This is a genomic window from Leminorella grimontii ATCC 33999 = DSM 5078 (assembly GCF_000439085.1).
GTDB classification, from domain to species: Bacteria; Pseudomonadota; Gammaproteobacteria; order Enterobacterales; family Enterobacteriaceae; genus Leminorella; species Leminorella grimontii.
Map to the genome: position 1 here is coordinate 172,474 of NZ_AUUA01000004.1, position 57,671 is coordinate 230,144.

The following is a 57,671-nucleotide window of genomic DNA, read 5'->3' on the forward strand; positions in this document are numbered from 1 at the left end:
CGGAGCAGTTTAAAGACGTCGATCCGAAAAAGACCATGGACGCGCTGTACAAAGAGTTCCTGGCGATTGAACCTTCGGGGACCTACTGGGTGGCCCCTCAGCCAGAAAATAAATAACTTCTAATTAGAAAAATATCGTAGCAATGGTCGTTAATGAATGAGCGTAAGTACAGATTTGATGAAAGCCGAAACGCCAAATGAACAAAGCGTAATGGGGCGCTACCGCCACATTTTGCGCAGGCGCCTGATGGTTCTACTTTTAGTCACGTTGGCTATTTTAGGATCGGTGGTGTTGGACTTTATTATGGGGCCTTCGGGCCTGACGATAGGGGAACTGTGGCAAACGCTATGGCAGCCGGAAACCGTTGACGCCGGTATTCAGGTTATCGTTTGGGATATCCGCTTGCCCTATGCGCTGATGGCGGTTGTCGTCGGCATGGCGCTGGGGCTTGCGGGCGCGGAAATGCAGACGATTCTCAATAACCCGCTGGCCAGCCCGTTTACGCTTGGGGTGTCTTCCGCCGCGGCGTTCGGTGCGGCGCTGGCCATCGTATTGGGGATAGGTATTCCCGGCGTCGATCCCCAGTGGTTTATTTCGGTGAACGCCTTTATCTTCGCTCTTCTTGCGGCCTTTATGCTGGACGCCGTTACCCGCTGGACGCGCGTAGCGACGTCCGGCGTGGTGCTGTTCGGCATTGCGTTGGTATTTACCTTCAACGCGCTGGTGTCCATGATGCAGTTTATTGCTTCTGAAGATACGCTTCAGGGGCTGGTGTTCTGGACGATGGGCAGCCTGGCGCGGGCAACCTGGATCAAGCTTGCTATTTTGCTGGCCGTTTTTCTGGTGCTGTTTCCGTGGTCTATGCTCAACGCGTGGCGCCTGACCGCGCTGCGTCTGGGCGAGGATCGTGCGATTAGCTTCGGCATTGATGTGCGCCGCCTGCGCCTGTCAACGCTTCTGCGCATCAGCATTCTGTCCGCGCTGGCGGTGGCGTTCGTCGGGCCGATAGGCTTTATTGGCCTGGTTGCGCCGCACATTGCTCGCCTGATTTTCGGCGAGGATCACCGCTTCTATCTTCCCGCCAGCGCGCTTATCGGTGCGTTAGTGCTTTCTATGGCCTCCGTTGCCTCTAAGAACCTGATCCCCGGCGTGATTATTCCCGTTGGCATCGTGACGTCGTTGGTCGGCGTGCCGTTCTTCCTGAGCATTATTCTGCGGCACAGGGGGCAAGTATGACGGGCGGACTACAGGCCAAGCACTTTTCTGCTGGCTATCCCAGAAGGCCGATTATTACCGACCTGGCTATTCCTCAACTGGAAAGAGGGGAAATTACGGTGCTTCTTGGGCCGAACGGCAGCGGGAAGTCGACGCTGCTGCGCGCTTTGGCCGGTTTGAATCAGGCCAGCGGCCAGCTGCTGCTGGACGGGCAGGATCTGATGCAGCAGCCCTTCTCCGAAAGGGCCAGACACGTCGTATACCTTCCCCAAACGCTACCGGCCGGCGTTCATCTTCACGTTCTGGAATCGATCGTGGTCGCACAGCGCGCGTCCGGCGGCGTAAGCGCTGGGCAGGGCGAGGCGGAAGTAATGGCGTTGCTGACGCAGCTTGGCATCTCGCATCTTGCTCTGAGCTATCTGGATCAGCTTTCCGGCGGCCAAAAGCAGCTTGTCGGGCTGGCCCAGTCGCTAATTCGTCAGCCTTCTTTGCTGCTGCTGGATGAGCCCCTCAGCGCTCTTGACCTTAACTATCAGTTCCACGTGATGGATTTGGTAAAGCGGGAGACGCAGCGCCGCAACATCATTACGGTGGTAGTGGTTCACGATATCAATATCGCTTTACACCACGCCGATCGGGTCCTGATGTTGAAAAACGGAGGCCTGGTCGCAAACGGCAGGCCGGAAGAGGTCATTACGCCGGAAAGCCTTGCGGAGGTTTACGGCGTGAGAGGGCGCATTGAGCGCTGCTCTCAGGGGCGGCCTCAGGTCATGATTGACGGCCTGGTTGGGCAAATCGTCAGCTGAGTTACCGCTTCCTTATCGATAAAAAACGCGCTAATGGCCGAGCCATTAGCGCGTTTTTGCTTATATGGCTATATCACGCCGTGGGGGCTCTTCTCGCCCGTTCCTGAACCGCCTGGCTTAGTAGCACATAGGCGCAGGCCACCATAAAACCGAGCATCGTTGACAGCGTGAGGATAATAGCCTTTCCGGGGCCATCCTTTTTAACCGGCCAGGAGGGGGTCATTTGATATCTGTAAGGCTGAAGCTTTGCGCCCCGAATGCTGATCCTTTCCATTTTATTCAAGCGCATTTCGCGGTTTTGAATAGAGGCGTTGAGCTGGGCGACGTCGGTAATCGACTGCTCTATTTTTAACTTTTGCGCCAGTCCGTCTGAGCCCAGCGCAACGGAATAGTCTGGGTCGTCTTTTACAGCCTGGCCATTGCTGTATACGGGCTGCTTGATCCCTGCGGCGTTAGCGACTTCCAGCGAGTAATTGAGGCGCTGAATGTTGATGTTGTGTTCATTTTCCAGCGCTTGGCGATCCAACCTGAGGCTATCTTTTTCGGCCCCAATCCGAAGCTCCAGCGCGCTGATAAGATTCCTGATAACGTCTCTTTCTACCGCGTTGGACACGTAGTCGATGTACCCTTCCAGAACGGACTGTGCGTCTTCCGAGTTATCGGCGGTAAAGCTGAGCGTCCAGGACGTATATGGGAGTGCGTCCTTTTTATTGGTCGAGTTATTGGAGATAAGCTTGAGCCTTTCCATCGCGCTAACCATCAGACGACGCCGTTCAATGGGCGTGGCCTCTTTTTCGCCGAACGCCTTCTTTATATATAGCGACCGGCTTAAATATTCTTCCTGCAGCGCAGGGGAGTCGAAGCGTTTTATAAACTGCTGAAAAAGCGTCGCCGAGTCGATATCAGCCTTGATGTCCAGAACCTGAAGTTCAACCAGCTCTTTTCTAAGCTGGATAAGCTCGGGCATTTCAGGAGGAACGACGATGGCTTGGCTTGTCCACTTTTGCGGTAAAACAAACGTGGCGACTAAGCCGATAACGGTGAAAGCAAAGGTAATGGCAATCAGGCTTTTTTTGGCCGAGAGAAGGGCCTCTAATAGAGTAAAGAGATCTATTTCATCCTGCTGTGGCGCAGGGGCCGGGTATTTGTTTAGCGTATTTTCTATAACTGACATATGTAGTCCCTTTGCCAAACATAAGACAGAAACAGTTTTGTCGGCAAGATTGTTAGGCGTAGCGCGTTGTTTAATCTGTTTCTTAATCGCACCTAATTTACTTCTTTATAATTTCACATACAAATAGTTACTTTGTGAAAATAAATATTAAATAATAGCCTGCATCTATTGACGTGTGCGGCACTTTGCCGATATTTAACTTTTTGGTACTTTTATTGAGGTAGAAGGCCCGCACCGGAACGTTTCTTATAAAACGGATTAAGCAACAAAAAACGAAATTTTTTTCTAAAACGTTATCGCCTGACAAACGTATTGAATAAAGCCAAGCGCCCAATATGTATACGATTCGTCGAACAATATAATTATAAATTTTTTATATAACAAATAGTTACTTCCTAAAAAGAGAGAGCTAATAATAGATAAAATCTATCATAAAAACAAAAATGATCGTTTTTAACGATCAATTATCTATTGTTTATCTTATTGATTATTAATAATAAAAATGGAGTCATTGCGTTGTGTTGAGATAAAAATATCGTGATTACAAAGTGTTGCTGCAACGCGATGGATACGGTCTGGTGTTGAAAAATTATTTAGCGAAAAGCGTATGCGGGAGGATTAAAAAAGAAATGGCAAATATAAAAAATCTCCCCTGAACGCGCGATTGAGTTAGCGCTCAGGGGAGATTAATGGCGTTGGAGACCGAATTGTCTAATTCAGTCGCACCTCTATTTTACCGACATTCCCGGTTTTGCGCCGCTGTCCGGCGTTAGCAGGAAGATGTCGCTGCCGCCGGGGCCTGCGGCCATCACCATGCCTTCTGATACGCCAAAGCGCATTTTTCTCGGCGCCAGGTTGGCGACCATCACGGTCAGGCGACCTTCAAGCGCTTTAGGATCGGGATAGGCGGACTTGATGCCGGAGAAGACTTGACGAGTTTCACCGCCCAGATCTAACGTCAGCTTCAAGAGTTTGTCCGAGCCTTCCACTTCCTCCGCCTGCTGAATCAAGGCAACGCGCAGATCGACTTTCGCAAAGTCGTCAAAGGTGATGGTGTCAGCGATCGGTTCATCGGCTAAAGGGCCTGCTGCGGGCGCTTTGGTCGCGCTTTGCATCGCCTGAAGGTCGGCTTTTGAGGACTCGACCATGGCATCGATTTGCGTGCTGTCGATGCGGTTGAACAGCGCTTTAAACGCGTTGACCCGATGGCCCAGCAGCGGCTGCTCGATGCCGTCCCAGTGCAGCTCTTGATTTAGGAACGCTTCGGCGCGCTCGGTCAAAGAGGGGAGCACCGGCTTGAGGTAGGTCATCAGCACGCGGAACATGTTGATGCCCATCGAACAGATTAGCTGAAGGTCTTCATCTCGGCCTTCCTGCTTGGCGACGACCCAGGGCGCCTGTTCGTCAACGTAGCGGTTGGCGATATCGGCCAGCGCCATGATTTCGCGGATAGCCTTGTTAAACTCCCGCTGCTCATAGTATTCCGCAATCGTCGCCGCGGCTTGGGTAAATGTCTTATACAGCTCGCTGTCGGCCAGCTTATCCGCCAGCTTGCCGTCGAAGCGTTTGCTTATAAAGCCCGCGTTGCGAGACGCCAGGTTGACGACCTTGTTGACGATGTCGGCATTGACGCGCTGGACGAAGTCTTCCAGATTCAGGTCGATATCATCAATGCGGGAAGAGAGCTTCGCCGCGTAGTAATAGCGCAAGCAGTCCGGATCGAGGTGCTTCAGGTACGTGCTGGCCTGAATAAAGGTGCCGCGAGATTTGGACATCTTCGCGCCGTTGACCGTTACATAGCCGTGAACGCACAGGTTGGTCGGCTTGCGGAACTGGCTTCCTTCCAGCATGGCCGGCCAGAACAGGCTGTGGAAGTAAACGATGTCTTTGCCGATAAAGTGGTAGAGCTCGGCCTCAGAGCCTTCGCGCCAGTATTCGTCGAAGCTCAGATCGGGACGCCGGCTGCACAGATTTTTAAACGAGCCCATGTAGCCAATCGGCGCGTCCAGCCAGACGTAAAAATATTTGCCCGGCGCGTCGGGGATTTCAAAACCAAAGTAGGGAGCGTCACGCGTGATGTCCCACTGCTGCAGGCCGGCGTCAAACCATTCCTGCATCTTGTTGGCCACCTGCTCCTGCAGCGCGCCGGAGCGAGTCCAGGCTTGCAGCATTTCTTGAAATGCCGGCAGGTCAAAGAAGAAGTGCTCGGTCTCACGCATGACGGGCGTCGCGCCGGACACTACGGAGCGAGGGTCGATAAGCTCCGTCGGGCTGTAGGTCGCGCCGCACACTTCGCAGTTGTCGCCGTACTGATCCTGCGCCTTACAGCGTGGGCAGGTGCCTTTAACAAAGCGGTCCGGCAGGAACATGGACTTTTCCGGGTCGAACAGCTGAGAGATGGTTCGGCTTTTGATAAAGCCGTTACTCTTTAAGCGACCGTAAATAAGCTCTGACAGCTCCCGGTTCTCTTCGCTGTGCGTAGAGTGATAGTTGTCGTAACTGATGAGGAAGCCGGCGAAGTCCTCCTGGTGTTCGCGGTTCATATCGTCAATCATGCTTTCCGGCGTAACGCCAAGCTGTTGCGCTTTGAGCATAATCGGCGTGCCGTGGGCGTCATCGGCGCAGATAAAGTTTATCTGATGGCCGCGCATTCGATGATAGCGAACCCAGATATCAGCCTGAATGTGCTCGAGAATATGACCGAGATGAATTGAACCGTTTGCGTAAGGGAGCGCACAGGTCACCAGTATTTTTTTCGCGACTTGAGCCATAGTTAACGTCTTAATCTTTATTGGTGAGTAATTGGGAACCTTCGATGTTAACTGATTGCGCCAGACTCGGCTAGGCCGTATCGCAGGGAAGGGCATATTTTTTACCTGCGGCTCTGCTTGCGGGGGAGCGCCGGCTTTTATTGGTAAAACCCGTTGATACCTTTGGGCTTGGCTTCTGTTATGCTAATAGACAGTGATTTCGCCATGCGGCCTACCGACGGCGAAACCTTTATTTGCTATCGTACTTGATAATAATAAGGAGTCGGGATGAGCGAACAATCCCAAAATGCGTTGACGCCAGACGCATTAAACCAGCTTGTGGCCGAGCGGCTTGCCGCGTTTAACCACCCAACGCTGAAGAAAAGCCTTGTCGAGATAAAAGCGCTGCACCACTGTGCGCTGTTGGATAACGTGTTGCACGTCGAGCTGCACATGCCGTTTGCCTGGCACAGCGGTTTTGAGGCGCTCAAGGCGGCGAAGGCCGATGAGCTTTTGAAAGCGACGGGGGCGAAATCCATTGAATGGAAGCTGGTTTGCAACGTCGTTACGCTGAAGCGGGCGAACGATCAGGCCGGCGTTAAGGGCGTCAAAAACATTATTGCCGTTAGCTCCGGCAAGGGCGGCGTAGGCAAATCCAGCACGGCGGTTAATCTGGCGCTGGCGCTGGCGGCGGAAGGGGCCAAAGTGGGCATCCTTGACGCTGATATTTACGGCCCTTCGATTCCCACCATGCTTGGAACAACGCATGAGCGCCCAACGTCGCCGGACGGCGAGCACATGGCGCCCATCGTTGCGCATGGTCTGGCTACCAATTCAATCGGTTATCTGGTTGAGGACGGCAACGCAATGGTATGGCGCGGCCCGATGGCCAGTAAGGCGCTGCTGCAGCTGTTGCAAGACACGCTGTGGCCCGATCTTGACTATCTGGTTATCGATATGCCTCCGGGAACCGGGGATATTCAGCTGACCCTGTCACAAAACATCCCGGTTACCGGTGCGGTTATCGTAACGACGCCGCAAGACGTCGCGCTGGTTGACGCCATGAAAGGGCTGGTGATGTTTGAGAAGGTGCACGTGCCGGTGTTGGGCATCATTGAAAACATGAGCATTCACATCTGCAGCAACTGTGGTCATCAGGAAGCTATTTTTGGCACCGGCGGCGCTGAAAAACTGATTGCAAAGCACGGCAGCCAGCTGCTGGGGCAATTGCCGCTGCACATCAGCATTCGTGAAGATCTGGACCGCGGGGAACCCACTGTTGTTGCCCAGCCGAAGAGTGAAAATAGCCTCTTGTATCGTCAGGTAGCGGCGAAAGTCGCGGCTGAACTTTACTGGCAGGGACAGACGATCCCTTCAGAAATCAACATCAGAACCATGATGTAACGCCCTTCATTGCAGCCTGCCTTCCGCGTGCGTCGACGTTTGCTTGTGGCGCACGCGGTTATTAAATCATATACTTAAAGATAGAAACGTCGCGCCGCATCAACGATTATTTTCACCACGCTTTTCCTTTTAACGTTCGCGTTAATAGGAAAGACGTTATGATTTTTCAATAGAACGTGCGAGCGTGAGCTCTTTCAACTATGGCCAGCCACGTTAAGACGCGCGCGTTCAATGTGATAAGCATTAAAAGTAACCAGAATAGGACAGACAGGAGTTTAACCGTAATGAGACTATGCGACCGGGATATTGAAGCCTATTTGGACAGCGGTAAATTAAGCATTACTCCGCGCCCTCCCGAAACGCGTATTAACGGCGCTACGGTTGACGTTCGCTTGGGAAATCAGTTTCGCGTTTTTAGCGGGCATACGGCGGCCTACATCGATCTTAGCGGGCCAAAAGAAGAGGTTTCCGCTGCGCTGGAGCGCGTGATGAGCGACGAAATTAACCTGACGGATGATGAACCCTTTTTTCTGCATCCGGGAGAACTGGCGCTGGCAGTGACGCTGGAGTCGGTGTCGATCCCCGATGACCTGGTCGGCTGGCTGGACGGGCGCTCGTCTCTAGCGCGTTTAGGGCTGATGGTGCACGTTACCGCCCACCGTATCGATCCGGGGTGGCAGGGTAAAATCGTGTTGGAGTTTTATAATTCAGGCAAGCTTCCATTGGCATTGCGTCCGGGAATGGTGATCGGCGCGCTGAGCTTCGAGCCGTTGAGCGGCCCTGCGGCTCGTCCTTACCACTGTCGTGAAGATGCAAAATATAAAGATCAGCAGGGCGCAGTCGCCAGCCGTATAGATAAAGACTAGCGTTCTCTCGCTAGTGAATACACTTGACAGTAACCATTGGGGATAGTTGGGGATAGATGTCATGAGACGATTTTTAACCGCACTCGTCATCGTTTTGGTTGTCGTCGTAGCCGGAATGAGCGCGCTGGTTCTACTGGTCGATCCCAATGATTTTCGCAGCTACATGGTGAAAAAGGTTGAGGACAAGACGGGATACCACCTGAAGGTTGAAGGCGACCTTCGCTGGCACGTTTGGCCCCAACTCAGCATTTTGGCCGGACAGATGTCGTTGACCGCGCCGGGCGCCGATTCACCGATTGTGAGCGCCGAGAATATGCGTCTGGACGTTGAGCTTATGCCGCTGTTTTCACATCAGCTGGTGGTAAAAAACGTCACGCTGAAAGGCGGCGTTATTCAGCTTCTGCCGCAAACGCAGGCGCAGACGGCAGAAAGCGCGCCGATTGCGCCGCCGGATGCAACGCAGGGGAAGGGCGTACCGGAGAACGGCAGCGCAGGCTCTCGGTGGGCGTTAGAACTTAATCAGGTGAAAATCTCTGACAGCATTCTGGTTTGGCAGCGAAGCGAAAATGACACGGTGACCGTGCGCGATATCAATATGACGCTGGAAAGAACCGATGACAGGGCCGCCGATCTTAACGTTAGCGCAAGGATTAATCGCGATCAGCGTGAGCTGGGTTTTTCTATGGACGGCGGTTTGAACCTTGTGGATTTCCCCCAGTCTTTAGCGGTGAATATCAGTAAGTTTGACTATCAGCTTCAGGGGGCGGGGATGCCCCAAAGCGGCATTAAGGGCGAAGGCGCTTTTGAGGCCGTTTATCAGCGTTCGCCTCAGTCCGTTCACATTGCGCCGCTATCGCTGACGGTAAACGACAGCCAGATTACGGCAGACCTCTCGGCGACGTTGGGAGAGACGCCGCATTATGCGCTGAAGGCAAACTCGGAAAGTTTGGATCTGGATGCGCTATTTTCGAACTCATTGGATAATAACGGTGGATCGGCGGTAAAAAATGAGACGCCGCGCCCGGTAACTTCTTCGGCGAACGGGCTTTCTGATGCGCTTGATTTGAGCGTGTTGAAGAGTTTTGACGCCACGCTTGAGCTTTCCGTGGGTTCTTTGACCTATCATAAAATCCCCCTGAGCGGGGTAAGCCTGAAAGCGGTGAATAAAGACGGCGTATTGACGCTGGAAAACGCGACGGCGAAGGCTTTCAGCGGTGAGTTCGACGCCAAGGGCAGCGTTGACGGCACGAAGGCGCAGCCGACGATAGCCTTGGCCCCTCAGATTAAGCACATTCAGCTGGGAGAGTTGCTGAAAACGCTGGGCTATCCGCAAACCATGACCGGGCAGTTGACGATGCAGGGAAACTTTAACAGCGTCGGCTCTGAGCTTACCAGCCTGGAGAACGGGTGGCGCGGAAGCGCCCATCTGGTGGTTGACGGAGCACGGCTGCACGGCCTGAACATTCAGCAGCTCATTCAGCAGGCCGTGACGAGAAGCAATAAGGACGTGAAGGGGATGGACAACTACGAGCGCTATACCGAGGTACAGCGGCTGGTTGTCGATACCGTGCTTAATCAGGGGCAGGTGAAAGTCACCCGCCTTAACGGTGCGTCTGAACTGTTAACCGTCGCCGGTACGGGAACGCTGACCCTGCCGAAGCAGTACTGCGACATGAACTTGAATATTCGAGTGACGAAAGGCTGGGGCGGCAAGTCGGAGGTTGTGAACATCCTGCAGAAGACCACAATCCCGCTTCGTATATACGGGCCGTGGAGCAAGCTTAGCTACCAGCTTAACGTCGATCAGATACTGCGAGACCAGTTAAAGAGTCAGCTTGGGCAAGCGCTCGACAAGTGGCTTGATAAGAACAAGGACAAGCAGGAAAGTAAAGACGCGAAAAAGCTGCTGGAAAAGCTCTTATAATCGACAGATAGTTAAAAACGGAAAGAGGCGCTTCATGCGCCTCTTTCTGTTTGAGGAGGAATTATTCCTCCTCGGGTTCAGGCTCAATCAGCGACGTAATGCGCACCTTCTGGATACGGTGGCTGCTGACTTCCAGCGGTTCGTACATCCAGTCTCCGATCTTGATTTGCTCACCCACTTCAGGAATACGCTGCGCGTGTTCCATCAGCAGGCCGGCGATGGTGTGGTAGTCGCGCTTTTCCTCAATCTCTATCGGAATATAGATAGTCAGGTCTTCCAGCGGCATATAGCCATTAACTATCCAACTGCCGTCGGCCTCGTGCTGAATGTCGTGGCGGGCGTCCAGATTTTCGCCGTGTACCGGCAGGTTTCCCGCGATGGTTTCCATCACGTCGGTGAGAGTAACGATCCCTTCGACAGAACCAAACTCATCGACAACGAACGCGAAGTGCGTTTGCGCTTGACGAAACTGTTCCAGCGCCATGAGCAGAGAAACGGTTTCCGGGAAGATCAGCGGTTGCTTAATCAGCGCGCGAATGTCCAGCGTTGGCTCAGACAGCTGCTGCTTTAGCAGGTCGTTGACGTGTATCACGCCTAGCGGTTCGTCCGCGGCGCCGTCTTCTGTCACTACCATGCGCGTATGCTGGTTGCGATGCAGCGTTTCGCGGATAGCTTCTTCCGGTTCGCTCAGATCCAGATCTTCGATGTCGTGGCGGGAAGTCATGATGCTTCCCACCGAACGCTGCGCCAGCCCCAGAACGCGCTCTATCATGTGGCGTTCCTGGCGGTTAAATATTTCGTCGCTGTCGCCCTTGTGGCTGTCGGCTATCAGATTTGCCGAATGGCTGTCCAGCTCTGCGTCTTCGTGCTTACCGCTGAGCATGCGAAGCACCGCTTCTGCCGTGCGCTGGCGAAGAGGCCTGCTGGAGGAAAGGTACTTACGGCGGTTGGCCAGAGAAAGCTGGTTAAACACTTCAATAAGGATTGAAAAGCCGATAGCGGCGTACAGATAGCCTTTAGGAATGTGGAAGCCGAAGCCGTCGGCGACCAGGCTGAAGCCGATCATCAACAGGAAGCTTAAGCACAGGATCACGATCGTCGGATGTGCGTTCACAAAGCGCGTCAGCGGCTTACTGGCCATCAGCATCAGCGCCATGGCGATACAGACGGCAATCATCATGACCGCTAGGTGATCGACCATCCCTACTGCGGTAATGACCGAGTCGAGGGAGAACACTGCGTCCAGCACGACGATTTGGGCGACGACCGCCCAGAACTTGGCGCCTTTATGGGCCGTAGTATCCTCATGGTCTTTGCCTTCCAGCTGTTCATTAAGCTCCATGGTGGCTTTAAACAGCAGGAACAGGCCGCCCACCAACATAATGAGGTCCCGACCGCTGAAAGGATGGTCGAACACTCTGAATAGAGGGGCCGTTAAGGTCGACAGCCAGGATATGCTGGCTAACAGAACCAAACGCATCAGCAGCGCCAGAGCAAGTCCGACGACGCGTGCGCGATCGCGTTGGTGTTTGGGAAGCTTGTCCGCCAGAATGGCGATGAAGACCAGGTTATCTATACCAAGAACGATTTCAAGGACGACCAGCGTTGCCAGGCCGGCCCAAATAGTTGGATCAGCGATCCATTCCATAAGTCAGGTGGTTACCTTCATGTAAAACAGCACGTGCTGCCCTTTCATTGTAGGGGCTAAACCGCATCGCGACAATCTTTTCTCTTATTGTTAACGATATTGACAGTGAAACTGACCAACATGGCTGATTTATTCTTATGAATACCAAATAACCATCTAAGGAAGTGGGGTGTCACAATATAAGCTTTTGTGAGTGGCGTGAAGAATGCGCAGCCGCAAAAAATAAAATGTCATCGGCGACAATTTCTCTGATAGCCATTTCTAACTTACCAATTACGGTATTGGTAAGTTATGATAACTTTATCTTTATATATTGTTCACGGTTATGCCCGTGAGTCTCCCCTGTCAGTGAGGTGTTTATATGTCTAAGCAGCAAATTGGTGTCGTTGGCATGGCGGTAATGGGCCGCAATTTGGCGTTGAATATTGAAAGCCGCGGCTATTCCGTTTCTATTTTTAACCGCTCGGCGGATAAAACCGACGAAGTCATTGCTGAAAACCCGGGAAAGAAGCTGGTTCCCTGCTATAGCGTAGAAGAATTCGTTAACTCACTGGAAAAGCCGCGCCGCATTCTGCTGATGGTGAAGGCGGGCGTTGCCACCGATAAGACTATCGAGTCTCTCAAGCCTTATCTGGATAAGGGCGATATTCTTATCGACGGCGGTAACACCTACTTCGAAGACACCATTCGCCGTAATAAAGAACTTTCTGCCGAAGGCTTTAACTTTATCGGTACCGGCGTTTCAGGCGGTGAAGAGGGCGCGCTGAAAGGGCCTTCCATTATGCCCGGCGGGCAAAAGGAAGCCTACCAGCTGGTGGCGCCGATCCTTGAGAAAATTGCCGCCCGCGCCAACGGCGAGCCCTGCATTACCTATATCGGTGCAGACGGCGCCGGCCACTACGTGAAAATGGTTCACAACGGCATTGAATACGGCGATATGCAGCTGATTGCCGAAGCCTATTCTCTGCTTAAGCAGGCGGTTGGCCTGACGAACGACGAGCTGGCCGATACCTTCTCGGAGTGGAACAAGGGAGAATTGGACAGCTATCTTATCGAGATCACGGCGGACATCTTCCGTAAGAAGGACGAAAGCGGTCAGTATCTGGTTGACGTGATCCTGGACGAAGCGGCCCAGAAGGGAACGGGGAAGTGGACCAGCCAGAGTTCGCTCGATCTTGGCGTTCCGCTTTCGCTGATTACGGAGTCGGTGTTTGCCCGCTTCCTGTCTGCGCTGAAAAACGAACGCGTAGCGGCGTCAAAAGTGCTAAGCGGCCCGGCACCGGTGGCGTTTAGCGGCGATAAGGCCGAGTTCATCGAGAAAGTGCGCAGGGCGCTCTATTTGGGGAAAATTGTTTCTTATGCGCAGGGCTTTGCTCAGCTGAAGTCGGCTTCCGATGAGTACCAGTGGAGTTTGAACTACGGTGAGATTGCCAAGATTTTCCGAGCTGGCTGTATCATCCGCGCCCAGTTCCTGCAAAAAATTACCGATGCTTACGCTGAGAATGGCGATATCGCCAACCTGCTTCTGGCCAGCTACTTCAAGAAGACCGCCGATGAGTATCAGCAGGCGCTGCGCGACGTTGTCGCCTATGCCGTTTTGCACGGCATTCCTACGCCAACACTTTCAGCGGCGATCGCCTACTATGACAGCTACCGTGCGGCGGTGTTACCGGCTAACCTGATCCAGGCACAGCGCGACTACTTTGGCGCACATACCTATAAACGTACCGATAAAGAGGGTGTTTTCCATACGGAATGGATGGAATAACACCGTCAACGTTATAAAAAATCCGGCCTGGCCGGATTTTTTGCCTATAGTGACAAAAGAGAAATTCTTTTCAGTGGCGGTTTGCAGGTGAGTTACGTACTATCAGACAAATCACCATTGATTAATTGTTTATGACCAGTAAGGGGATCATGATGGAAAACGCGAAGCCTTCCTTCCAGAACGTGCTGGAATACGTACGCCTGTCTCGCCGCAAAAATAAGCTTAAGCGCGAAATTGTGGATAATGAGAAAAAAATTCGCGATAACCAGAAGCGCGTTTTGCTGTTAGAAAACTTGAGCGATTACATCAAGCCCGGAATGAGCATTGAAGACATTCAGGCTATTATCGCTAACATGAAGAGCGACTATGAGGAGCGCGTTGATGAATACATCATTAAGAACGCGGAGCTCTCTAAAGAAAGGCGCGATCTGTCTCAAAAAATGAAGTCTATGTCTGAAGTGAAGTAGCGCTGAAGGCCTAAAACGTAAAAATCCGCCGCGTAGTCGCTACGGGCGGATTTTTTTATGCCTGAAATCAGGCGTTAATGGGTTCGGATATATTCATCCATATCGCTTTTCAGGTTGTCAGACTTGGTGCCAAAGATGGCCTGAACGCCAGAGCCTGCAACGACAACGCCGGCCGCGCCCAGCTTCTTCAGCCCGTCCTTGTCGACTTTTTCTATATCAGCGACGCCGATGCGTAAACGGGTGATACAGGCGTCCAGATTCGTGATGTTGTCTTTCCCTCCAAACGCTGCAACCAGCGCGGCAGCCATGTCTGAACTTGAAGCGGCTACGCTTTTTTCCGTCGTTTCCACTTCTCTTCCCGGCGTTTTCAGGTTCAGCTTAACGATGGCGAAGCGGAATACGACGTAGTAGAACAGCGCGTAAAGCGGGCCGAGGATGAAGAACATCCAGCCTTTGGTGGAAAGGTGGTAAAGCAGCATAAAGTCGATGGCGCCGTGAGAGAACGTCATGCCGTGCTTCACACCCAGCAGTATGGTTATTACATAGGCAAGCCCGGCCAGGATGGCGTGGATTGCGTACAGCACGGGCGCAACGAACAGGAAGGCAAATTCGATAGGCTCAGTAATACCGGTTAAGAAGGAGGTCAGCGCGGCAGAGATCATGATGCCGCCTATTTTTGCGCGGTTCTCTGGGCGAGCGGTGTGCCACATGGCGATGGCGGCAGCGGGAAGTCCCCACATTTTAAACAGATATCCGCCTGCCATGTTTCCAGCCGTCGGATCGCCCTGGAGGTAGCGTTGAATTTCACCGGTGATCCAACGTCCGCCTTCTGCCGTACAGGCGGCTTCGTTAGCGATACCGGAGACAATCTTACCGTTTACGATACAGGCCTGACCCGCTTCATAGAAGAAGGGGACGTTCCATATGTGGTGTAAGCCGAAGGGAATTAACGAACGTTCCACTACGCCGTAAATACCAAAGGCTAACGCCGGGTTTTGGTAAGCGGCCCACTGGGAGAAGGCGTTAATAGCGCCGCCGACCGGAGGCCAAATAAATGAAAGAACGATGCCCAGTGCGATACAGGTAAAGCCGGTAATGATAGGCACGAAGCGCTTGCCGGCGAAGAAGCCGAGGTAGTCCGGCAATTGAATGCGGTAGAAGCGGTTAAACAGATAACCCGCCAGGCCGCCGACCAGAATACCGCCCAACACTCCGGTATCTATTTTGGGAACGCCCAGCGCTTCCGCCATAACTTTAAGCGTGGCCGCCATAATGCCGTAGCCAACGATAGAGGCCAGGCCGGCGACACCGTCGTTGTTGGTGAAGCCCAGCGCGACGCCGACGGCGAACAGCAGGGGCATTTGGTCAAAAATGGAGCCGCCTGCCTGAGCCATAACTTTTGATACGACGGCGGGAAGCCAGCTAAATTCCGCGCTGCCGACGCCGAGCAGGATACCGGCGATGGGCAACACAGAGACCGGAAGCATCAACGCTTTACCGACCTTTTGTAGACTTGCAAAGAGATTTTTGAACATAAATGTGCCTTTGATGACGATGTTATATAAGTAGAAAAATAACCTTTCTATGCATAGATGATTCGGAATCAATTAATAAAATTTTTTATAAAGTGATGACGATCACGGCATTAAAATGAAGCAATAATTATAAGTATTAGATCTCTTTTTTGTTGTCCTCGTTTAAGTACTTCCTTTATAAAGCTAATTATTTTAAATAAGTATAGTTGCCTTTTTTATCATTGCTAAAAAAGTCGATGTAAAAAATGATCCACTATCGATGAATTTTGTTTCTATTTATTAAAATCAATATGTTATGTTTTTTCTCGTTAGACGGTTCAATAGAGGTAAAATGGTTTTTCGCTCCTGCAATAATGTAAGCGTGGGGGAAGTTGTTGTTTATTTTACTATCTTATTTTTTTGTGTTTTTAATATAAAAAGAGTATTGACAAACTTTAATAAAGAGCTAAATTTATAAACAACGCAGGCGCTATTAGCCTAACGGTTAAATAAAACGTTTGCGTTGTGAATGCGCGATAAAGGCCTTGTAGTTAACCAATGTTAATTGTGAAAGAGGATGCGGGCATCGTTCAACTGTAGTCACGTTTGGGAACCGCATCGGAAGTCGGGTCGCGTAGTTGAAGTACGATCGCGCTGCTGGGAACGAAAGGGGGATACGCGGGTTTGTATCAACCGTTGTATCAAGTGATGTTGTGAGACGGCTAAACATGATGAATATGCCGCTCGACCTGTTTAGATGTGAAGAAAAAAGGCGTTTTGGTTAATAAATCGGAGGGTTTTTTACTACAACAGCTTAATTTCTCGCTTACAAAACAAGTGCATCTAACTGCTACTGTTTTAGTCCACTAACTTAATACATGTTTAACTTATTATCGGTTCGACCTTAAAGCCCTGGCGCAACGTCAGGGCTTTTTGGTTTTATGCGATAAGCGAAGTAAAGATTGAACTAACGCATTAATCGGTAAGAATGTTCCCATAAGTTAAGCAAAGGCCGTTAAACTACCCGTGCGTGATAACGTTACATACAGTAGGAACGGCATGAAAGAAAACAGTGAGCTATTGCGGCTGGAAAACGTCGGCTATCGAACCGACGAAACGACTATTCTAAAAGGCGTCGGATTTAGCCTTAATCCTGGCGAATTTAAGCTGATCACCGGGCCATCGGGCTGTGGGAAAAGTACGCTACTTAAAATAATTGCCTCATTGATAAGCCCAACTGAAGGGAACATTCTCTTTGAGGGACAGGATATTAATGAGCTGTCGCCGGAGGCCTATCGCCAAAAGGTATCTTACTGCTCTCAAACTCCTTCGCTTTTTGGGAACACCGTCTACGACAATTTAGCCTTTCCTTATCTCATTCGTAAAGCCGAGCCGGACAGAAAAAAGCTGGCGGCGGACCTTAAGCGATTTTTCCTTCCTGAAAGCTTTCTTGATAAAGGCGTTAATGAGCTTTCCGGCGGAGAGAAGCAGCGCGTTTCTTTGATCCGCAACTTACAATTTTTGCCTAACGTACTGCTGCTGGACGAAATTACCAGCGCGTTGGATGAAGACAACAAGCGCAACGTGAATGACATTATCCATGACTATGTTCACAACGAGAATATGGCCGCGCTGTGGGTTACTCATGACAGAGGAGAGATCCAACATGTAGATGATGCGATCGTCCTGACGGCGCGCGCTGGAAATGTGCAGGAGGTGAAGCATGAGCCAGCATAATATAACGAACGAGTCCCTTGCGCTGTCGATGCTGCTGGTGCTGGTAGCCATCCTTATCAGCCATAAAGAAAAGTTGGCGTTGGAAAAGGATATCCTTTGGAGCATTGGCAGGGCGGTAGTACAGCTGATTATCGTCGGCTACGTGCTGAAGTACATCTTTGAGCTGAATAACGCGGCGTTAACCGTACTTATGGTGCTGTTTATTTGCTTCAATGCGGCCCTTAATGCGAAAAAGCGCAGCAGGTATATCGACAGAGCGTTTGCGATCTCTTTTGTCTCTATCACCACCGGGGCGGTGCTGACGCTCGTCGTACTAGTGCTGTCGGGTTCCATTGAGTTTGTACCTATGCAGGTTATTCCTATCTCCGGCATGATTGCCGGCAACGCGATGGTGGCGGTCGGGCTTTGCTATAACAATCTGGGGCAGCGCTTTAGCAGCGAGCGCCAACAGATCCAGGAGATGCTGAGCCTGGGCGCAACGCCAAGAATGGCCTCTGACAGGCTTATCAGAGACAGCATCCGAGCGTCGCTCATTCCTACCGTCGATTCGGCAAAAACAGTCGGCTTAGTCAGCCTGCCGGGGATGATGTCCGGCTTGATATTCGCCGGTATCGATCCGGTGATGGCGATTAAGTACCAGATTATGGTGACCTTTATGCTGCTTTCAACCGCCAGCCTGTCGACGATCATCGCCTGCTATCTGGGGTATCGGAAGTTTTATAACCAGAGGCATCAGCTGGTGGTGAGAGAGGTGAAGAAGTAGGGAACGTAGAAGGTAATACCCGCTTGAAAAGCGGGTTTTTAAATGGAGAATCTTTACCGGAAAATGCTTCTGGCCTGCTCACTGTGAAGAGTTAGCCTTGAAGTGGCGAGCTATTCTGCCGAGCCTTTTTGTTAAATAGCCTTTTAAAGGCGGTTTTTTTATTCCACGTTAGCGACATTTTCCTGCATGACTGAAGTGAGAAACGTTGCGATTTTATTCTCAATCTGACTATCGATCGTTCTTAGCCGCAGTAGGCTAATACCGCATTCGTCGAGAATAGCATTTTTTAGCGCGTCGCGTTCGCGCTGCGCTGGGCAGTCATGATGTCCGCCATCTATTTCAATCACCGCTAAAGGTTGCTTTCCTACACGATAGTAAAAAACAAAATCGCAGCTTGCTCCTTGTACCATAAACTCTCGCTGACGTAGCGTAAAACGATCGTCCATACGAGAGACCAGCTGTCTGAGTGGGATCTGTGCGTGTACAGTAAGGACGCGGTAAGTCGGCAGCCTGAGCGTATCGTTGATGAGCTGCGAAGCAATCTGTTCTGAGCGAAAGCGTGAGTCGTTGGGATTAAGTCGTTTTTTCAGTTTATCTAATGAGCGGTCATACTCTTCATAGAGCAGGTCGAATGCGCTGACTACTGGGCTATAATGTACCCGATCGTTATCAGCGTAGTAGGTCATATAGCGAATTAGCGCAGCGATATGCTGATTGTTATTAGTGAATACATTATCACCGGTAACCAGCGTGAAGCGTTTTTGCGCACGTGAAACCGCGACATTGATAAGCTGCGGATCGTCAACAAAGTTAAGCGCCTGCCGATCTGCTTTCTTATCCAGTACGGTGGAAAAAATAATCTCTTCGCATTCGCGTCCCTGAAACTTATGCACCGTAGCGCTAATAAAATCAGTGGGAAGCGCTTGGTTTGAGAGGTCGACCTGAGCATTGTATGGCGCAATAAAACCGCGGCTATCTGCTTCGTCCCATTCTAGTGCCGTAAGCGACTCTAGTTCGCGTAAATTGCTTCTGTTACGCGTATGATTACCTTTAGCGGTCACTACCAGCGATAGGGCTGATTCGCCGTTGTCACGGGTCATTGCGATTAACTGATTGTCATAAAATTGCTTATTGCAGAACTGAATTATTTTTGGATGACAACGATAGTGCTCTTTCAACAAAGTGACGGGCAGCGAGTTGCCGTATAGCTTGAATAGTGAATCCAGCAGGCTGTGGCTGACACAGTCATAATGCGGCGCCGGTGCAAGCAAAGTGGTATTTTCTGGAACATGAGGAAGTTGCTTACGGTCGCCCACTACAATGACGTTTCTGGCGCAGCCTAAGGCTAAAATTCCCGGAACAATATCTTGCTGCGATGCCTCATCAATAATGACGTAATCCAATAAAGCCCCTGGAGCCAGAGAATTAATGATGGAGTGTGTGCTACTACCAATTATCGGATAGCGTTTTAGAAAATTAGTAAAAACCTTCTGATAATTTCCCTCATTGAGGTTGTCATCTGGTGTGATTGATTTCCAAAGATGTGCGCGAAGAAACGCCATGGAATCCTGTGTCAGTTTTTGTTGCAAACTTATCACATCATTATTTTTTAAAGTTTTTTCGTTTTTTATCAGCGCATTTCTGGCCTGTTGTAAACGGATAGCATAATAATGACGCTGTAAGGCAAAGAATATCGACTGGCGTTTCTCCATAGTATTTAAAGGTTTCGTTCTCACAATGCTAAATTTGAACAGGAGTATTAGCCTATTGAGAAAGCTAATACGATTTTCTTTTAGAGACTGGAGAAAGGCCATCAAGTCAGTAATTTTATGCTGCGTCAGCTGATAGCGCTCAATTTTATGATGATGTGTAATGTCGTGAGAATGTAGCCATTGGCTAAGATATTTTTCTTCGATGCTCAGTTCATCAATTTCAGCACGTAGCTTTGCTACGTCATTTTGTGCAAGGAGAAATTCTTTTAACCGCATTACTTGATTAGATATAACGCCGATTTCAGGTGCATTCGTTGGCGGTATTTTGGGGAGCTCGGGCTGAGTGGCGAAAAATTTGAGGCGATTATCCGCACTACCTAATCGAGCTACTACATAATCCAGATTTGCTTTTGCCAGTTTATCGTAAACATTCTCTACGGCAGTGTTGTTATTAGAGACGATTGCGACACTGCAATTCTTGATCAGGATATTGGCGAGGATATTAAGTATCGTCTGGGTTTTTCCTGTACCAGGAGGTCCTTCTATAACTGAAATTTGTGCGCTAAATGCTTTCTCAACAGCCGTCATTTGGCTTTCATTCAGTCCGAAGGGATAGATAATGTTGTTCGGTATGCGTCGTGTTGCATTCTTACTGTGGCAATAAGCTTCTAATGCCGTGTCGGGATGAGCCACAATTTTATCTAACTGATTCAGTATATTCTCTGCGATAGGCTTCTTGTCCTGAGTCGCGTTATGGACACGCTGTCTGGCAACGTCGCGGAAATAGGAAAAAACGTCATCATCTTTTAACGATGTTGCCGGCAGAATTTGCACGTCTTCAGCTTTCATCACATAACATCGTTCCGAGTTTGGATAATAAATAAGAGCATATTTATTACCTACTATTTCGGCGCGAGCGATGGCTCGCACATTAGAGTGGCCTTTTTTGATGAGTAAAGTGCCATTGACAAGCGTAGTGGGTTCGACCTTGCAGGCGCTGAACGGCCAAGTATAAGTTTTTCCTGAATGGAAATGACCAGTCAATTGAAGGCTCTTTGCGCTATTGCTGTAATACAGAGTCCAGTCAGAAAATTGCGCAGTTCTGTCTTGCCCTTCAACGTAAATAATGGTCATTTTCTCTTCTCCATGAGGAATGGGAATGTTCTTGTCTAACTTTGGAGATAATAAGGATAAAAGAAATTTCCCCTAACGGAAAAGAAAAAAGATTATTTTTTATGATTCGTTTTTACTAGCTGTATCAGATGTGTGTTTTATCTTATGGAATATAAATATATTAAATTCTAAAACTCTAAATAATATCTAAAATTATATGGATATTGTCGCCGTTTTTAAACATTTCGGGCTGTTGTACTGTCTGTAATGAAAAAAGGCCGTTGGCTTAATGCCTGATACGGGAATTGATATGTGAAGATGCAGCTAGTACAACCATTTATTATTTAATCATAGGATTAAAAATAGGTTGTTTTTAGACGATATCTAATCGATTTTATGAAAACGGTTTTTTCTTACTTATAGCATCTGATTATATGTCCGCCGAATATTATAATCTCTTAATTCGGCAATGTAGAAAGTAGTTCATTTCATTTTCATCAATAGCCCTGCTTGTACGTGTAGTCTCCCCAGTTTTTCGGTACAGGCCGTAAACAGTGGATGTTATGCCCGTCATTCACTGAAATACTTGAATGCGTCTTCAGATTTGTAGCTATGACGCATGAATCCCTCATTCCGCCGCTTCATAATCACATTTATAGCTTTACATCTATATAGTGTTTAACCTATATTTTCGGGGCCCGTGTGGACGATTAAAACAACGGATACGTTCGATCATTGGTGACTGATATAGACAGAGCCTGCGTGCTTGCGGCGTTAATTGTACTGAAAGAGAAGGGGCCAATGTTGTCCAGACCTTACGCCGATACGGTTAAAGGCGCTCGCTACGGTAATATGAAAGAGCTACGGCTGCTGAGGCGGGGCGAACCAATTCGGGCATTTTTTGCCTTTGATCTTCATCGTATCGCCATTCTGCTTTGCGCTGATAATAAGGTCGGTAACGAGAAACGTTTTTATGATGAAATGATTTCGATAGCCGATCGGGAATTTATGAACTATCTGAATAAATTAGAAGAGAAGGAGTAACGCCATGGGCAGAACGCTGGAACAGCTTCTCGCAGATGAAAAACCGAGCGTCGTGGCCGAAGCTCAGGCAATGGCTAAGGATATCCTGCTCAATATTCATCTTGCTGAACTGCGTGAGAGGGTGCAGAAAACCCAAGTGGAAATGGCACAGGAGCTGGGCATCAAGCAGCCTACCGTCGCGGGAATGGAAAAGCCGGGACGCGACCTGAAGCTTTCTACGCTTAAACGCTACGTTGAGGCAGCGGGCGGTAAGCTGCGGCTTGACGTTGAGCTGCCGGACGGGTCGCATTATGGATTTGTTTTGTAAGCAGTAAAGTGGGTCGTAGTGTAAATTCTTCTGGCGCAGCCCGGATACGGAAGCTGCGCCGCATTTTGTTTATTCAATCCGCAATAATCCTTTTAACTGCAAAAACAGTTTTCTATCATCGACCTTCTTACCACGAACTAAGCTCTCGCCTGCACGAAATGCTTCATGGCCTGAAAGAAGCGCCTGATGTATCAGGACGGTCACCGTTTTACCGGCAACGCCGCCTTTGAAAACTGCCGGATCTGTCCTCTGATGGATTAAGGCTTTCTTCACGCTTTATTGCGCTAAGGAAATCACAATGAATCTGATGAATAATTGTGCATCGCCCGCCGCAGATGTTATATTAAAATATAATATCCGGAGGTGCTCTATGTATACCACTCGTCTGAAAAAGGTTGGCGGATCTGTCATGCTGGCGGTTCCTCCTGCCGTGCTGAAAACGCTGGGGCTGTCGACGGACAGCGAAGTGGGCATGACCATTGATAATGGCTGCCTGATTATTGAACCTCAAAAACGTCCCCGCTATTCGCTCGAAGAACTGCTGGCGCAGTGCGATCCGCATGCTGAAATAAGCGAAGAGGGTCGGGAATGGATTGATGCGCCTGCGGTGGGCAAGGAGATCCTGTAAATGGACAGAGGGGAAATCTGGCTCGTTTCACTGGATCCCACCAGCGGCCATGAACAAAGCGGAAAACGTCCGGTACTCATCGTGTCGAAGGCATCATTTAACACATTCACCCGGTTGCCCGTTGTTGTCCCTGTGACCAGCGGCGGAAACTTTGCTCGCGAAGCCGGTTTTATCGTCTCACTGGACGGCGCGGGAACAAAAACAACGGGCGTGATCCGCTGTGACCAGCCCAGAACCATTGATATGGGGGCCCGAAATGGTAAGCGACTGGAACGTATACCAGACGCTGTCGTGAATGAAGTGCTGGCCAGACTGGAAGCCATTCTGGGCTGATGTTTTTTATGTGATTGAGAGATTCTGAAAAGCAAAAAGCCTGCTACAAAGCAGGCTTTTCTGAATTTGGCTCCTCTGACTGGACTCGAACCAGTGACATACGGATTAACAGTCCGCCGTTCTACCGACTGAACTACAGAGGAATCGTATAGACAGGGCGCATCATATCCGCCAGCCCGGGCGCTGTCAACCGCTTGGAAACCTCGTTAAGCGCGTTTGCTTATACTTCATCCAAAAAGGGCGCGATCCGTTTCTATTTTAGCCATTTTGATACTTTTTGGGCCTAATTTTATTTTTTCTACGCGGCTGGAAAAGCTACATATCTTTAGTCAGAAATATTCTCATACGGGTATAGCTATTGAAAAAAGTAATATAGACTTTAAGTCAAGGTGGCCGAGGCTGCAGAGAGTGGGTATTTAGCCATTGCTTTCAATTTCACTTTTCGCAGCGGCATAATATTTGATGGCTAAGTGGTGGGCGAGTGCGTTTATTTAATTCCATATCATTAAAACCGCTAGTGACGCTGCTGTTTGTGCTGCTGTTGACGATTACGCTAAGTTCGGCGCTGTTTCTCCAGTTTCGCAATGAATTGCGCATTTTTGAAAGGCTTAGCGACCGCGTGACGGCGACGCACATTGAGTCCGTTGGCACCCATCTTTTCAACTTTATGGAAGTTCCTATCCAGTCTAACGCGGCCGTTGAAATGGTAATGCGGGAAGTTCTGGATGCCCCTAAAGATACGCTGGAAGAGTTTGAATCACCGCTGAAGAGCACGATGGAAAAAATATTTCCCAATATGCCTCAGCTCAGCCTGATTGCGTTTGGTTCGGTTAACGGGAATTACATTGCGGTTGACAGAGGCACTGAAAATGGCAATTTTCGACTGCTGTTAAAAGACGCTAGGACTCACGGCGTAATGAACTTCTATTCGGGGATGAGCATTCAAAGTCCGATTATTAATAGCGTTAACCACTACGATCCTCGTCTTCTGCCTTGGTACCGTGATGTAGAAATTAATCGCCAAGCTGTCTGGACTACGGCCTATTGGGACCTCAACAAGGTTAGGGAACTGACGATTTCTTATAACAGCCCCGTCTATGACGCCAACAGGCGGTATGTGGGGGTCGTCTCCAGCGACATCAAGGTTGAGCGCTTTAATCAATATTTACGTTCTATCCCCAGCTTGGGCAACGGCGTGATATTCGTTCTGGATGGCGACAACGAAATGATTTCTTATTCGTCGAACGATAAGCTCTATAACGCGCCGGAGAGAGGAACGTTACTACACGATAAGGCTAAGCTTCGTACCCCGCTGGACAGCACTAACCCCATTATTCACACCATGGCGCCCTATTTGGTTGACAGAGGGCTGGATAAGTTCACTTTTACTTTGAATGGTGAAATATTTCATGCTCGAGTTGCTCCCTTTGGCGCTTCGCTGGGGCTAAAAGATTGGCGGATCGTTGTCGCCGTACCTCGAAGTGACTTTATTGGCAGGCTTGACGCCGACAGGCGTACAACTATTTTCCTTATTTTAGGCGTATTTCTGGTTGGCATAACTCTGGCCTGGGTTGTTTTATCAAAAGTGACCACACCGATATTGGACGCAGCCCGACAGGCGAAGCTGCTTGCCCGGCAGGAGTGGTCTCCGTCCCACGAGTCGGGCTTTCAGCTTAAAGAAATCCGGCAGCTTAATAATGCGTTTAACGAGATGTCATCCCGGCTGTCAGCGGCCTTTTCGTCCTTGAAACATCAAGTTAACTACGATCCCGTGAGCGGGCTTTTAAGCGCCGAAGGGCTGTTGGAACAAATGAAGGCTCTCGATTTCTCGGGGAAAAAGCCCAAGTGGCGTGGGTTGATAATGCTAAGCCTGGATAATATTAGCGACGTCAACAACACGCTAGGCTATCAGAAAGGTGAGTGGCTGTTGGGCGAGTTTGCGGCGTCCTTAAACGCTATTGTGCCTGAAGGCGCGCTGCTTGCCCGGGTCAACGACGTCGAATTTGCCGTCTGCTACCCCGAAAGCCACCAGGGCGATATTCTGAAAGATAAAATTCCGAAATATGTTCATCTCTACACCCACTCTCAGGGCAGTGAGCACCTGATGTTTGTCGGTAATATTGCTTTCGTTGATGAAACGTTTGACGACGAATCCTTAACGGAGTATCTGCGTAAAGCGTCTCTGGCACTGGTGAGCGCACGCAAAAAGGGTACCGGCGCCTATGAAGTATATCGGCCGGAAATGATGACTCAGGCAGTTGAGAATACTCGAATGCTGTCGGAATTAAGCCAGGCGCAGTTTAATCAAGAACTGCTGGTCTACTTTCAGCCTATCGTTGAGTTGCGCGACGGCAGAGTTATCGGCGCGGAGGCGCTGATCCGCTGGCGGAGTAGGGCCTATGGCATGGTGGCTCCCTACGTTTTCATTCCTTTAGCGGAAGAGTCTGGTCTTATTCTCTCTATCGGCCGCTGGGTGCTAAAAGAGTCGTGTCGCCAACTGGCGTTGAAGATTTCTGCCGGCTGGCCGAAGGACTTTATGATTCATATCAACGTTTCTGCCCGTCAGCTTATGCAGCCTGACTTTTATGATTCCATTGTAGAATCGCTGCGCGAAAGCGAGCTTTCTCCATGTAATCTTGCTCTCGAACTCACGGAATCCATTCTGGTAGAGAAGGGAACCATCATTGGCGAGCAAATTGCGAAAATCAGGGCATTAGGGCTTTCGGTCGCGATCGACGACTTCGGTTCCGGCTTTTCCAGCCTTTCTTATTTATATCGTCTACAGTTTGATTGCCTGAAAATTGATAGAGACTTCGTCTGTGGCGTACTTGAAAGCGGCAGGAGCGAAGCGATCGTCTCTGCTGTCGTGCGACTGGCTGACGGGCTATCCGTACCGCTGGTTGCAGAGGGTATTGAAACCGAGGAGGCTGCCGCGAAGCTATATCACTTGGGCTGTAAACGCGGACAGGGTTACTATTTTGGCAGACCGATTCCGTTGGATGAATGGGAAAAGCCTGAGGGAGATGGCAAGAGAGGGTGAGGCTTGTATTGCCTCTGATAACGAAAAAGCCCGCTTTAAAAGCGGGCTTTTGAAATTTGGCTCCTCTGACTGGACTTGAACCAGTGACATACGGATTAACAGTCCGCCGTTCTACCGACTGAACTACAGAGGAATTACTTGAACGCCGCGCATCATATCCGGCTGTGCTCACCCTGTCAACGCTAAATTTTTATCTTTTATCTAAGTGCTCATCAACTGAGCAAGCCGAACGTTGTTTGAGCAAGGATAGGGGGCATGGATATGCCGATGGTACGAATGGTAAAAGTGGCGGTAATAGACGGATGAGGGCGAGTGTATAAATAATAGTCGATAGAACGCGAGTTTGCTTTAAATTAAGATGTACGTTTCTTTACTCGAACAGCCATCTATTTCATAAGGTGATTTTCACTAATCGAGAAGATGGAGAAAAAAGCATCAATACCAATAACGAAAAGCTCCATCTACCAACTTTTCGTTATTGAACTGTAATATTTATATTCTATTAATATTAATAATTAGGGGGTGTTGAAAATAAGGTGCTACGTCAGAAGATCTTTTTATACGGAATTGATTTTTTAACCTTAAAAGACGTTACTTTTACTTTCTATATATTTTGGCCGTTGGCAGCTAACAAAACACCCGACCTGAGGAAGGCACAATGTAAGTATTACTGAACCATCAGAGTAGGCAATTCTCTGGCTTGCTAATTAACAGGCACAGACAAACCGCAACGGCGTTCCGTTAGTCAACTAACTCAAACAGCAGGTGAACCCTAGCTTAATCAACGCTCTTGAAGCGTCGAATTATTTCACTTGGTACCAAATAGACTTTGGAACTTTGCCCAAATCAAAAAGCTTACCAGCAACCAGCTCTGCACGACGGTGATCGGCAGCGCGATACATATTAGCCAAAATACTATTATCAGACAAAGAATAGTTTAGCTTATCGTAAAGACGCTCTAAGCTATCTTCGTTAGAACACTTACGAAACATCATTAAATAATCAATATCACTCATTATAGGCTACTTTATATTTAGCTCTGCGTGCGTAAATACGTGCATTGATTAATGCATCTCTAATGTCATACAACGCGCAGAGGTAATGGATTGAGAGTAATCAGCGACGGCATTAAAGTAAATGCCATCTCTGATATCATAGTCCGTTGGTAGAAAATGAACAAGCACTTATAGCGTTATTATTGCAATAATATGCAGTTAGTAGCTTAAGCTCAAAATTCTACGGGCTTCAATTTCTGTGATGTCCTTATGCTCCCCAAGAGGAAATAAGTTAAATCTTTTTAAATAGTTAATTGCATCATCAATGGATGATTCCGGTATCCCATACGCTCTCAGACTGGTCATTATTCCCATATTTTCAAAAAAACGCTTGGTTAGAGATATCGCACTATTTATCCGTTCGTCTTCATTGCCGTCCGTTAATCCCCAAACTCTGTCTGCGTATTGTAATAGTTTCAATCGCTTGTTTTTTCTTTGTACTTCCAAAACGGAAGGCAGTATTACTGCAAGGGTTTGAGCGTGGTCAAGGCCGTGATATACCGTAAAATAATAGCCCATCCGATGAGTAGCCCAGTCCTGAGGAACGCCCAGACCAATCAGGCCGTTAAGCGCCTGTGTCGCACTCCACATAATGGAGGCTCTGACGTCGTAGTTCTGTCGGTCAGCCAGCGCCTTAGGGCCTTCTTCGATCAGCGTCAGCATTAATCCTTCCGCATAGCGGTCTTGCACTTTTCCGTAAACCGGGTAGGTAAGGTATTGCTCGGTAACGTGTACGAAGGCGTCGACAACACCGTTAGCAATCTGTTTTTCCGGCAGAGTGTAGCTTTTTTTCGGGTCGAGAAGGGCAAAGCGAGGGAAAAGCAGAGGATGCTTATGGCTTAGCTTGGCGTTAAGGTCTGAACGGCTTATAACCGCAGTGCCGTTCGTTTCAGAACCGGTTGCGGGGAGCGTTACTACACAGCCAATGGGAAGCGTCTGCTTTAAAGGGACGTTTTTTGTCCAGCTGTCCCATGCGTCGCCTTCAAAGTAACGAGCGGCGGCAATAAATTTTGTCCCATCAATAACGGAACCTCCGCCGACGGCGAGAAGAAAATCGATTTTTTCTTCTTTTGCGATGCTTACGGCTTTCATCAACGTATCGTATTGGGGATTTGGCTCTATCCCGCCAAATTCAATGTACTGTCTTGCGCCTAACGCGTGTTTTACCTCATCAAGCGTGCCGAATCGTTTCGCGCTCCCGCCTCCGTAGGTTATCAATACTTTGGCGTCCGCAGGGATTTGAGCGTCAATGTCCTTAATTCGCCCTTCACCAAAAAGGATCCGCGTTGGATTGTAGTAATCAAAGTTAAACATCGTTATCTCCCAATAGCGGGCATATATAAAGCTATGCGCTGAGTGGCTTGACCTTCAAGGTACTTCTGTAAGCACCGTTTATTGATGCTTATTTTAGTGAGGGATATAAATATAGCCTATTTGCACCAGCCGCTTTACTGACGTGGGATAAATTATATTTCATTTTTATTTTCTTGTTATAGAAGGAGTAATTTTGAGATTGCGTGCAGATTTAATAAATAGTGCAGGAATGTATGAAGCGGAGCAATATCGGGGACAAAAAAGCCGACCCTAAGGTCGGCTTTGCAATGCGGTGATTAAAGGAACACGCCGCCGGACTCGCCCAGCTTCTGATCGCCGGCCTTAGGCTTAGCTTTTGCCTTTGGCTTGGATGAGGTTGCTTTGGCCGGCTCAGCCTTGGCCTTATCGGCTTTAGCTTCGACTACCGGAGGGGCTAAGCGTGCGACAGCGCCTTTATCTACGGCTTCGATTTTACCGCTTTCGATTACGCCGTAAGAGATTTTGTCTTTAATTGAGGTAATCACGATGGTCGCGACTTTCTCTTCAGCGGCGCCGAGCACTTCACCCGTATCCGGATCGACCAGCTCTTCGCCCTGAGAGTAAATGTCAAAACGGTCGCCGTCATAAACCATGGCTTCGCCGCGGTTGATAATAACCTGACCGTTCGCCACGGCAACGACTTTAGCCGGCGTCAGCTTGTTAACGATTTTATCGGCGATAACGTCGCTAATTTGCTTACGCGCGGTTTCAATGTATCGGCCGCTTTGCTCAAATACCGTAGAGTCAGACCACTGAATGCCGTGGGTTGCCGCTTCCAACAGGGAGTAGCGAACGGTGACCTTGGTTTTTGACGAACTGGAGACGTCAAATTCGCCAGTCAGGTCAACGCTGGTGACTTTGGTGGTCGTTCTTACGCCGGCTTCGGTCACGTTAATGACCAGCAGATAGTCAGCGGGTAGGGCGGTTTGGCGAACGTCGATGGAGTTGTTCAAACGGCCTTCCAGAAACTTCTCTTCTGCTTCAAAAGCCTTGTCGTTAGTCGCGCTGCGATCCAGTACGGTGAAGCGCTGTGACTGAACGATACGGTCAGTGATTTCCTGACGAAGCGTATTGGCGAACGCCGAACGGCTGCGGTTGCCGGTAGTGATAATCGCCAAACGATCGCGCTTTGAAGCCGCTTGAGACGTTTTGCGTTCTACCTTATCGATTTCAACGGTCAGAATAACCGTACAGCCTTTGGCATCGCAGTCGCGCGTTTTAACCTTATAGCCTTTTACCGTACCTGCGCTGCGCGTGTCTATCTGTGCGCTTTTGCCGGTATTTACGGTAACGTCGCGGTTGGCGTTTCCGCCTACGTTAACGTCAAGGTTTTCGGTGTAGGTAGAGTCGCCGGCCTTGTTGCTGAGAAACGAATTGTCGTTGTTCTTCGTATTCTCAACGTAGGTGCCTTTTCCTTCCACGTTAACGTCGGCTTTGTCTTTGATACGGACATAGTCACCCGCACGTTCAGACTGCGTTTTTACGGTCATTCCATTCACCTGACGAACGGCGTCGGCCAGAGCGGCATCGACGGCTTTTTCGTAGGTTTCACCGTATCCTTGTGCTTCGACGGTTTCAATTTTTGCAAAAGCAGAAGATGAAAACGCCAGAAGTCCTACAAGTACCAAGATCCATTTTTTCATTAGCAAGCCCTAATGGATGAAACAAACTTATGCGGCACAGCCCAATCTCTTGTCGGGCGCGCCGCTCCTAGGCATTCCGTCATTACCAGCTGGCGGTGCGATTGTCGCCGCGCTTGATGATGGGATACTCTTTTTCCCAGTAAGCCAAACCGTCATCGAGGTTGGTCAGCGTCAGCTGGAAGTAGTATTCAACCTGCTGAGTGCTGGAGTTTACGGTACGGTTTTGCTGAATGATCTTACCGGTCAGCGAGAAGTCAGGTGCGATAACGCGGCCGTCTTTCTTAACGGTTTTCTGGTTGACCATCTTGGAATTACGCAGCTGGCGCACTTTACGGGTCATCTCATCTTCCGGACCGTTGGCGCTAATTGCCGTAGTCACTACGAAACGGCCAGAGTTTAGCAGGCTGGTGCGGATTTTCTTGGTCAACTGATCGGTATCGATACGCTGATCGGTGTCGTTGATAATGCCGGTAACCGTCAGTACATAACGACCGCCCTGCGGATGAACCAGCAGGTCGGAGCTCAACATGTCGTCAACCATGTTGGTCGCCGCCATTTCGAAGTCCTTATAGTCCAGGCCCATAATGGCTACGTTATCGTTTTTGCTGTCGACGTAGTAGGCGCCATCCTGCGCACATCCAGCGAGAGAAAGGGCTACTGCCGCGGCAAGAAAAGTCTTTTTGTTAAAAATAGTCATCATAACGTTCTCAACATAAGTTTAGGGTTATTACGATATCGATCCCTCAAGGGAAATTCTACATCGCATTCTTACTGGTTAATACGTCCACTTTAGGCTGCATCAGCGAATTTATACTGCGCACATAAACGACCACGGGCTGTGGCGTTGCCGGCAGATCGACGGTGATAGCTGAACCTCCTGAAGGAGCAATCTGAATCTTTTGACTGCTGGGCCATTTGACATAGGCAACCTGAAAATCGTAGGGAAGCGTATGCCAGCTGCGGATATCGGCCTGAGTGGTGACTGCCTGGGCAATCCCTGTGATAGCGCCGAGGATCCTGACCGTTTTATTATCCGAGTTCATCATCGTCGCCTGCGCTGCCGTCTTCAGAACGGCGCGAGTGAGCTCTTTAATAAGGATTCCGGTAAATTCCGTTTTAAATTCACCCTGAATGATTTTATCCATTTGGGCGAAGGATTCCGTTTTAGTCCCTCCATTGACTGAAAGATAAGGATACGCCGGGCTGCCTGATTCCAGCGTCGGTAGTGCAATACCCGCGTAGGCTACGCGTTTGGTTAATAAAATCAACGGTAAATCAATGCGCCGTTCGACTTTCTGAGCCGCCGCGCCGTTTTCAAAAATCACCCAGACGCCGGGCGGAACGCTGCGGCCTTTGCTGTTCGCCAGACTGAGGTCTGAGCGAATCTGACGGTTGCGCGTTAGCGCATAGGCGCGCTTAAGGCTTTCCTTGGCTTTGGCCAAATCGCCTGCGCTTTCGTTATTAATCAAGAAATAAAGGCCGTGCAGATAGAGAGAGGCGGGGTTGATATAGCCATCATAGGGCTTCCACTTGTCAACATCGATCCCTGATCCTTCCAGCGTTTCCATTGATTTTTTATACGTATCGCCCAGGTTATTGCTTTTTATGGCGCTTTTCTGCTCATTGATCTCTTTTGAAAAATGTTCCGCGGCCCTGCGCTGGCGGTCGTCAACCCGGTTCCACTCTACGCGGGCGTTGTTAAAATCGGCCTGTTGCCAAAAGTTCAGCGCCTTATAGGTATTCACCATCACTCGGTCATAAACGCGCGGAGAGTAGTCCATGACGTTGTCGTTGACAACCATAGACGCAGCCTGGCTGAAGCCGGACGCCGCGATGTTTTTGGTCTCATCCTCTTTAATCAGAAGCTCTGCGCCGTCAAAAACTTTGGTTGAACGGTCCAACTGGTTGGTCATGCGAAGCAGGGCGCCCGCTTCCAAAGACCACAGCAGGTTTGTCGCTTCGCCGCTGCCGGATACGCCTTCATCCAGCGCAATTTTTTCCGCCATTTCAATCTGACCCTGAGACAGGGAGTAGTCAAGGTTTTTACGTGAGGGGGGATTAGCGCAGGAGGCTAGAGTTAGGGCGATGCCACAGCAAAGCGATATACGTGAGATCTGATTTTTCATAAGGTTTCTATTATTGGTAGTTATTATGTTGTCGTATTTTTTTCGTCGTATTAAAGCCGTATCGTTTGATAAATGGCTAAAAGGGCTTCCCTGCCGACTTAAAATAAATCTGCGCTGGGTTGCCGAACCGAGAGACGTACTTTCTTTTTGGCTTATTGCCTTCTCAGTTTTCCTTAATGCCATTTCCATCAATTAAACCTCCGCCACAGCTGAATAAACTGCTGTTGGTAGAGATTTAAAAGATCGGGATTGTCCGTTACGAGCACGTTTTCATAGTTATGTTGAGATGCGCTCTTCGTCCAATTAAAGCTGCCGTTAAGCAAATAGCGGCCGTCAAAAATCGCGAACTTATGGTGCATATGATAGGGCGTATCGTCCATGACGATAGAAATGCCCTTACGCATCAGATAGTCGATATCGCTGCCGCGGTCTTCCGACTTATCGTCATCAGTAATAATTCTGATTTTAATATTTCGCTGATGGGCACGCATAATAGCGTCGGTGATATCATCATCGGCGATAGTGAATACGCAGATGTCAGCGCTTTGCTTTGTATGGGAGAGGAGGGCGCAGATTTTATCGCGACAGGCGTTGCCGGGAGAAAAAAAGGCAGTGCTGTTAACCTGTTTTTGCTGGCCGGAGAGGTCCAGCGTTTTAACAACCGTTTCCAGCCACTTCAGCACTGGCTGAAGATCGGTCGGAGCGGTATCGAGATGGTCACGTACCAGATCGAAAGCGCGATTGCGCATGAATCCATACTGCTCCGCCGTGAGCGACTGGCTGATTTCCCTTAACTGGATACGCTCCCCCTGGCTTAACGAAAGATCGGCCAGCGAGTCTTCGAGGTAGCGTTCCAGCTCTTTATTTTCCATTGTCCTTTTTCTCATCCATAAAAAGAAAAATTGAAATGCTTTACATAATTTTTATTACTTTATTACCCTGCATATCAGTGATTTTTTACCTTTTAGTCAATATGCCGTCCTAGTTTGCGGGAATCGGTTACCAAAAGAAAGGGGATTAACTGAAAAATTACTTATAACGAAAGCGAATATCGCTAAGAGGGAAATATGCGAAATGAAGTCCTTCTTTGACGTTAATTTTTTCGCGCAGCTTCTGCCTTTAATTCTCTGATATCAATTCGTTAACGAGTGTTTTATTTTTTTAACCTATCCCTTCTCTTGGTGAATACGGCATAAAGAACGCCAGCCGCCGCGCCGGCGATGTGGCTTTCGGTTGAAATATAGGGATCGCTGGGCAGCAGGCCAGCCGCAATGCTGCCGTAATAAACGAGTACTAGCAGTGCAAAAAGCAGATCCAACAGCCTTCTGCGAGTGATTGCCTGAGCTAAAAGCAGCGCCCACAGGCCGAAAATCCATCCGCTGGCTCCAATATGATAGGCCGGACGGGCGAATAGCCAGACCAGCAATCCGCCGATAAAAATAATAGTCAGACTGGAGAACAGATAGTCCCGTATTGAATGCGTCATTAACAGCGCGCTGAGGAAAAGCAGTATCGGAAGGTTGCTAAAGAGATGCCTCCAATCGCCGTGAATAAACGGAGCCAGCGGGATCCCCCATAGTCCGTCCAAGCTGCGGGGCAGGATCCCCAGCGTCGCAAGCCGGCCGCCAAAAAGCGTATTGGCGCACTGAATGAGAATAAGCAGGGCCGCTAGAGCGGCCAACGTATAAACGCGATGCTTAAGCCAGGTCTTCACCCTATGCTAGTTCCTCAATGCCTGGACGCTTTCAACCAGCGATGCCAGCTGAACAACAACGCGATCGCCGACGTCTGCGTTATCGCCGCCCAGCGCCTTGTTTTTCATAAAGTCGCGCTTAATTTGCTGCCAGCGCAGGGTCTCTTCCGGCGACATGGTGTCTCGAATTTCCGCCAGCTTAAGCAGGTTCTCTTCTGCGCCTTGAGTCAGCAGCTGCGCTTCTCCCAGATAGTGATCGTCAAGGATCTGGCGAATTTCTGCGGCGTTCATCACCGCCGAGATCTTCTCGGCCAGCTTGTTCATGTTGCGGTAGCTGCCCTGAAGCTTAAAGGGCGGTTCGGTTCGGTACTTATCCGACTGCGCGGCGCTGGCGATGTACTGCTGGTTGACCTTCAGCACCACGTCGCGCAGTGAAATCATGCGTTCCAGAATGGCGACGATCTCGCTAATTTCCGCTTCGCTATACTGATAGCTTAGCGACGTTGCGGAGAACGGCTTGCCCATGGCCTTATCGACAAACAGATAGAGATCGTTCATATCCCGCAGCGCCAGCGGCGCCAGCACAGGATTGGACGTCAGGCTGTTTTCTATATAGCTTAAGGCAAAGGCCTCTTCCATTCCGCCAAGCACTTCGCCCAGATTGTAGATGTCCGCCCGGTTGGCCAACATGTCGGGAATTTTGAATACCTCGCCGGATTCCGTATACGGGTTGCCGGCCATGACGACGCAGAACTTTTTGCCGCGCATGTCGTAGGTTTTGGTCTTTCCTTTCCAAACGCCCTCGATGCGCCGCGTTCCGTCACACAGCGAAATAAACTTCTGCAGGAACTCGGGATGCGTATGCTGAATGTCGTCCACGTACAGCATCACGTTGTTGCCCATTTCCAGCGCCAGGTTGAGCTTTTCCAATTCCTGGCGGGCGGTGGCGTTCGGCGCCTGCTCGGGGTCGAGAGAAAGCACGTCGTGCCCCAGAGCAGGACCGTTGATCTTCATAAAGATCAGGCCCAGGCGGTTAGCGACGTACTCCATCAGCGTCGTTTTGCCGTAGCCGGGCGGAGATATCATCAGCAGGAGGCCCATCAGGTCTGTCCGCTTGTTTTCACCGATGGTGCCGATTTGCTTAGCCAGGTTATCGCCGATGATAGGTAGATACACGTCGTTAATCAGCTTGTTGCGAACGAAGGAACTTAGCGGCTTGGCCTTAAATTCGTGCAGGCGCAGGGCGTTTCTTTGCTCATTTAGCGCCTCCTGACGCAGCGACTGATAGCGCTGATAGCCGGGAATGAAGACCTTACGCTGTTTGCGCATGCGTACGAAGTAGTCGTCTAACCTCAAGTGCAGAGACCTGTCGACGATAAGCGGATGTTCGCCCATCAGATCGCTTACCGTGAAGTGCAAATCGGCTTCGCTAAAGCGGGCAGTGGCCGATTTGTCCAACAGCGTGAGAACAACCGCTTCGGCAACGTAGTCGCACAGCGAAGCGTATTCCGGCAGAGAGCATAGCCCCTTGAGCCAGTTTTCTATCAGCGACCAGCGCTGGGCGTAGCGATGGCCCAAGTTCTGCTGGGACTGAATAAAGTCGCGCCACATGTGGGCCTGCGTCAGCCTGGCCTGTAGCCCTTCCAGCAGCGTTTTAGCATATTTGCTAAACGTAAACTCAAGGGGCGAGCGTCCCAGCGCTAGGCTGAGATATTCGGCAGCCTGGTGCTGTTGGTAAGGCTGGCAGCTTATCGGATTTTGCTCAAGGAACAGGCTTAACTCGGCCTCTATTTCCGCCTGCAGATCGAGCAAGCCTGAGTCGTGCCGGAACAGCTGTAAAATATTAAGGCTGGTGCGTGCGCGCTCCGGCCACAGCGACGGCAGCTCCTGCTTTTGTACGTGCTGCCAGAACAGCACCGCCAGGCCGCGCGCCAACGGGTTAAAGCGCAGCAAATCCGCGCTTTGCCCGACCGGAATCAGCTTTTGTAAAATCGCGACGGCGTCATGGTCGTGAATGCCTTTTTCATACCCTTCGCGGTAGCGCGGCGCGGCGAAGTCTCGTACGGCTTTTTCCAGCGCTTCCGGCTGATTAAGCAGGCTGGTCAGCGACTCCAGCGTTAGCCCGTCCTGCTCTTTGCTTGCCGCGTAAATCATCGAATAGGCCAGATACTCAGCGCGATAAACGCTGTCGGACTCAGACTCTATCGAAATTGGCCAGTAATCTTTCAGCTCGTCGAGTTCAGGCGTATTCAGCGGTTCCTGATAGTCGGTACCAGTCAGGTGTAGGAACAGGCGATCGCCGTGGGGCAAAATCGTGAGATCCAGCTCCTGCGTGTTGACGCTGAAACGATGGCGAGGGCCTAGTTTGATAACGCTGCCGTCGTTTTCAAAGATTTCCGACTTGTCCCTCAGGCTGCGGATAGCCTGATCGCGGGCGGCTTTGAACTTGGCGTCGATGTCGTCCGCTTTGACGCTGTCTTTCAGATCCCTTAGTCGCTCAACGATTTCCCTCGTTTTCAGCGAAAGAGGATCGGAGGCAAAGAACGCATTGAGCTCGTCCTGCGCGTTAAACTTGGCGGTTCGTCTGCGAATGCTGTCCAGCAGGCGTTCGGCGGCGACCTGAAGGTTTTGCGCCTTGCGTTGGCGCTCGTCAAGCAGCGCCTGCTTGTGGGTTTCAAACGTTTCCAGCAGCTCTTCGCGCTTGCCGAGAATGTCGTTTAGAAACTCATCGTGTTCGCTAAATTGGCTTTCCAGCTCTTCAAGCTGAACCAGCAGCCTTGAAAGCTGTTCATCGCAGCGCTCTGGGTCGGTTGCCAGCGAGAGCGCGTTGGCGATCCCCTGGCTGAACAGCTTGAACTGGGCGCCGAACTGAGCGACGGACTCGGTTGAGGTTTGCTCTTTACGGCGCTGCTGTAGCCGGGCTCTGGCCTGATTAAGCCGGGCGTAAATCTCTGAAATGGACTCAATGATGCGCGTTTGCTGCGTAGTGTCTTCAAACCGAAGCGACGCCATCAGGTTGGAGAGCATGTCCAAGTCTGCCGACATGGTGTCCATTTCGGCCATTGGCTCGGCCAGTTGGGCGCTGTTGACGGCCTCCTGGGTTTGCTTTTCCAGATTTTGCAGGCGCTGATTGAAAGGGACAAGCGCCGCATCGCCGGCAAGAAACGACGCCGTCGCCAGCGAGATACGCTGCTGGCTTTCCGCCAGCTGTTTTTCCATCTCGTCTAAGCGTGCCAAATCGATATAGCGGTAGTCGCGCAGGGTGATAAGGTGGCCGCGCTGGACGCTCAGGGCGTTTAGCGCATCAACGAACTGCTGCGCGTCGGTCCAGCTGTCCGGCAGCATGGCGGACAGCAGCTGCTTTTGGCGCGTCGTCGCTTCGTTCATCGCGCGTACGGACTGGCGGCGAATGCTTTCTACTTTTTCGTATTCGTCCAGCACCAGCTCGCCGGTTTGGGCGATTTCTTTAAGCAGGATGGCGGCAAACAGGCTGTGCTCATCGTTAAGCCAGTAGTAGATGTCAATCAGGCGACGGGCGTCCTGACTTAGCTTTTCATAAAGCTGAGAGGAGATCTGCTGCTGTTCGATCTCTCTGGCGATGTGGTAAAGGTCGGAAATCCCTCGCACCAGCTCGGCGTTGCCGATGCGGCCAAAGAAGCTGTTCTTGGCCGGCTGGCGCGCCGCGAATTCTTCCGAGTAGAAGGGCGTTTGCCAAATCTGCATGGGATGAATGCGCGTTGGCTCGTCGGACTGACCTTCAAACAGCACCATTTTGCCGTCTTCCAGCATCGCGTAGCCGTGACCGAACAGCGGATTTTGCAGCCTGCGTTCGATCATGTTGTAGTTGAACAGCGCCAGTCGGCCTCGGTTGGGCTCATAAAATATGTACATGACGTCTTCGCCGTTTGGCGAACGCCTCACGCGGCGAAAGCGCATGCCGTCCATCGGCTGGTCGAAGGTTTTGTACTCGCCGTTTTGCAGGTAGTAGCCACCGGGGAAAATGATGCCGTGGTCTTCCGGCAGCTGGATACAGGCCTGTCCGATGGCGTCGATGCGCTGGACCGTTTGCGTCAGTGTGTTATAGACCAAATAGCGCCAGCTCTCTTCACGGTAGGGCAGCACTTTGATAAGGATCAGGCTGCCGGTTTGCGCATACTCGATTTGGGCGTCGTCCAGAGATTGGGTTTTATCCAGCACCGCTTCGCGATAGATCCCCAGCCCGTCCTCGGTGTTGTTTTCACACTTGATGGTCAGATCGCCGCCGATGGTTTCCACAAACACCGTATCAAGGATGTTCATGTGTGGATGTCGGCCGTTAACGGCATTTTCTCGCGTGGTTTTGTGCCATTCAAAGTCGTAGGCAGGGGGAAGGGCGATGTCGCGCTCGCCGCGGTTATCGATATAGCGGATTTCCGTCTTATCGCTTGAGATAGACCAGCGGAACACGCGGATGTCGGAGATGCGCTCGCCTATTTGAAAGCTGGCCAAAAGTTTGCCGTCGCGCTCGACCAGCTGTAGCAGCTGCGTGTTCTTGTAGTAGGTATAAAGCTCGTTGAAGTCCTGCACGAAGCTTTGAACGTTTAAGAACGTACCGGCCAAGGGGACGGACTCGACGTCGTACTCGCCGTTTTCCTCTTTTAACCGATAGAGAGAGAACACGTCTTCGATGCGGGTTTCTCTTTTTAGCCCGATAAAGACGTTATAGCCAAACAGCAGCCAGTCGCCGACGCGAACAATATCGCGGGCGACGCAGTTGTTTTCGGTACGAATACGAATGCGGCCGATGGCGTCCATTTGGCTTTTGCCAAACTCTTCCAGACGCCGGGCATTGAGCACGGCGGCTTTCTCATGCAGCTGTTGACCCTGTTCAGACAGCCGCTTGCGTAAGATATCGTAGGCGCCGCCTTCGGCAACGGCGTTATCCAATAATTCCTGTTCGCGCTGGTTTGTTTGACTGTCTGACATAGCGTGTAGCATTCCCTTTAACGATTCTACGCGCGCAGCCAGCGGGCTTACGCGCTTCATAAGACTGACTGAGATAAGAACACGGCGCCGTATGCTTATCTCAGCCAACGTGGGCTAAAAACGCCCGACCTTTACCAGAGTAAAAGCCGGGCGCAGAGGACGTTACTCTTCGCTCACGCCGTGGTTGCCTGACGCGCCGGGCAGCGCTTTAGTGGCGCCAAACTGCTTTATCAGCGCCTGAACTTCAGGGTTTTGCAGCAGGGCGTCGAGGTCCAGCTTTTGGCCGTCCTTGCCGCTTAACAGCTTGTCGACCACGTTTTGCACCAGCGGGCTCTTTTCCACCACGCCGTTAATGGCTTTGCCTACGCTTAGCGCTTTAGAGAAGGTGTTAAAGAAGCTGCCGTCACCGCCCACAATGTCGATATTGGTCTTGCTGAGGGCCGACGCCAGAACCTCCGCCTGCTCGCGAGCAATCTCTTTGTTGGCGGCAATTTCGGCCATGGCCTGCTCAAAGTGCTTCTCAAGACGCATGCGGAACTCTTCGTGGCTACGTGCCGTATCGTTGAGGTTGCCCATAGCGGTGAACTTGTCGGTCAGACCGTCCGCCTCGGCCTTCAGGCGCTGGCGAATCACTTCGGCCTGCGCGGAGCCCAGTTGGCCCTCACCGCGAGCCTGTGCGCTCAGTTTTTCTTCCAGGATCTTGGCTTCCGCCAGACCCAGCTTCTCGTTAGCGGTGGCCTGCTGTTCGTCGCCGCGCGCTTGAGCGCTCAGCTTCTCTTCCAGCACCTTCGCGTCCGCCAGCCCTTGCTTCTGAGCGGCTTCGGCCTGCGCTTCCATCACGCGAGCCTGAGCCAGACCTTTTTCCTGAGTGCCGCGGGCTTCAGCCAGCAGTTTTTCGGCGGTGATGTTAGCCTGTACCAGACCCTCTTTCTCTTCCGCCTCGGCCTGCGCTTGGCGCACGCGAGCTTCCGCTAGCCCGGTTGCGGCCTGCTCGGCCTCGATACCTTCGGCCATACGCTTCTTGGCTTCCGCCTGCTTGGCGGCGGCTTCCAATTCGGCCTGAGCCATGGTGCTTATTTCCAACGCCCTAAACTTCGCGCTGTTTTCATCGGCTTCCGCCTGCTTGACCTGGCGCACCAGCTCCTGCTCGGCTGCGGCCTGCGCCTGGATCACGGTGACCTGCTTCTGACGGTCGGCGTCGGAGATCAGGCGAACTTCTTTGATGCGCTCTTCTTCCTGAGCGACGGTTTTTTCCACCGCGACGCGCTCGCGGATCACGTTAGCGATGTTCTTACGCTCTTCTTCCAGCGCCTTCTCTTTTTCGATGCGCTGCAGCTCGACTTCACGCTGGCGAGAGACCACTTCCAGCTCTTTCGCGCGGGTGACCTTTTCCATTTCAATGGTGACCGCGCGGGTGCGGTTTTGCTGTGCGACTTCCACTTCACGCAGGCGATTTTCTTCGCGAATTTCAATTTCCTGCTGGGTTTGGATGCGGGCCTGTTCGGCCTTCAGGCGCTCTTCTTCCTTCACGCGCAGCGTTTCAGCCGCTTCACGTGCGCGGATGCTCTCGATTTCGCGCTGCTGGCGGGCTTCGGCGTCGGCCTGCTGACGCTCCAGCGCCAGGCTGGCTTCGCGGGTTTCCACGTTTTTCTTCTGGATGGCCAATTCCTGATCGCGTTCTTTCTGGTTGGTCTCGATGTTGTGGATAGCCGTGATTTCGGTGATCTTACGGATACCTTCGGCATCGAAGATGTTGTTCGGATCGAGGGAGCTTTTCGGCGTTTGTTCCAAATAGTCGATGGCGACGTCTTCCAGCGCGTAGCCGTTAAGATCTTCACCGATAACGTCAACGATGCGGTTGCGGAAGTTCTGGCGGTCTTCAAACAGCTTGGACAGCTCGAACTGCTTACCGACGGTTTTCAGCGCTTCGGAGAACTTGGCGTTAAACAGCTCGCTGACCGCCTGGTGATCGGAGGCGCGGTCTACGCCGATAGACTTGGCGACCTTCAGCACGTCTTCCGTTGTTTCATTTACGCGCAGGTAGAAGGCAACGGTGATGTCGGCGCGCAGGTTGTCTTTACAGATAAGGCCGTCTTTGCCGCGGCGGTCTACTTCAAGCGTCAGCAGCGAAATGCGCATGAACTCTTTTTTGTAGATAACGGGATAAACCAGCGCGCCGGTAAAGTGCACCTTGGGCTGAGCGGTCATGTCGTTGACGATAAGCGCCGTCCCCTGAGGCACCTTGATGTAGAACGCCTTAAAAAGTCCAAATACGCCTAAAATAAAGACGATGAACCCGCCGATGCCGACGAGAAACGGCATGAGGTTTTCCATAGCCATAAGATGAGTGTCTCCGTGTTATACAAAGGGGGCTGGGCCCATAAGCTTAAGGTTTAAAACCGCTACCGGCTTTTAGTCGATAGCCATTATTCGAATTCGCCCCGAGCGCCGTAAGGGAGAAGGGCCGCGCTTGAACGAGCCGCGGCATTCCCACAACATGCAACGGGTAGTGCGCGAGGCTATAGTCGATTAAATTCTTCTTCGCTGACCACGTCATAGCTGTGGGTTGCGGCGCTGTAGCTGATAATGACGACGAGGTCTCCGCGCTTGAGGCCTGCGTCTTCCGCCGCTCTGATTTGTAAGATAAGGCCAGCGCCGCCGTCTTCCATCAGGGCTTCGCCACGGCGCTCCGTGACGCTGTCTGAGCGCACTTTAGCCACTTTGCCGATCAGGTTTTTTACGCTTTTTTCTACGTTGGTTTTAGCGAGGATCGGGCGAAACGGTTTCAGGATGAAGGCGGTTATCAGCAAGGCTACAAACGAGACAACAACAAGTACGACGACGCCGAGCGGATAACGAATCAGGTCGGTGTCAATAAATCGTAAGAACCAGTGAACGCTAAAGTAGCTCATAAACCAGCCGATAAAGCTGAAAAATGAGAGGATGATGGTGATGGGAATGCCCGCCAGGCCGAACTTCGCCAGCCAGCCGGCCAAGCCGCTGAGGTCTGCGCCATCGATGTCGACATCGGGCGTGTCAACGTTGAGAATATCGGCGTCCATAAGGCCAAAAGAGGCGCTTATCCAATAAAGTAGCGTCAGAACCAGCAGGCCGCTGAAGATGATTGCCGGGAAGGTTAGACAGTTTTGCAAGAATACGGCCATCAGAATCCTTTCTAAAATAGTGTATCAAGGTGAGTGTCCAAAACTGTCTTTAAGTAGAACAGTTTTTGCCTCGCTTTTGTAGTGCAAATCCCCGCTTTTTTCGTTTTTTGAGACCCTAAGTTCGATGTTCGTATTATTTTTAACCAGTTATGCGCTGAAAGAAAAAATCAGAAAGAAAATCAGCGAGTAAAACACGTTTATCAGCGGCGTGGCGATCGAGTATAGTGGCGGCTTAACGTTATAACGTCGTGACCGTTTATCGGACGCTGAGCTTAGCTCATTCATATTTATCAGCTTAGGAGCGTTGACCTGCCATGCGTGGACCTTACGCCGTTCTCTTTTTATTTTTGCTGGCAATCGCGTCGGGCTGCACCCCGCTTAAGGACAGGGGAGACTATTGGGTTGACGAAAGTTACTCAGCGATAGGCTGTGAACCGCGCATTCAATCGCTGATTTTCCACTATACGGCGGAAAACTTTCCCGTTTCTTTGCGGGAGCTGACCGGCGAGCGGGTCAGCAGCCATTACCTTATCGACAGTGAGCCTCAGACGATAGGAGGAAAGCCGACCGTCTTTCAACTGGTGCCCGAATCGCAAAAGGCCTGGCACGCAGGGGCAAGCTTTTGGCGCGGTCAGTACAGGCTGAACGATACGTCGATTGGCATTGAAATCGTTAACTGGGGCTTTAGGGATGAACCGAACGTAGAGCGCTGGCAGCCCTACAGCGAAAGCCAGATTGAGCTGCTCATTGCGATGTCGAAGGACATCATTGCGCGCTATAACATAAGGCCGGAAAACGTGCTCGGCCACAGCGACGTGTCGCCGCAGCGTAAAGTCGATCCGGGGCCGCTGTTCCCTTGGGAGCGGCTTGCTCAAGCGGGCATTGGCGCTTGGCCGAATGCGGACGATGTAGCCAGACGCCTGAGCGTACGGCGCGAACGGGAAGCGGTCAACCTTGAAGAGCTGCAAACCAACCTGAAGCGTTACGGCTACGAAATAGACGTCAGCGACCGCATGGATGCGCAAACGCGCAGCGTAGTCAAAGCGTTCCAGATGCACTTTCGTCCGTCAAACTACGACGGCGTGCCGGATGCCGAAACGATGGCCATTCTGGATGCGCTGCTGATGAAGTATCACGACGGCTTTTGACCGTCGCGCTCTAACGCCAGCTCCGCGATGCGCTTCGCCATGCCCTTAAAGATGAACAGATGGGCCGGCATCATGGCGAACCAGTAAAGAAGCCCGTTGAAACCGGCCGGATGCCACCACGCCCGCACGTCAATTTGGCGATACTGAGTCGTATCCGTAATGGTCAGAGTGAGTCTCCCCAGCCCCGGCGCCTTCATGCGAAACAGCATGGCCAGCTGTTTTTGCGGTTTGATAGTAATTACCTGCCAGGCGTCGATGCGATCGTCTATCTGAAGCTCTTCCCGGTCGGGACGGCCATAGCGCTTTTCTCCGCCGACCAAATCGTCTAAAACCGCGCGGATTTTCCACAGTACGTTAGCGTAGAAATAGCCGCGCTCTCCGCCGATTTGCTGGCAGACCCACCACAGGCTTTCGGCGCTGGCGCGGGTTTTCACGCTATAGCCCGCCTGTTTGGGATAAAAGGCGTATCCGGGCCGCCAGCGGGCTTTGGCTTCGGGGGAATAGCCCCAGTCGGTGGAGTTAACCGCCTGTTGCTCTTTTTGCATCGTCCTGCGCACCGCTTCGTCATAGTCGATGAGGGTCTGCGGGATAAGCCTGCGTATTTGCGTATCGTCGGCCGGTAAATCGTGCTTTAGCCCCTCAATCAGCGCTTTTGCCGTAGAGGTCGGCACGGTGGTTATCATATTCAGCCAGTAGATGGAAATCAGCTGTGTAGGCAGCGGAATAGGGATTATCCAGCGCTTTTTCCCCGCAAGGCGAATGAAGCGCTCAAACATGTTTTGATAGCTAATATATTCCGGGCCGCCGAGGTCGAAAATTCGATGCTCCTCAGAGGGATGCGCCAGAATTTTTGACAGGTAAATCAGCAGGTTTTCCAGTGCGATAGGAGAGGACTTGGAGCGCACCCAGCGTGGCGGAGTCAGCACCGGCAGGCTGTAGACCATGTCCCTCATGACTTCAAACGCCGCTGAACCTGCGCCGATGACGATCCCTGCGCGCAGCTCAGTAACAGGAATACCGCTGGCGCGCAGAACTTCACCGGTAATTTTTCTCGCCGTCAGGTGCAGAGAATGGCTACGCTCTTTGGGCTGAAGCGCGCTTAAAAAGACGATTTGCTTAACGCTAGAGAAACGCAGCGCCTGCTGCAAGTTTTGTGCAGCCAGGCGCTCGCTGTAGAGAAAATCGCTGTTATCCGCCATGCCGTGTACCAGATAGTAAAGGACGTCGACGTTGTTTAGCACCGGCGCGATGGTTTCCGGCTGCAAAAGGTCAACGTACTGGCAGGACACGTTAGGAAAATTCTGTTCTTCCAGCCAGCCGATTCGCCGACCGGCGGCAACGACCCGATGGCCATCGGCAACGAGATAGGGAAGGAGGTTTTGGCCAATATAGCCGCTGGCTCCTAAAACCAGTACGCGTAGTGGCGTCATAGGGTGTGACCTTAACCTATAGATTCTAAATAGTTCGAGTATAGTCGTAGTCGTGGAGATGCGGCTCGATAAAATAGACTCTATCATAGTGAAAGTTAAAAAGTTATTTTTCTGTATCTTTTCTGTTAAATTACGGCGACTGTGCCTGCCGCATGAGAATGAGCAATGAAAGAAAATATTTACGACAGCGAGCGCTTTTTTGAAAAATACCGCCGTTTTCCCCGTTCGGTTCAGGGGTTGGCCGCGGCGGGTGAGTGGCACGAGCTGGAAAAAATGCTGCCTGACTTCGCTGGAAAAAGGGTGCTGGATTTAGGCTGCGGTTTTGGCTGGCACTGTATTTACGCCGCCGAGCGCGGTGCGGCATCGGTGCTGGGTACGGATATTTCCGCCAACATGCTGTCCGTCGCCCGAGAAAAGACTGGCTTTTCGAACGTGGAGTATCGGCAAATAGCGATAGAGGACGTTAACCTGACGGCACACAGCGTGGACGTGGTTATCAGCTCTCTGGCGCTGCACTACGTCGAAGACTTTGAAAGCGTCTGCCAGCGGGTGTATGAAGGGCTAGCGCCAGGCGGTACGTTCGTCTTTTCCGTCGAACACCCGGCGTTTACCGCCTACGGTACGCAGGATTGGTTCTACGATAAGCAGGGAAACCGCCTGCATTGGCCGGTCGATCGCTATTTTACGCAAGGGTGGCGCAAAGCGGTCTTTTTAGGTGAAGAGGTGCCCAAGCACCATAAGACGCTGACGACCTACATTAACGGGCTGCTGAAAAGCGGATTCAGGTTAACTTCGCTAGTAGAACCTCAGCCTGCGCCGCATTTATTGGAGACGGTGCCGGAGATGGCCGACGAGCTTCGCCGCCCGATGATGCTGCTGGCGGCGGCGGTTAAGCCCTAATGGCGCGTTGGTCGCCGAGAGGTGGCGACCGTATTTACACGTGCGTCAGGCGATTTCTACGCTGCCCGTCAGTCGGCAGCTACAGGCCAGAACGTAACCCATGCTGATTTCATCGTCGGTCAGTGTTGACTGGCTGCTGGTGGTGTAGTCGCCCTGCAAAATTTGAGTTTTGCACGAGCCGCAGATGCCGGAGCGGCAGGCAGCAATCACGGGCAGTCTGTTTTGTTCCAGTGCGTACAGCAGCGTAGCGCCCACCGGCACGGAAAAGTCCTGCGCCAGGCGGCGAACGCGCATTTTTATTTCATCGCCGTTGCCGTCCGCATTTTCCGCCGAAGAGTGAAACCTTTCCTGATAGAAACGCTCTGGCGTAATGCCCAGACGTTCACACAGCGCCTGCGCTTCGTCCATGTAGCCTTCGGGGCCGCAGGTCATCACGATGCACTTTGTCAGATCGGAAACGTGTTGGCGGACCTGCTCTTCACTAAGCCTGCCTTGAAGAAAGCCTTCTGAGACAGATGCGCTGGTTGCCAAGCGAAACCGGAGCCTTTGTGGATGATTTTCGCAAAGCGTACGCCACTCTTTGGCAAAAATAACGTCGTTGGGCGTATGCACGTGATAAATCACGGTCACGTCAGAGTTTGGCCTGTTGGCTAACAGCCAGCGCGTCATGGACATAATGGGCGTTACGCCGCAGCCTCCCGCCAGCATAAGAAAGGGGGCATCGCCCTTATCGGCGCAGGTAAACTCACCCTGCGCGTCCGACAGCCAGAGGGTGTCTCCGGGCTTAACGTCCTGTGTCAGCCAGTTTGAACCCTCGCCGTCTTCAATACGACGGACGGTGAGCGTGATAAAGCGGCTGAGGCCCGGCGATGAAGAGAGGGTATAGGCGCGAAGCACTGCATCGCTGTTGCGAATGCTGACCAGCGCATACTGGCCGGGAGAGTAGGGGTAAAAGTCCTGAGCGATAAGCTCGAGCGTCCAGACGTCGTCGGTTTCCTGATGAACGCCGTGAACCTGCATAGCGTTGGGGCAAAGGGAAGTCGGAAATGTCATCGTTATCACCTTGAAAGATGCGGGAGCGAAGGGCGTTCGCTCCCGCAAAGCCGGAAAGAGATATTATGCCGCGAGGATCTCTTCCATATCCTGTTCTACGGTGGTTATCGAGCGCAAGCCGAAGTTGTCCTTCAGTACGTTCATCAGGTTATCCGTCAGGAAGGCAGGCGCGGTAGGGCCGACATAAATATCCTTTACGCCCAGCGCCAGCAGCGTCAGCAGAATGACGATAGCCTTTTGTTCAAACCAGGACAGCACCAGCGTCAAAGGCAGATCGTTAACCGTACAGCCCAGTTTCTCTGACAGCCTGACCGCCAGCATGATGGCGGAGTAGGCGTCGTTGCACTGGCCGACGTCCAGAAGGCGCGGCAGGCCTTCCAGCGTGCCGAAGTCCAGCTTGTTGAAGCGATACTTACCGCAGGCCAGCGTCATGATCAGGCAGTCCTGAGGCACGCTGCGGGCGAAGTCGGTATAGTAGCTGCGCTCCGTGCGGCTGCCGTCGCAACCGCCGACCAGAAAGACATGACGAAGCTTTTTCTGCGAGACTAAATCGATAACCGTGTCAGCCGCGTTTAACAGCGTCTGGCGGCCGAATCCGACGGTGATATTATGCTCAAGTTCGCTGTAAGGGAAGCCCGCGAGAGACTGAGCCTGTTCGATAATCTGGCTGAAGTCGTCGCCTTTGAGATGCTTGACGCCCGGCCAGCCGACGATGCTGCGCGTCCAGATGCGATCGCCGTAGTTACCGACGTTAGGATCGATAATGCAGTTTGATGTCATGACGATGGGGCCAGGGAACTTGGCGAATTCGGTTTGTTGATTCTGCCAGCCGCTGCCGTAGTTGCCGACCAGATGCTTGAACTTGCGCAGCTCCGGATAGCCGTGGGCCGGCAGCATTTCGCCATGGGTATATACGTTGACGCCGGTGCCTTCCGTTTGTTGCAGCAGCATGTGCAGGTCTTTCAGGTCATGGCCGGAAATCAGAATCGCTTTACCGGCGACGGGCTTCACGTTAACGGATACCGGCGTCGGATCGCCGTAAGCGCTGGTTTCACCGCGATCGAGCATGGCCATGATGCGAAAGTTCATGTGGCCAATCTGCATGGATTTTTCCAGCAGGTCGCCCATCTCGCTTGGCTGCGTTCCCAGCCAGGACATCAGCTGATGAAACTCGGCGTATACGCCTTCATCGTATTGGCCTAGCACCAGTGCGTGCTCCATATAGGCGGCGGCGCCTTTTAGCCCGTAGAGGCAAAGCATTCTCAGGCCGTGAATGTCGTCGCCGATTTCCGTTTTGTCCTTGTTCAGCGCAAATTCTGTCGCCTGCTCGAGCAGCTGAGGAAGCGTATCGGCGAGGGTAAGTTTCGCCATCGGATGGTCAAGAGTGACTGCGGCGTTTTGAGCCTGGCAGCGTTCGGCCAGAGAGGCTCTCATTTCGATAGCGTCTCTGGCGTAGGCGATGATGCGGTCGCTGTCGAAGTTAACGTTGGTGAGGGTGGAGAAAAAGGCTTTAGGTACGAAGGCGTCAATCTGATGATCGACAATGCCCAGATCGCGCGCTTTAGCCGCCCATGCTGAAAGTCCTTCCAGTACGGCAACCAGCAGGTCCTGCAGGTCTGAAACTTCGGCCGTTTTGCCGCACATGCCTTGAGCATAGGAGCAGCCGTTGCCGGCAGGAGTACGGATAGTTTGTTCACATTGTACGCAATACATAATGAATTATCCTATAAGTTGTATTTTATATTCATGTTTAATGGTAAGGGAGAGCGGCGCGTTTAAACAGGACTTTTTAGTGCAACTTCAAGGTCGCTTGATCGAAATCAATATTTTCTGCAGAAAGGCCTTTAGGCCGCCGAGAATAGCGCCATAAAGACCGGGGCGAGGAGGCTTAGAATAAAGCCGTGAACGATGGCTGCGGGGACGATTTCTACACCGCCGCTGCGCTGTAGAACCGGCAGAGTGAAGTCCATCGACGTAGCGCCGCAAACGCCGAGCGCCGCAGACTGGCGGCGTTGGATAAGTGAAGGAATAACCAGGATCGCGGCCAGCTCGCGCGCCAAATCGTTAAAAAAGGCGGCGCTACCGAGGACGGGGCCGAAGGCGTCGGTAAGTAAAATGCCGGAAAGGGAATACCAACCGTATCCGGAGGACATGGCGATGCCGACGTTAATCGGCAGCCCAAGAAGTAGCGCCGCAAGCGAGCCGCCGACGGCGGCGCTGAGGGCGACCGTCAGCGCAATCGCCGCACCGCGCTTGTTAAGCGTGATTTCTTTAATCGTCATCCCGCTGTTTCTAAGCTGAATGCCTATCAGAAGCAGCAGAATAACCAGCGCGACTTCGCTGGCGGTAGAGGCATGCTTTAGCCAAGGGTAATGGGTCAGGCCTATCAGAAACCCACCCGCAACGACGCCGCAAAGCTGCAGCGACTCCAAAATCATGTGCAGCCGGGAGCCGGCCTCTTTTTTCAGACGGGGCAAACGCCAAGGCCAGCGTTTATCCAGAAGGAGCAGCGCTATCAGGTTGGTGCCGAAAATAGCGATAAAAAACGTCACGCTGTAAAGCAGAATGGTTTGCAGGTTAGCGGCAAGATTGTCGAGAAAGGCCAGGCTAATCCCCATAAAAAACAGTATGATGTAGACCATCGCCCCCAGCGTTCGGTGGATCGTGCGCAGCGCATCGACGCTCTTTAAAGGAATGAGGTAGCCTGCGATGAGTGGGAGTAAAACGATGGCCAATCCGGAATACATAGCCTTCCAACGGCGTTAGTGAACAATAGGATAACGCTAACCAAAAGCGGTCGCAGAGTAAAGGCGAGGCAGGAAAAAAGAGCGCATAAGCGGTTTTACCTCTCGTTTTTTACGGCGATCCGTCGCATTTGAAGTCGACTGGAATATAATTATGTTATCAGTCAGCCAATTAAAGTTAAGAAAATAGCCTAAACGACCGACCTGGGAGAAAACAAAGCATGTTTTTAGAGCGCGTTGAAATCGTCGGTTTTCGAGGTATTAACAGGCTATCGCTGTTGTTGAACGACAACGTGGTTTTAATCGGTGAGAACGCCTGGGGTAAGTCCAGCCTGCTGGACGCGCTGACGCTGCTGTTTTCGCCCGGCAACGGACTCTATCAGTTTAGGCTACAGGACTTTCACTATCCCTTAGGCGATATTTCATCCCGGCTTGACCACCTGCACATTGTCCTAACGTTTTGCGCCCGTGAAGTGGATACGCCCGAACAGCCCAAGTTTCAGCGCATTCGCCCTCTATGGGTAAAAAACGGGGACGCGCTGTCCCGCATTTTTTATCGCCTCGAGGCCGACGTTCAGGAAGACGAGAGCGTGGTGACGACCCGCTCGTTTCTTGATAGCCACGGTCAAACGCTGGAGCTGGACAACGTCGACGATATCGCAAGAGAGATAACGCGCCTGCATCCCGTACTGCGGCTGCGGGATGCGCGATTCGGGCTGCGCCTGAAGAACGGCACGTTGTTTAGCGAAGGCGAGAACGATACGCTGACCCGGCAGCTCAGCCGGCTGGCGACAGAGCTGGAGTGCAACCCCCACAAGATTAGCGACAAGGAGCTAAAGCTCGGGCTTCAGGCCATCCACGCGCTGTTAAAACACTACTTTTCCGCACAGTTTGCCAAAGAGGGCGGAGAAACCGCGACGTATCGTAACGAGCGCTATCGCCGCGATACCCTACTGTGGCAGTCGCTGACTTACTTAAACCAGCTGCTGTCAGAACCGGAAAGCCGCCACATGCGGCTAATTCTTCTGGGCGTGTTTTCCGCGCTGATTAACGCGCGCGGGCCGGAATATCTGGACGAAAAGGCCATTCCTCTGCTGCTGATTGAAGACCCGGAGAGCCGCCTGCACCCGATTATGCTGTCGGCGGCATGGGGGCTGTTGGACAACCTACCTTTGCAGAAAATTACCACCACTAATTCCGGAGACCTGCTGTCTTTGGTTCCTTTAGAGAGCGTAAGTCGGCTGGTGCGCCAGTCAAACCGTACGGCGGCGTTTAAAATTGACGCCGGCGAGCTTAACGTTCAGGAACGTCGGCGGATTTCGTTTCATATTCGGCTCAATCGCGCCTCGTCGCTGTTCGCCAGAAGCTGGTTACTGGTGGAAGGAGAAACGGAGGTATGGCTGCTAACCGAGCTGGCGCGCCAGTGCGGCTACCATTTCGAGAGCGAGGGCATCAAGGTTATCGAGTTTGCCCAAAGCGGGCTGAAGCCGCTGCTTAAGTACGCCAGCCGCATGGGCATCGAGTGGCACGTTTTGGTCGACGGCGACGATGCGGGAAAGAAATATGCCGAAACGGTGCGCTCTTTTGTCAACGGCTCCGGCGACAGCGATCGCGAGCGGCTGACCCAGCTCCCCGCATTGGATATGGAAAACTTTATGTACAAGGCCGGGTTTAGCGAGGTGTACCACACCGCGTCGGGAATACCGATGAACGTCCATATGCCGATGCGTAAAATCATTAGTAAGGCAATTCAGCACAGCTCGAAGCCGGATTTAGCCATTGAAGTCGCAGAACGTGCGGGCGCGCTGGGGACGGAGAGCATACCGCCATTGTTAAAAAGGATGTTCTCTCGCATTCTCTGGCTGGCGAGAGGAAGGGCAAGCGCCTGACGCTTTAGCAGCAAGCGGTTTCTCTTCCCCGGGCGCATAAGAATATGCGCCTTTTCTTTCCAACGGTTTAGCCGATAGGTGAAATAGTTACAATAAATTGTTCTCTTTAACGCACACAAAAATGGCTGATTATTGAGATACCATTGAGGCAGAAAACCCTACGCGAGTGTTGAAAAAAGAAGAAAAGAGCCCAATGATAGTGGTAGAGAATATCCCCCACATTGCACCGTTCTGAAACAGACGCCAAGCGTAGAGTAGATCGGTAAAATGAGTAAAGAAGAGTAAGCGTCATGAGAGAACGGCACGTAACGCATGAATAATTTATACGATTGGCTAAGCTTGGAAGAGAGCGTAGCGTCAGAGGAAGAAGCCGCGCTTAAACAGCAACCGCCGCCGATGTATCAGGTTATACTGAATAATGATGACTATACGCCGATGGATTTTGTGGTGGAGGTTTTACAGAGGTTTTTTTCCTTCGATCTTGAAAAGGCAACGCGGCTGATGTTGGCCGTTCACTATCAGGGAAAAGCAATATGCGGGGTATTTACTGCGGAAATTGCCGAGACCAAAGTTACGCAAGTTAATCGCTACGCGCGAGAGAATGAGCATCCGTTGCTGTGTACGTTAGAAAAGGCCTGAAAAGGCGATTGATGAGGAGGTGCCCATGCTTAATCAAGAACTGGAACTTAGTCTCAATGTGGCATTTGCGAGAGCCAGGGAACAGCGTCATGAATACCTGACCGTAGAGCATCTTCTTCTTGCTTTATTAAGTAACCCAGCGGCCAGAGAAGCGCTGGACGCCTGCCAGGTTGACGTCGTCACATTGCATAATGAGCTGGAAACGTTCATTAGCCAAAACACGCCCCGCCTACAGGAAGGGCGTCCTGAATCCGATACTCAGCCGACGCTGAGTTTCCAGCGGGTTTTACAGCGCGCCGTGTTTCACGTGCAGTCGTCTGGCCGCACGGAGGTCAACGGCGCCAACGTGCTGGTGGCCATTTTTAGCGAGCAGGAGTCCCATGCGGCCTACCTGCTGCGCAAGCACGACGTCAGTCGCCTCGACATCGTGAACTTCATATCCCACGGTACCCGTAAAGACGGCTCTCAGGACGACATGGGAGCCCAAGGCTCGCTGTCTAACGAAGAGGAGCAGCCCGGCGGTGAAGAGCGGATGGATAACTTCACCTCCAATCTCAATCAGCTGGCGCAAAACGGCGGTATAGATCCGCTGATTGGCCGCGAGCTTGAACTGGAGAGAACCATCCAGGTGCTGTGCCGTCGCCGTAAGAATAACCCGCTGCTGGTGGGGGAGTCCGGCGTAGGCAAAACGGCGATCGCCGAGGGGCTGGCGTGGCGCATCGTTCAGGGGCATGTCCCCGAAGCGATGGCTAACTGTACCGTATATTCGCTCGACATTGGCGCGCTGCTGGCGGGAACCAAATATCGCGGCGATTTCGAAAAACGCTTCAAGGCGCTGTTAAAGCAGTTGGAAGCCGACAAGAACAGTATTCTGTTCATCGATGAAATTCACACCATCATCGGGGCAGGTGCCGCTTCCGGCGGGCAGGTAGACGTCGCAAACCTGATTAAACCGATGCTGTCTAACGGTCGGATCCGCGTTATGGGTTCGACGACCTATCAGGAGTTCAGCAATATCTTTGAGAAGGATCGCGCGCTTTCTCGCCGCTTCCAGAAGATTGATATTACGGAGCCTTCCGCTGAGGAGACCGTACAGATCCTGATGGGCCTGAAGGCGAAGTATGAGCACCATCACGACGTGCGCTATACCACCAAGGCTATTCGCGCCGCGGTTGAGCTGTCGCAGAAATACATCAACGACCGCCATCAGCCGGATAAAGCGATTGACGTGATTGACGAGGCGGGGGCCTATGCGCGCCTGGTGCCAGCCAATAAGCGGAAAAAGACGATTAACGTCAGCGATATTGAAACCATCGTAGCCAAGATAGCCCGCATTCCGGAAAAGACCGTGTCGGCAAACGACAGAACGGTGCTGAAGACGCTGGCGGAGCGGATGAGCATGATGATCTTCGGTCAGGACAACGCCATTTCGGCGCTGACGGAGGCCATCAAGATGAGCCGCGCCGGGCTTGGCGACGATCGTAAGCCCGTCGGTTCCTTCCTGTTCGCAGGTCCTACCGGGGTCGGCAAGACCGAGGTGACGGTTCAACTGGCCAAGGCGCTGGGCATCGAGCTCTTGCGCTTTGATATGTCCGAATACATGGAACGCCACACCGTCAGCCGCTTAATCGGCGCGCCTCCCGGCTATGTTGGCTTCGATCAGGGCGGTTTGCTGACCGATGCGGTGATCAAACATCCGCACTCGGTGCTGCTGCTCGATGAAATCGAAAAGGCCCATCCGGACGTCTTTAACCTACTGCTGCAGGTGATGGACAACGGCACCCTGACGGATAACAACGGTCGTAAGGCCGATTTCCGCAACGTCATTTTGGTGATGACCACCAACGCCGGGGTACAGGAGACGCAGCGCGAGTCCATCGGTTTCAGAGTGCAGGACAACCGTACTGACGCGCTGGGCGAAATCAAGAAGGTGTTTACGCCGGAATTCCGCAACCGGTTGGACGGCATCATCTGGTTTAACCATCTGTCCGAAGCGGTTATTCAGCAGGTCGTCGACAAGTTCATCGTCGAGCTTCAGGCGCAGCTGGATGCGAAGGGGATTTCGCTGGAAGTTAGTCAGGACGCTCGCCGTTGGCTGGCAGAAAAAGGATACGACAAGGCAATGGGCGCTCGCCCCATGGCAAGAGCGATCCAGGAACACCTGAAGAAGCCGCTAACCAACGAGCTGCTGTTCGGCAAATTGGTGAACGGAGGCTCGGTCAGCGTAACGCTTGACGCACGCACGAGCGCTTTGGCGTACCAGTTTGAAAGCGTGAAAAAGGCGAAAATAGAGAAGGCCGTTCACTAACGTATCCTATACTACTCTAAATAATTCGAGTTGCAGAAAGGTGGCAAGAGAGTGAATCCCGATGAGCTTACATAAGTAAGTGATTCGGGTGAACGAGCGCAGCCAACGCATCTGCAACTTGAAGTATGACGAGTAGAAATAAAACGCCCTTGCCGTTTCAGGTAAGGGCGTAGGAGCGCTTATCGCTCCACGGTTTACGCATGTGCGTATAAACCGTCTATTAGCGGCTACGGAAGATAATGCGGCCTTTGCTCAGGTCGTAGGGGGTCAGTTCAACGGTGACCTTATCGCCGGTCAGAATGCGGATGTAGTTCTTACGCATTTTGCCAGAGATGTGGGCTGTCACAACGTGACCATTTTCCAGCTCAACGCGGAACATAGTGTTAGGCAACGTTTCTAAAATGGTGCCCTGCATTTCAATATTGTCTTCTTTGGCCATTGAATCCTCTAGGTTTAGCTACCTTAGTTTTTAACCGGCAAGATAATGCCGAAAAACAAGCAAAGAGTAAAGAAAAGAGTGCGAACTAAGCCGGGTTATTACGGTTATGAATTAGTTCGGCCGCGTATTATAGCGCGCTATTTCTTTTAAGGGTTTTTATTATAGCTGAAATTTAATTCCTGTGGTTGCCAGCAGAGTGAAGGGAGCATATGGTCTCGAAGATCTGACAATCGCTGTCGATAGTCCGAGCGGGGGATCTCTATCACACCGAGAGACGCCGTGTGGTCGTTAAGGATCTGGCAGTCGATGAGCCTGCCGCCGTAGTCAATAAAGTGCCGACAGAATGCGTATAGCGCAAGCTTAGAGGCGTTGCTTCTTCGGCTGAACATCGATTCGCCGCAAAACATGGCGCCCTGTGCGATGCCGTATAGTCCGCCTATCAGCTCATCCTCCTGCCAAACTTCAACCGAGTGGGCTATGCCCTGGTGGTGTAGCTGCAAATATGCCTTTTGCATCTGCGGCGCAATCCAGGTGCCTTCATCCCGTTCGTTCGCGCAGGCGTGAATAACGTGTTCGAACGCGTGGTTTAGCGTGACGCGAAAATCCGTACGCTTTAAGAACTTGATCATGCTTCGACTGACGTGCAGCTCGCCGGGGAACAGCACGGCCCTTGGGTCCGGAGACCACCATAAGATAGGATCGTCAGGGCTGAACCAGGGGAATATCCCGTTTCGGTAGGCGTTTTTCAGCCGTTCGGGCGAAAGGTCGCCCCCCAGCGCCAAAAGACCGTTAGGGTCGTTCAGCGCGAGGTCTATTGGCGGAAACTCAATAGAGTGGGGAGAGAGCTGAATTAAAGGCATTTGTTAACGTTCACCTTATCGCTGATGGAAGCGATAGTATTGTCCCTTCTGCGCCAGCAGCGTCTCGTGGTTGCCCTGTTCAACGATGCGGCCCTCGTCCATTACGTAAATTTTATCCATATGGTCTAAGTCTGACAGGCGGTGAGTGATCAGAATGACCGTCTTTTCCCGGCAGTGGGTGCGAAGCGCAAGCAGAATTTGCTTTTCCGTGTCTGCGTCCAGCCCTTCCGTCGGTTCATCGAGCAGGACCAGCGGAGCGCCGTGCAGCAGCACTCTGGCTAGCCCGATGCGGCGCTGTTCGCCGCCGGACAGCGGACGACCGCCTTCGCCGAGCCAGGCGTTCAGCCCCTCTTTTGCAAGCAGAGCGCCGAGCCCTACGCGTTCCAGCACATCAGACAGGCGGGCATCGTCAGCGTTTGGCGCCGCCATCTTCAGATTATCGCGGAGCGTCGCGCTGAATATGTGAACCCGCTGCGTAACGACGACCATCATGTCGCGCAGGGTTGCCTCGTCGTAGTCGGCCAACGGGCGTCCATTAAGCGTAATCTGACCATGCTGCGGGTCCCAGGCTCGCGTAAGCAGCTGAAGCAAGGTCGATTTGCCGCAGCCGGTGCGGCCCAGCAAGGCTACGTGTTCACCGGCGTTAACGTGAAAGTCGATGTCTTTCAGCACAGGAAACGGCTGATTACGATAGGTAAATTCAATCGCCTGAACGGAGAGCGCCGCCTGCGGCGAAGCGCCAACCTTCTGCGTAGGAAATTCTACCTCAGGCTTTTGTTCAATAATCTGGTGTACCCGTTCGGCGGAAGACATCACCTGTCCGAGATGGAGGAAAGCGCCGGCGACCGGCGCAAGCGCTTCAAAGGCGGCCAGAGAAATAAAAACGAACAGGGCGATATAGGCGCCAGGATGAGTATCTCCGCCAACGCCTGCGGCAGCTAGCCAAAGAATGAGAATAAACGTTAGCCCGGAAGCCAGCGTCATCAGCGACTGAGAGGCGGCATTGAGCCGAGCCTGCTTTTTCTGCTGAGTTAGCCACTGCCGTTCGGTGTCGTCCAGCTTATGGCGAAACGCGCCCAAGGCGCCAAAAACGGCCAGCTCCGCCTGGCCCTGCAGCCAGGCGGTTAGCTGCCCGCGATAGTCGCTTCGTAGTGAGGTCAGCGCAACGCCAATCGGCTTGCCGGTTCGATAGAACAGCGTAGGAATGACGCACAGCAGCGCCAGCATAATGCCGCCCAGCGTCAGGGCCAGGAAGACGTCGAGAACGCTAAGGCCGATAGTAACGACTAAAATGACGGCAACGGCGCTGACCAAGGGCGACATAAGCCGAAGGTAAAGGTGGTCAAGCGTATCGACGTCGGCCACCAGTCGGTTAAGCAGCTCGGCCTGACGGAAGCGGGCAATCGCGCCGGGAGAAAGCGGCAGGATCTTCTGAAAGGTGAACGTACGCAGGTGCGCGAGCACGCGAAACGTTGCATCATGACTGGCCAACCTTTCGGCGTAGCGAGCGGCGGTGCGTATAATCGCGGAACCGCGCACGCCGGCGGCAGGCAGCATGTAGTTAAAGGTCAGCAGACCTGCCAGCCCGGCCAGCGCCGAAGCGGCTAAAAACCAGCCGGACAGGGTGAGCAGCCCTATGCTTGCGAGGATCGTAACGATTGCCAACGCCATGCCGAGCGTCAGGCGAAACCAATGGCGGCGATACAGAGCCAGGAAGGGCAGCAGCGCTTTCATTTTTATACCTCCACGCTTCGGTTAGACAGCAGGTCGGCAAACGCGCCGGGGGACCGAGAGAGCGTTTGGTAGTCTCCTTGTTGGATAATCTGCCCTTTATCCATGACCCAAATCTCATCAAAGCGGGCGGTATCTTCAAGGCGATGGGTGACCAGCAGCGTCGTTTGTCGCTCGGCGGCGTCGTTCAGCGCCGCCATAACGAGGCGTTCACTGTTTGCGTCCAGGCTGGCGGTGGGCTCGTCTAATAACAACAGGTAACAAGGGGAGAGCAGGGCGCGAGCCACGGCGACTCTTTGCGCCTGCCCGACGGACAGC

General features: G+C 51.8%; 43 protein-coding genes, 2 tRNA genes and 1 pseudogene (2 of these 46 only partly in view). 20 read left to right on the forward strand and 26 right to left on the reverse strand.

Going from position 1 to position 57,671, the window contains the following annotated elements:
* The 3 genes in view from G544_RS0109935 to G544_RS0109945 are tightly spaced (at most 40 nt apart) and all read left to right on the forward strand, a layout consistent with a single transcriptional unit that may run on beyond the window.
* Window positions 1–116: the final stretch of an ABC transporter substrate-binding protein gene (locus G544_RS0109935; RefSeq protein ID WP_027274457.1), read on the forward strand. 1,030 nt of this gene lie to the left of the window's left edge; 116 of the gene's 1,146 nt are visible here — the last part of the coding sequence; its start codon lies beyond the left edge, outside the window; its stop codon occupies window positions 114–116.
* Between the two features lie 40 nt (window positions 117–156).
* Window positions 157–1,236, forward strand: coding sequence for a FecCD family ABC transporter permease (locus G544_RS0109940; RefSeq protein ID WP_027274458.1), 1,080 nt, complete (start codon window positions 157–159; stop codon window positions 1,234–1,236).
* Window positions 1,233–2,021, forward strand: a complete 789-nt coding sequence (locus G544_RS0109945) for an ABC transporter ATP-binding protein (RefSeq protein ID WP_027274459.1) — start codon at window positions 1,233–1,235, stop codon at window positions 2,019–2,021. Before G544_RS0109940 ends, G544_RS0109945 begins: the two co-directional genes overlap by 4 nt.
* 73 nt (window positions 2,022–2,094) lie before the next feature.
* On the opposite strand, the gene wzz(fepE) is transcribed toward G544_RS0109945, so the two are convergent.
* Together wzz(fepE) and metG are read right to left on the reverse strand one after the other, a co-directional pair.
* Window positions 2,095–3,195, reverse strand: a complete 1,101-nt coding sequence (gene wzz(fepE), locus G544_RS0109950) for an LPS O-antigen length regulator Wzz(fepE) (protein WP_027274460.1) — start codon at window positions 3,193–3,195, stop codon at window positions 2,095–2,097.
* Between the two features lie 728 nt (window positions 3,196–3,923).
* Entirely contained in the window at window positions 3,924–5,966 is a 2,043-nt protein-coding gene (gene metG, locus G544_RS0109955; protein WP_027274461.1) for a methionine--tRNA ligase, read from the reverse strand.
* Between the two features lie 267 nt (window positions 5,967–6,233).
* Between metG and apbC the strand changes: the two genes are divergently transcribed.
* The 3 genes from apbC to asmA all read left to right on the forward strand — a co-directional run bounded on the left by apbC (window position 6,234) and on the right by asmA (window position 10,139).
* Window positions 6,234–7,349, forward strand: coding sequence for an iron-sulfur cluster carrier protein ApbC (gene apbC / locus G544_RS0109960; protein WP_027274462.1), 1,116 nt, complete (start codon window positions 6,234–6,236; stop codon window positions 7,347–7,349).
* Between the two features lie 284 nt (window positions 7,350–7,633).
* Window positions 7,634–8,215: a dCTP deaminase gene (gene dcd, locus G544_RS0109965; RefSeq protein WP_027274463.1), complete on the forward strand. Its 582-nt coding sequence runs from the start codon at window positions 7,634–7,636 to the stop codon at window positions 8,213–8,215.
* Window positions 8,216–8,276: 61 nt separating this feature from the next.
* Window positions 8,277–10,139: an outer membrane assembly protein AsmA gene (asmA, locus tag G544_RS0109970; RefSeq protein WP_027274464.1), complete on the forward strand. Its 1,863-nt coding sequence runs from the start codon at window positions 8,277–8,279 to the stop codon at window positions 10,137–10,139.
* A 61-nt stretch (window positions 10,140–10,200) separates the two neighbouring features.
* Here asmA and G544_RS0109975 read toward each other — a convergent pair whose 3' ends face one another.
* Complete coding sequence (locus G544_RS0109975) at window positions 10,201–11,787, reverse strand: TerC family protein (RefSeq protein WP_027274465.1); 1,587 nt, start codon at window positions 11,785–11,787, stop codon at window positions 10,201–10,203.
* 361 nt (window positions 11,788–12,148) lie between these two features.
* Here G544_RS0109975 and gndA point away from each other — a divergent pair, with 361 nt between their 5' ends.
* The gene (gene gndA, locus G544_RS0109980) at window positions 12,149–13,555 is read left to right on the forward strand and encodes an NADP-dependent phosphogluconate dehydrogenase (RefSeq protein WP_027274466.1); all 1,407 of its coding nucleotides are present in this window, start codon (window positions 12,149–12,151) and stop codon (window positions 13,553–13,555) included.
* Window positions 13,556–13,707: 152 nt separating this feature from the next.
* The gene (tmaR, locus tag G544_RS0109985) at window positions 13,708–14,022 is read left to right on the forward strand and encodes a PTS system regulator TmaR (RefSeq protein ID WP_027274467.1); all 315 of its coding nucleotides are present in this window, start codon (window positions 13,708–13,710) and stop codon (window positions 14,020–14,022) included.
* A gap of 74 nt (window positions 14,023–14,096) precedes the next feature.
* Here tmaR and ptsG read toward each other — a convergent pair whose 3' ends face one another.
* Entirely contained in the window at window positions 14,097–15,557 is a 1,461-nt protein-coding gene (gene ptsG / locus G544_RS0109990) for a PTS glucose transporter subunit IIBC (protein WP_027274468.1), read from the reverse strand.
* Between the two features lie 1,038 nt (window positions 15,558–16,595).
* Between ptsG and fetA the strand changes: the two genes are divergently transcribed.
* Window positions 16,596–17,273, forward strand: coding sequence for an iron efflux ABC transporter ATP-binding subunit FetA (fetA, locus tag G544_RS0109995; RefSeq protein ID WP_027274469.1), 678 nt, complete (start codon window positions 16,596–16,598; stop codon window positions 17,271–17,273).
* Window positions 17,260–18,036: an iron efflux ABC transporter permease subunit FetB gene (gene fetB, locus G544_RS0110000; protein ID WP_027274470.1), complete on the forward strand. Its 777-nt coding sequence runs from the start codon at window positions 17,260–17,262 to the stop codon at window positions 18,034–18,036. The genes fetA and fetB overlap by 14 nt, the downstream gene beginning before the upstream one ends.
* 158 nt (window positions 18,037–18,194) lie before the next feature.
* Here fetB and G544_RS0110005 read toward each other — a convergent pair whose 3' ends face one another.
* Window positions 18,195–20,882 carry an AAA domain-containing protein gene (locus G544_RS0110005; protein ID WP_027274471.1) on the reverse strand — a complete coding sequence of 896 codons (2,688 nt, stop codon included), beginning with the start codon at window positions 20,880–20,882 and terminating at the stop codon, window positions 18,195–18,197.
* A gap of 679 nt (window positions 20,883–21,561) precedes the next feature.
* Here G544_RS0110005 and G544_RS20330 point away from each other — a divergent pair.
* Window positions 21,562–21,905 (forward strand): annotated as a pseudogene (locus G544_RS20330) (type II toxin-antitoxin system RelE/ParE family toxin).
* Between the two features lie 4 nt (window positions 21,906–21,909).
* The gene (locus tag G544_RS0110015) at window positions 21,910–22,212 is read left to right on the forward strand and encodes a helix-turn-helix domain-containing protein (protein ID WP_027274472.1); all 303 of its coding nucleotides are present in this window, start codon (window positions 21,910–21,912) and stop codon (window positions 22,210–22,212) included.
* A 69-nt stretch (window positions 22,213–22,281) separates the two neighbouring features.
* Here the strand turns inward: G544_RS0110015 and G544_RS21720 are convergent, their stop codons facing one another.
* On the reverse strand, window positions 22,282–22,485 hold the full coding sequence (locus G544_RS21720; protein ID WP_071783357.1) for a hypothetical protein: 204 nt from the start codon (window positions 22,483–22,485) through the stop codon (window positions 22,282–22,284).
* Window positions 22,486–22,582: 97 nt separating this feature from the next.
* On the opposite strand from G544_RS21720, the gene G544_RS0110020 reads away from it, so the two are divergent.
* Entirely contained in the window at window positions 22,583–22,840 is a 258-nt protein-coding gene (locus tag G544_RS0110020; RefSeq protein WP_000288814.1) for an AbrB/MazE/SpoVT family DNA-binding domain-containing protein, read from the forward strand.
* Complete coding sequence (locus tag G544_RS0110025; protein WP_027274473.1) at window positions 22,841–23,173, forward strand: type II toxin-antitoxin system PemK/MazF family toxin; 333 nt, start codon at window positions 22,841–22,843, stop codon at window positions 23,171–23,173.
* Between the two features lie 67 nt (window positions 23,174–23,240).
* On the opposite strand, the gene G544_RS0110030 is transcribed toward G544_RS0110025, so the two are convergent.
* Window positions 23,241–23,316, reverse strand: a tRNA-Asn gene (locus tag G544_RS0110030).
* A 338-nt stretch (window positions 23,317–23,654) separates the two neighbouring features.
* On the opposite strand from G544_RS0110030, the gene G544_RS0110035 reads away from it, so the two are divergent.
* Window positions 23,655–26,213 (forward strand): bifunctional diguanylate cyclase/phosphodiesterase, encoded by a 2,559-nt coding sequence (locus tag G544_RS0110035; protein ID WP_147654613.1) that lies wholly within the window; start codon window positions 23,655–23,657, stop codon window positions 26,211–26,213.
* Between the two features lie 57 nt (window positions 26,214–26,270).
* Here G544_RS0110035 and G544_RS0110040 read toward each other — a convergent pair.
* The 11 genes from G544_RS0110040 to G544_RS0110090 form a co-directional block, all read right to left on the reverse strand.
* Window positions 26,271–26,346: transfer RNA gene (locus G544_RS0110040), tRNA-Asn, on the reverse strand.
* 670 nt (window positions 26,347–27,016) lie between these two features.
* Window positions 27,017–27,229, reverse strand: a complete 213-nt coding sequence (gene ydgT, locus G544_RS0110045; RefSeq protein WP_027274475.1) for a transcription modulator YdgT — start codon at window positions 27,227–27,229, stop codon at window positions 27,017–27,019.
* 198 nt (window positions 27,230–27,427) lie between these two features.
* Window positions 27,428–28,582, reverse strand: coding sequence for an iron-containing alcohol dehydrogenase (locus tag G544_RS0110050; protein WP_027274476.1), 1,155 nt, complete (start codon window positions 28,580–28,582; stop codon window positions 27,428–27,430).
* Window positions 28,583–28,878: 296 nt separating this feature from the next.
* Entirely contained in the window at window positions 28,879–30,264 is a 1,386-nt protein-coding gene (locus tag G544_RS0110055; RefSeq protein ID WP_027274477.1) for a hypothetical protein, read from the reverse strand.
* 82 nt (window positions 30,265–30,346) lie between these two features.
* Window positions 30,347–30,964 (reverse strand): penicillin-binding protein activator LpoB, encoded by a 618-nt coding sequence (gene lpoB / locus G544_RS0110060; protein ID WP_211218902.1) that lies wholly within the window; start codon window positions 30,962–30,964, stop codon window positions 30,347–30,349.
* Window positions 30,965–31,019: 55 nt separating this feature from the next.
* Entirely contained in the window at window positions 31,020–32,390 is a 1,371-nt protein-coding gene (locus tag G544_RS20335) for a COG3014 family protein (protein ID WP_051155679.1), read from the reverse strand.
* 188 nt (window positions 32,391–32,578) lie between these two features.
* Complete coding sequence (locus G544_RS0110070; RefSeq protein WP_027274479.1) at window positions 32,579–33,262, reverse strand: phospholipase D-like domain-containing protein; 684 nt, start codon at window positions 33,260–33,262, stop codon at window positions 32,579–32,581.
* A 281-nt stretch (window positions 33,263–33,543) separates the two neighbouring features.
* Entirely contained in the window at window positions 33,544–34,104 is a 561-nt protein-coding gene (locus G544_RS0110075) for a rhomboid family intramembrane serine protease (protein ID WP_027274480.1), read from the reverse strand.
* Window positions 34,105–34,110: 6 nt separating this feature from the next.
* Window positions 34,111–39,048: a DNA repair ATPase gene (locus G544_RS0110080; RefSeq protein WP_027274481.1), complete on the reverse strand. Its 4,938-nt coding sequence runs from the start codon at window positions 39,046–39,048 to the stop codon at window positions 34,111–34,113.
* Between the two features lie 162 nt (window positions 39,049–39,210).
* Window positions 39,211–41,388, reverse strand: a complete 2,178-nt coding sequence (locus G544_RS20340) for a flotillin family protein (RefSeq protein WP_051155680.1) — start codon at window positions 41,386–41,388, stop codon at window positions 39,211–39,213.
* A 179-nt stretch (window positions 41,389–41,567) separates the two neighbouring features.
* Window positions 41,568–42,212, reverse strand: coding sequence for a ubiquinone biosynthesis protein UbiH (locus G544_RS0110090; RefSeq protein ID WP_027274482.1), 645 nt, complete (start codon window positions 42,210–42,212; stop codon window positions 41,568–41,570).
* A 314-nt stretch (window positions 42,213–42,526) separates the two neighbouring features.
* On the opposite strand from G544_RS0110090, the gene G544_RS0110100 reads away from it, so the two are divergent.
* Window positions 42,527–43,360: an N-acetylmuramoyl-L-alanine amidase gene (locus G544_RS0110100; protein ID WP_027274483.1), complete on the forward strand. Its 834-nt coding sequence runs from the start codon at window positions 42,527–42,529 to the stop codon at window positions 43,358–43,360.
* Here the strand turns inward: G544_RS0110100 and G544_RS0110105 are convergent.
* A complete protein-coding gene (locus G544_RS0110105; protein WP_027274484.1) occupies window positions 43,345–44,790 on the reverse strand; it encodes a DUF2867 domain-containing protein in 1,446 nt (481 codons plus the stop codon). The genes G544_RS0110100 and G544_RS0110105 overlap by 16 nt on opposite strands.
* Window positions 44,791–44,955: 165 nt before the next feature.
* On the opposite strand from G544_RS0110105, the gene G544_RS0110110 reads away from it, so the two are divergent.
* On the forward strand, window positions 44,956–45,690 hold the full coding sequence (locus G544_RS0110110; protein ID WP_027274485.1) for a class I SAM-dependent methyltransferase: 735 nt from the start codon (window positions 44,956–44,958) through the stop codon (window positions 45,688–45,690).
* Window positions 45,691–45,735: 45 nt separating this feature from the next.
* Here G544_RS0110110 and hcr read toward each other — a convergent pair whose 3' ends face one another.
* The 3 genes from hcr to G544_RS0110125 all read right to left on the reverse strand — a co-directional run bounded on the left by hcr (window position 45,736) and on the right by G544_RS0110125 (window position 49,490).
* Window positions 45,736–46,743, reverse strand: a complete 1,008-nt coding sequence (gene hcr, locus G544_RS0110115) for an NADH oxidoreductase (RefSeq protein WP_027274486.1) — start codon at window positions 46,741–46,743, stop codon at window positions 45,736–45,738.
* A gap of 63 nt (window positions 46,744–46,806) precedes the next feature.
* Complete coding sequence (hcp, locus tag G544_RS0110120) at window positions 46,807–48,456, reverse strand: hydroxylamine reductase (protein WP_027274487.1); 1,650 nt, start codon at window positions 48,454–48,456, stop codon at window positions 46,807–46,809.
* Between the two features lie 131 nt (window positions 48,457–48,587).
* Window positions 48,588–49,490 (reverse strand): LysO family transporter, encoded by a 903-nt coding sequence (locus tag G544_RS0110125; protein WP_027274488.1) that lies wholly within the window; start codon window positions 49,488–49,490, stop codon window positions 48,588–48,590.
* A gap of 218 nt (window positions 49,491–49,708) precedes the next feature.
* Between G544_RS0110125 and G544_RS0110130 the strand changes: the two genes are divergently transcribed.
* The 3 genes from G544_RS0110130 to clpA all read left to right on the forward strand — a co-directional run bounded on the left by G544_RS0110130 (window position 49,709) and on the right by clpA (window position 54,323).
* Window positions 49,709–51,376 carry an ATP-dependent nuclease gene (locus tag G544_RS0110130; RefSeq protein ID WP_027274489.1) on the forward strand — a complete coding sequence of 556 codons (1,668 nt, stop codon included), beginning with the start codon at window positions 49,709–49,711 and terminating at the stop codon, window positions 51,374–51,376.
* A 312-nt stretch (window positions 51,377–51,688) separates the two neighbouring features.
* Entirely contained in the window at window positions 51,689–52,015 is a 327-nt protein-coding gene (gene clpS / locus G544_RS0110135; protein ID WP_027274490.1) for an ATP-dependent Clp protease adapter ClpS, read from the forward strand.
* A gap of 25 nt (window positions 52,016–52,040) precedes the next feature.
* Window positions 52,041–54,323, forward strand: a complete 2,283-nt coding sequence (gene clpA, locus G544_RS0110140) for an ATP-dependent Clp protease ATP-binding subunit ClpA (protein ID WP_027274491.1) — start codon at window positions 52,041–52,043, stop codon at window positions 54,321–54,323.
* A gap of 220 nt (window positions 54,324–54,543) precedes the next feature.
* Here clpA and infA read toward each other — a convergent pair whose 3' ends face one another.
* From infA to cydD, 4 genes are all read right to left on the reverse strand, one after another.
* Entirely contained in the window at window positions 54,544–54,762 is a 219-nt protein-coding gene (infA, locus tag G544_RS0110145; RefSeq protein WP_027274492.1) for a translation initiation factor IF-1, read from the reverse strand.
* Between the two features lie 146 nt (window positions 54,763–54,908).
* Complete coding sequence (aat, locus tag G544_RS0110150) at window positions 54,909–55,622, reverse strand: leucyl/phenylalanyl-tRNA--protein transferase (protein ID WP_027274493.1); 714 nt, start codon at window positions 55,620–55,622, stop codon at window positions 54,909–54,911.
* 15 nt (window positions 55,623–55,637) lie between these two features.
* Window positions 55,638–57,356, reverse strand: coding sequence for a heme ABC transporter ATP-binding protein/permease CydC (gene cydC / locus G544_RS0110155; protein ID WP_027274494.1), 1,719 nt, complete (start codon window positions 57,354–57,356; stop codon window positions 55,638–55,640).
* A gap of 2 nt (window positions 57,357–57,358) precedes the next feature.
* Window positions 57,359–57,671, reverse strand: the end of a protein-coding gene (gene cydD / locus G544_RS0110160; protein WP_027274495.1) for a heme ABC transporter permease/ATP-binding protein CydD. The gene runs 1,463 nt beyond the window's last position; only the last 313 of its 1,776 coding nucleotides appear in the window; the start codon falls outside the window, past its right edge — the gene reads right to left on this strand; its stop codon occupies window positions 57,359–57,361.

Bases quoted from the DNA above. Each gene is read 5' to 3' on its own strand.
- apbC (WP_027274462.1), top strand. From the start codon at position 6,234: ATGAGCGAACAATCCCAAAATGCGTTGACGCCAGACGCATTAAACCAG.
- asmA (WP_027274464.1), top strand. From the start codon at position 8,277: ATGAGACGATTTTTAACCGCACTCGTCATCGTTTTGGTTGTCGTCGTA.
- lpoB (WP_211218902.1), bottom strand. From the start codon at position 30,964: ATGATGACTATTTTTAACAAAAAGACTTTTCTTGCCGCGGCAGTAGCC.
- G544_RS0109975 (WP_027274465.1), bottom strand. From the start codon at position 11,787: ATGGAATGGATCGCTGATCCAACTATTTGGGCCGGCCTGGCAACGCTG.
- gndA (WP_027274466.1), top strand. From the start codon at position 12,149: ATGTCTAAGCAGCAAATTGGTGTCGTTGGCATGGCGGTAATGGGCCGC.
- G544_RS20340 (WP_051155680.1), bottom strand. From the start codon at position 41,388: ATGGCTATGGAAAACCTCATGCCGTTTCTCGTCGGCATCGGCGGGTTC.
- infA (WP_027274492.1), bottom strand. From the start codon at position 54,762: ATGGCCAAAGAAGACAATATTGAAATGCAGGGCACCATTTTAGAAACG.
- G544_RS0110080 (WP_027274481.1), bottom strand. From the start codon at position 39,048: ATGTCAGACAGTCAAACAAACCAGCGCGAACAGGAATTATTGGATAAC.
- hcp (WP_027274487.1), bottom strand. From the start codon at position 48,456: ATGTATTGCGTACAATGTGAACAAACTATCCGTACTCCTGCCGGCAAC.
- G544_RS0110110 (WP_027274485.1), top strand. From the start codon at position 44,956: ATGAAAGAAAATATTTACGACAGCGAGCGCTTTTTTGAAAAATACCGC.
- G544_RS20335 (WP_051155679.1), bottom strand. From the start codon at position 32,390: ATGAAAAATCAGATCTCACGTATATCGCTTTGCTGTGGCATCGCCCTA.
- G544_RS0109940 (WP_027274458.1), top strand. From the start codon at position 157: ATGAGCGTAAGTACAGATTTGATGAAAGCCGAAACGCCAAATGAACAA.
- G544_RS0110015 (WP_027274472.1), top strand. From the start codon at position 21,910: ATGGGCAGAACGCTGGAACAGCTTCTCGCAGATGAAAAACCGAGCGTC.
- G544_RS0110055 (WP_027274477.1), bottom strand. From the start codon at position 30,264: ATGAAAAAATGGATCTTGGTACTTGTAGGACTTCTGGCGTTTTCATCT.
- G544_RS0110090 (WP_027274482.1), bottom strand. From the start codon at position 42,212: ATGGCCGTATTCTTGCAAAACTGTCTAACCTTCCCGGCAATCATCTTC.
- G544_RS0110050 (WP_027274476.1), bottom strand. From the start codon at position 28,582: ATGTTTAACTTTGATTACTACAATCCAACGCGGATCCTTTTTGGTGAA.
- hcr (WP_027274486.1), bottom strand. From the start codon at position 46,743: ATGACATTTCCGACTTCCCTTTGCCCCAACGCTATGCAGGTTCACGGC.
- G544_RS0110025 (WP_027274473.1), top strand. From the start codon at position 22,841: ATGGACAGAGGGGAAATCTGGCTCGTTTCACTGGATCCCACCAGCGGC.
- tmaR (WP_027274467.1), top strand. From the start codon at position 13,708: ATGGAAAACGCGAAGCCTTCCTTCCAGAACGTGCTGGAATACGTACGC.
- G544_RS0110020 (WP_000288814.1), top strand. From the start codon at position 22,583: ATGTATACCACTCGTCTGAAAAAGGTTGGCGGATCTGTCATGCTGGCG.
- dcd (WP_027274463.1), top strand. From the start codon at position 7,634: ATGAGACTATGCGACCGGGATATTGAAGCCTATTTGGACAGCGGTAAA.
- cydC (WP_027274494.1), bottom strand. From the start codon at position 57,356: ATGAAAGCGCTGCTGCCCTTCCTGGCTCTGTATCGCCGCCATTGGTTT.
- metG (WP_027274461.1), bottom strand. From the start codon at position 5,966: ATGGCTCAAGTCGCGAAAAAAATACTGGTGACCTGTGCGCTCCCTTAC.
- G544_RS0110105 (WP_027274484.1), bottom strand. From the start codon at position 44,790: ATGACGCCACTACGCGTACTGGTTTTAGGAGCCAGCGGCTATATTGGC.
- clpA (WP_027274491.1), top strand. From the start codon at position 52,041: ATGCTTAATCAAGAACTGGAACTTAGTCTCAATGTGGCATTTGCGAGA.
- G544_RS0110125 (WP_027274488.1), bottom strand. From the start codon at position 49,490: ATGTATTCCGGATTGGCCATCGTTTTACTCCCACTCATCGCAGGCTAC.
- fetB (WP_027274470.1), top strand. From the start codon at position 17,260: ATGAGCCAGCATAATATAACGAACGAGTCCCTTGCGCTGTCGATGCTG.
- aat (WP_027274493.1), bottom strand. From the start codon at position 55,622: ATGCCTTTAATTCAGCTCTCTCCCCACTCTATTGAGTTTCCGCCAATA.
- G544_RS0109945 (WP_027274459.1), top strand. From the start codon at position 1,233: ATGACGGGCGGACTACAGGCCAAGCACTTTTCTGCTGGCTATCCCAGA.
- G544_RS0110070 (WP_027274479.1), bottom strand. From the start codon at position 33,262: ATGGAAAATAAAGAGCTGGAACGCTACCTCGAAGACTCGCTGGCCGAT.
- ptsG (WP_027274468.1), bottom strand. From the start codon at position 15,557: ATGTTCAAAAATCTCTTTGCAAGTCTACAAAAGGTCGGTAAAGCGTTG.
- G544_RS0110130 (WP_027274489.1), top strand. From the start codon at position 49,709: ATGTTTTTAGAGCGCGTTGAAATCGTCGGTTTTCGAGGTATTAACAGG.
- G544_RS0110005 (WP_027274471.1), bottom strand. From the start codon at position 20,882: ATGACCATTATTTACGTTGAAGGGCAAGACAGAACTGCGCAATTTTCT.
- fetA (WP_027274469.1), top strand. From the start codon at position 16,596: ATGAAAGAAAACAGTGAGCTATTGCGGCTGGAAAACGTCGGCTATCGA.
- G544_RS0110100 (WP_027274483.1), top strand. From the start codon at position 42,527: ATGCGTGGACCTTACGCCGTTCTCTTTTTATTTTTGCTGGCAATCGCG.
- ydgT (WP_027274475.1), bottom strand. From the start codon at position 27,229: ATGAGTGATATTGATTATTTAATGATGTTTCGTAAGTGTTCTAACGAA.
- clpS (WP_027274490.1), top strand. From the start codon at position 51,689: ATGAATAATTTATACGATTGGCTAAGCTTGGAAGAGAGCGTAGCGTCA.